Raw genomic sequence first — 49,694 nt, 5'->3', positions numbered from 1 at the left:
GGCTACACGGTGGTCATGGTGGAGCAGAACTTCCGCTTCGCCGCGCCGCTGGCCGACCGCTTCTACGTGATGGAGCACGGGCAGATCGTCGAGCGCTTCGCCGCCGCCGAACTGCAGGCCAAGATGCCGGTGCTGAACGAACTGCTTGGGGTCTGATCCGCGCGCGCCCTCGTGCGTGCGGGTTACTCGATTGATGGTGGCAGGAACGGGTGGCGTGAGCACGCTGCCGAAACTCAGGAGACAAAACATGAAGATGACTCGGCTGGCCGTGGCTGTGGCGGCGACTGTTCTGGGCGCGGTGTCCACGGGGGCATCGGCGCAGGTGTCGGGCGACACCGTGAAGATTGGCTATATCACCGACCTGTCGGGCCTGTACGCCGACATCGACGGCCCGGGCGGCCTGGAAGCGGTGAAGATGGCCATCGAGGACCATGGCGGCAAGGTGCTGGGCAAGCCGATCGAGCTGATGTCCGCCGATCACCAGAACAAGGCCGACATCGCCGCCTCGAAGGCGCGCGAGTGGATGGACCAGCAGGGCCTGGACATGCTGCTGGGCGGCACCAACTCCGGCACGGCGCTGGCCATGAACAAGGTGGCGTCCGAGAAGAAGCGCGTCTATATCAACAACGGCGCCGGCACGGCCCGCCTGACCAACGAGGAGTGCTCGCCGTACACGGTGCACTACGCGTATGACACGGTGGCGCTGGCCAAGGGCACCGGCAGCGCGGTGGTGAAGCAGGGCGGCAAGTCGTGGTTCTTCCTGACCGCCGACTACGCCTTCGGCCACTCGCTCGAGACCGACACGGCCGCCGTGGTCAAGGCCAATGGCGGCACGGTGGTTGGCTCCGTGCGCCATCCGCTGTCGGCATCGGACTTCTCTTCGTTCCTGCTCCAGGCGCAATCGTCCAAGGCGCAGATCCTGGGCCTGGCCAACGCCGGTGGCGACACGATCAACTCGATCAAGGCGGCCAAGGAATTCGGTATCACGAAGAATATGAAGATCGCTGGTCTGCTCATGTTCATCAATGACGTGCATAGCTTGGGCCTGAAGAACACCGAGGGCCTGCTGATGACCGACAGCTGGTACTGGGACATGAACGACGACACCCGCAAGTGGGCGAATCGCTACTTCGGCAAGATGAAGAAGATGCCGAGCAGCTTGCAGGCAGCCGACTACTCGGCGGTCAGCACCTACCTGAAGGCGGTGGAGACGGCCAAGACCGACGATCCGGACAAGGTGATGGCCGAGCTGAAGAAGATGAAGATCAACGACTTCTACAACAAGGGGCAGATCCGCGCCGACGGCCGCAACATCCACGACATGTACCTGATGCAGGTGAAGGCGCCGGCGGAATCGAAGAAGCCTTGGGACTACCTGAAGGTCGTGGCAACGATCCCGGGTGACCAGGCCTTCACGACGGTTGCCGAGTCGAAGTGCGCAATGTTGAAGAAGTAAGCATTGGTTTTGCGCCCCTCTCCCGCTGGCGGGGGAGGGGATAGACACTCAGGCACTCGACGCCAATGGACATATTCGGAATTCCTCTACCCGCCATGCTGTCCCAGTTGCTGCTGGGGCTGGTCAATGGCGCTTTCTACGCGATGCTGAGCCTCGGGCTGGCCGTGATTTTCGGCCTGCTCAACGTCATCAACTTCGCACACGGCGCGCTGTTCATGCTCGGCGCGCTGCTGGCCTGGGCGGGCATGGAGTACGCCGGGCTCAATTACTGGGTCATGCTGGCGCTCTCGCCGATCATCGTCGGCGTGCTCGGCGTGATCATCGAAAAGTCGATGCTGCGCTGGATCTACAAGCTCGACCATATCTACGGGCTGCTGCTGACGCTGGGCATCACGCTGGTGATCGAAGGCGTGTTCCGCTCGATCTACGGCGTCTCCGGCCTGCCGTACTCGCCGCCCGACGCGCTGCAGGGCGCCACCGACCTCGGCTTCATGATCCTGCCGAACTACCGCGCCTGGGTCGTGGTCGCCTCGCTGGTGGTCTGCTTCGCCACGTGGTTCGTGATCGAAAAGACCAAGCTCGGTGCCTACCTGCGGGCAGGTACCGAGAACCCCAAGATGGTGGAAGCCTTCGGCGTCAACGTGCCGCTGATGGTGACGCTGACCTACGGCTTCGGCGTGGCGCTGGCGGCCTTCGCGGGCGTGCTGGCGGCGCCGGTGATCCAGGTGTCGCCGCTGATGGGCCAGAACCTGATCATCGTTGTGTTCGCCGTGGTGGTGATCGGCGGCATGGGGTCGATCATGGGTTCCATCCTCACCGGCCTGGGCCTCGGCGTGATCGAGGGCCTGACCAAGGTGTTCTATCCTGAGGCATCGGCCACCGTGGTGTTCTTCATCATGGTGATCGTGCTGCTGCTGCGCCCGGCTGGCCTGTTCGGGAGGGAGAAGTGATGAGCGGACAAACCGGACAAACCGCGGTGCCTGTGAGCACCGGAACCGTCAGGAACGGAGTGGGTGTGCAGAAGAAGGTGCTTTACGGCTTGCTGCTGCTGGGGCTGATCGTGGCCCCGATGGCGGGCGCCTACCCGGTGTTCGTGCTCAAGGTGATGTGCTTCGCGCTGTTCGCCTGCGCGTTCAATCTGCTGATCGGCTTCACCGGGCTGCTCTCGTTTGGCCACGCGGCCTTCTTCGGCGGCGCCGGCTACGCGGCCGGCCATGCGATGAAGGTCTGGGGCGTGACGCCGGAAGTGGGCCTGATCCTCGGCACGCTGACCGGGGCCGGCATCGGCTACGTGGTCGGCTCGCTGGCCATCCGACGGCAAGGCATCTATTTCTCGATGATCACGCTGGCGCTGGCGCAGATGCTGTTCTTCATCTGCCTGCAGGCGCCGTTCACGGGCGGCGAGGATGGCCTGCAGGGCATTCCGCGCGGCAAGCTGTTCGGCGTGCTCTCGCTCTCCGAGGACATCACGCTGTACTACGTGGCGCTGGCCATCATCGTCGCCGCGTTCGCGCTGATCGTACGCACCGTGCACTCGCCGTTCGGCCAGATTCTCAAGGCCATCAAGGAGAACGAGCCGCGCGCGATTTCGCTTGGATACGATGTCGATCGCTTCAAGCTGCTCGCCTTCGTGATCTCGGCCGCGCTGTCCGGGCTGGCGGGTTCGATCAAGGCGCTGGTACTGGGCTTCGGCACGCTGACCGACGTGCACTGGTCGATGTCCGGCTCGGTGATCCTGATGACGCTGGTGGGCGGCCTGGGCACGCTGTCTGGCCCGATCGTCGGCGCCTTCGTGGTGGTGGCGCTCGAAAACAAGCTTGGCGACATCGGTTCGTTCCTGGCGCACCTGACCGGCATCTCCTGGTTCAACGCGCTCGGCGAGTCGGTGACGATGGTCACCGGCATCATCTTCGTGATCTGCGTGCTGACGTTCCGCCGGGGCATCATGGGCGAGCTGATCGCGCTGACGAGTCGCAAAAAGTAGCAAAAGTGCGAGTGATGACAGGCCGACATGCCCGCTTTTGGGGCTAGGGTTTCTGCTAGCTTGTTTCATACGCACCGCTTCGTTACATTGCATATACGGTTTTCGCAGGTTAAATGGAGGCGGAAGCGAGGAGACGACAGGCGCGCACCCGGTGTCGGGTAGCAGCAGCCAATACAATGAAAAGGCGTTGCCAGGTGATCCTTGGCAGCGCCTTTTTGATTTGTAGCGCCCGCTGGCGCGCCAGGCTTATCTCCCGACCGTCCTTCCTGTCCATGGATCACCCATCCCCGCATTCCTCGCGCCCACAAGGGCTCGTGCGGGTCGGCACCCCTGCCGACGCCGCCTTGATCGACGCCTGGCTGATGGCCCGCGCGCCGCTTGCCGTACCCGAGGCCCGCGCCCGCAGGCTGTCGCTGGAAGCACTCCTGGCGCAGGGTGCGCAGGGGCTTTGTCTTATCGATGGCGCCATCGCCGATGCCGGAAACCCGGGCGGCGAGGCGAGCCCCAACACGGTGCATGGTCTGCTACCGGTGACACTTATCCACAGCTTGTCCACCGGAGGCCGCGTTGCGCTGGCGGCGGAGTGGTGGGGGCCGGCCGATCTGGACGATCCGGCGGCTTCGACGGCGTCCCTCGCCGCCTGCTGTGACGTGCTGGCCGACTGGTGCCGCGCGCATGGTATCCGGCAGGTGTGGCTGGCGCCCGGCTTGCTGGCCGATCCCGCAGCCGCGCCGCGCGGCTTCGCCCCCGGGGCCGACGGGCTCCTGCACCGCAGCCTCGTGCCGACGCCCAAGCAGCTCGGCTGACCTCGGCATCGACCCCAATCCCGCTACTGGCCGGCTTTCCCGGCCGACCCTGACTGTTGCGCCCGCGCCGCTGCGGGTTAATCCCGCCTTTTCGTACGAAATCGCTGTGTTAGACTCGATTCGCATTCCCGACCGCACGGTCGGGGAATGCAACTGCGCAATCCGGGGGTAAACCGCGCAGGACGGGAAAATCAAAAGGGACGGTCTTCGAAGTTCCCGACATTGACGCTGGTGCCAGCGCTGCGCCGGCCATAGAGCCCGAAAAACGGGCCAAACCAAGAACTGAGGGCATCCGCCGGCCGGAAGCCGGCGGATGCCTTTTTCCTTTTTGGAACCGAAGGAGACGAGATGACATTCAAGCGCGCCAGCGTGATGGCCCTTGCCGCCGCCAGCCTGTTCGCCGGGGCGGCCAGTGCCCAGGTCAAGGTGGGGGTCACCGTATCGGCCACCGGGCCTGCCGCTTCGCTCGGCATTCCCGAGAAGAACACGTTCACGCTGCTGCCCAAGGAGATCGCGGGCAAGAAGATCGAGTACTTCGTGCTCGACGACGCCACCGACACCACCACTGCCGTCAAGAACACCCGCAAGCTCATCAGCGAGGACAAGGTCGACGTGGTGGTGGGCTCCACGGTTACGCCGAACTCGCTCGCGATGGTCGACATCGCCGCCGAGAGCGAGACGCCGATGATCTCGATGGCCGCCTCGGCCCGCATCATCGAGCCGATGGACGCCAAGCGCGCCTGGGTCTTCAAGACGCCGCAAAACGACTCGCACATGGCCACTGCCATTGCGGAGCACATGACGAACAACAACGTGAAGACGGTGGCATTCATCGGCTTCGCGGATGCCTACGGCGAAAGCTGGGCGCAGGAATTCGCCAAGGTGGCGGAGATGCGCAAGATCAAGGTCGTGGCCAACGAGCGCTTTGCGCGCACCGACAACTCGGTGACGGGTCAGGTGCTCAAGATGATGGGCGCCAACGCCGATGCGGTGCTGATCGCTGGTTCGGGTACGCCGGCCGCGCTGCCGGCCAAGACGCTCAAGGAGCGCGGCTACAAGGGCAAGATCTACCAGACCCACGGCGTGGCCAACCCCGACTTCCTGCGCGTCTGCGGCAAGGACTGCGAGGGCACGTTCCTGCCGGCTGGTCCGCTGCTGGTGGCCGAGCAGCTGCCCGACAGCAATCCGGTGAAGAAGCCGGCCGTGACCTACAAGACCGCCTACGAGAAGGCCTTCGGCGGCCAGGTGTCGACCTTCGGCGGCCACGCCTGGGACGCCGGCCTGCTGCTGCAGAACGCAATCCCGGAGGCGCTCAAGAAGGGCCAGCCCGGCACCAAGGAATTCCGCAAGGCACTGCGCGACGCCCTGGAGCAGACCAAGAACCTGCCCGTCTCGCACGGCATCATCACCATGAGCCCCACCGACCACCTCGGCATGGACCAGCGCGCGCGCGTGATGGTGCAGATCGTGGATGGCAAGTGGAAGCTGCAAACGAAGTAAGCCGGCATTCGACCGGCGGTACGGAGCAAGTCGCGGAGTCACGAGGCAAAAAAGGGCGCATGGCGATCCATGCGCCCTTTTTTTGTCCGCCGGATCCTGTGATGATGCCCGCATGACCCTGTTCAGGAGGGCGGCGCCGCCAAGCTGGTAACGCCGCACCTCCTTCCACGACACGTTCCCAGACACGGGGAGACAATGGACCTCTCGATTGCGGCCATCCTGGCGCAGGACGGCATCACCTCCGGCGCCATCTACGCGCTGCTGGCACTGGCACTGGTGCTGGTGTTCTCGGTGACGCGCGTCATCTTCATCCCCCAGGGCGAGTTCGTGGCGTATGGCGCCCTGACGCTCGCCGCGATGCAGGCCGGCCACGCGCCGCAGACCACGTGGCTGCTGCTGGCGATGGGCGTGCTGACGTTCCTCTACGAGTGCGTGACCGTGCTGCGCAGTGCCGAACTGCGCCGCACCGCCCCGCGCCGGCTGGCCGTGCTGGCCGGCAAGTACGTCGTGTTTCCGCTGGCCGTTCACCTTGTCGTGCAGCAGTACGGCGGGCAGCCGCTGCCGATGCTCGCGCAGATCGCCCTGACGCTGCTGATCGTGATTCCGCTCGGGCCGATGCTGTACCGGCTGGCGTACCAGCCGCTGGCCGAAGCCAGCACGCTGGTGCTGCTGATCGTCTCGGTGGGGGTCCACTTCGCGCTCGTGGGGCTGGGTCTGGTGATGTTCGGCGCCGAGGGCTCGCGTACCAGCGCGTTCTCCGATGCGCGCTTCGACATCGGCACCTTGAGCGTCTCGGGCCAGAGCCTGTGGGTGGTGGGCGTGTCGGCGCTGCTGATCGGCGCGCTGTACTTCTATTTCGAGCGCACGCTCCAGGGCAAGGCGCTGCGTGCCACGGCCGTGAACCGGCTCGGCGCGCGGCTGGTCGGCATCGGCACCACGCAGGCGGGGCGGTTGTCGTTCACGCTGGCGGCGGCGATGGGCGCGCTGTGCGGCATCCTGATCGCGCCGCTGACCACGGTGTACTACGAGTCCGGCTTCCTCGTGGGCCTGAAGGGCTTCGTGGGCGCCATCGTCGGCGGGCTGGTCAGCTATCCGGTGGCCGCGCTCGGCGCGATCCTCGTCGGCCTGCTCGAATCCTATTCGTCCTTCTGGGCCAGCGCGTTCAAGGAGGTCATCGTATTTACCTTGATTATCCCGGTGCTGTTGTGGCGCTCGCTGACCAGCAAGCATGTCGAGGAAGAGGAGTAAGCCATGACACTGCTGACCGAGAAGCCCGTGGCCGACAAGCCGGTGGAGATCATCCACCCTCGCACGAAGGCGCGCACCCCAGCCGCCACGCGCAATCGTATTCTCACGATGTTGTTCGTCGTCGTGCTGGCCTTGCTGCCTGTGCTGCCGACGCCCGAGTTCTGGATCACGCTCGGCAACTACATCGGTCTCTATAGCATCGTGGCGATCGGGCTGGTGCTGCTGACGGGCGTCGGCGGCATGACCTCGTTCGGGCAGGCGGCGTTCGTGGGCCTGGGCGCCTACAGCACGGCCTACCTGACGACGCAGTTCGGCCTGTCGCCGTGGTTCGGGCTGCTGGTGGGGCTGGGCATCACGATGGCCTGCGCTTACGTGATCGGGCTGATCACCATGCGGATGTCGGGCCACTACCTGCCGCTGGCGACGATCGCCTGGGGGCTCTCGCTGTTCTTCCTGTTTGGCAACCTTGAATTCCTGGGCAAGTACGACGGCCTGAATGGCGTGCCGGTGCTGTCGTTCTTCGGTGTGTCGCTGCAGTCCGGGCGCTCGATGTTCTATCTGATCTGGGTGGTGGTGCTGCTCGCCGTGCTGGCCATGCAGAACCTGCTGAACTCGCGGCCGGGCCGTGCCATCCGTGCGCTCAAGGGCGGCGGCACGATGGCCGAGGCGATGGGCGTGAACACCGCCTGGATGAAGGTGGTGATCTTCGTCGTGGCGGCGGTGCTGGCCTGCGTGTCGGGCTTCCTCTACGCGCACCTCCAGCGCGCCGTGAACCCGACGCCGTTCGGGCTCAACTACGGCATCGAGTACCTGTTCATGGCCGTGGTGGGCGGCGTGGGCCACGTATGGGGCGCGGTGCTCGGCGCGGGCATCCTGACCATCCTCAAGGACGTGCTGCAGGGGCTGCTGCCGAAGCTGCTCGGCTCCACGGGCAATTTCGAGATCATTGTCTTCGGTGTGCTGATGGTGCTGCTGCTGCAATACGCGAGCGACGGCATCTGGCCGTTCTTGCGCCGGCTGTTCCCGTCGGGGCCACCGGTGACGGCGCCTGACGATGCCCAGCCGCTGCCGGTGCGCCAGAAGCCCGAGGCCGGCGAGCTGATCCTCGACGTGCGTGCGGCGCGCAAGCAGTTCGGCGGGTTGGTGGCCGTGAACGACGTGAGCTTCCAGGTGCGCGCCGGCGAGATTATCGGGCTGATCGGGCCGAACGGCGCCGGCAAGTCCACCACGTTCAATCTCGTCACGGGCGTGCTGCCGCTGACGCGGGGCGAGGTGCGGTACCGCGGTGAGGTGATTTCGGGCTTGCCGTCGCGCGAGATCGTCAAGCGCGGCGTGGGCCGGACCTTCCAGCACGTGCACCTGCTGCCGACGATGACGGTCCTCGAAAACGTAGCCATCGGCGCGCACCTGCGCGGCGACTTCCGCCCCCAGGGCGGCGTGGCGGCGGCGATTCTCCGCATGAATCAGGCCGAGGAGCAGAAGCTGCTGTTCGAAGCGCGCCGGCAGCTCGAGCGCGTGGGGCTGGCCGACTGCATGTATATGGAAGCCGGCAGCCTCGCGCTGGGCCAGCAACGCATTCTGGAGATCGCGCGTGCGCTGTGCTGCGACCCGGCGCTGCTGCTGCTGGACGAGCCAGCGGCCGGCCTGCGTTACAAGGAGAAGCAGGCGCTGGCCGAGCTGCTGAAGAAGCTGAAGGGCGAGGGCATGAGCGTGTTGTTGGTCGAGCATGACATGGACTTCGTGATGAACCTGACCGATCGCCTCGTGGTGATGGAGTTCGGGACGCGCATCGCCGAGGGCGTGCCGGAGGAGGTCCAGAAGAATCCGGCTGTGTTGGAAGCCTATCTGGGCGGCGTCGAGTGAGGATATGAGATGAATCTGATTCTGGAAGTCGATGACCTGCATGTTCGCTACGGCAAGGTCGAGGCGGTGCATGGCGCCAGCCTGAAGGTGGAGGCCGGGAAGATCGTGACCGTGATCGGTCCGAATGGCGCGGGCAAGTCCACGATGCTCAACGCGATCATGGGCGCGCTGCCGGTGAGTGGATCGTCGAACGGCGCGGTGCGCTACCTCGGCCATGACATGGCGGGCATTCCGGTGGAGGGGCGCGTCGCGCGCGGCATGTGCCTGGTGCCGGAGAAGCGCGAGTTGTTCGCGTCGATGACGGTGGAGGACAACCTGCAACTGGGCGCGTTCCGTCGCAAGAAGGCCGGCGAGCGCAATTACCTCGATCAGATGGAGGTGGTCTACGGGCTGTTTCCCCGGCTGAAAGAGCGGGCGAAGCAGGACGCCGGCACGCTGTCAGGCGGCGAGCGCCAGATGCTGGCGGTGGGCCGCGCGCTGATGGCCAAGCCGCAACTGCTGATGCTCGACGAGCCCAGCCTTGGGCTGGCGCCGCTGATCGTCAAGGAGATCTTCCACATCATCCACAACCTGCGCGAGACCGGCGTAGCGACRCTGCTGATCGAGCAGAACGCGCGCGCCGCGTTGCAGGTGGCCGACTATGCCTATGTGATCGAGACCGGCGACATGGCGATGGAAGGGCCGGCTTCCGAGTTGGCTAGCAATCCGAAGGTGATCGAAACGTACCTGGGGCTGGCGAAGAAGGCGGCCTAGCGTACGAAGTAGGTACGGTTGGTTACCTGGATGAATGAAAGCCGGCGTTGAGCCGGCTTTTTTATTTGTGCAGGGAATATCAGGCTGGAGTAGATGTGCGGGATGGATGTTTTTTCCCTTGGCTTAGGAAATCTCATCTATCCAATTCATCCTCCTTCGCCACCTCCAACAGCCATGCGCGGAAGCAATCCAGCGCCACATGGTCGCGCCGCTCCTTCGGGGCGCAGAGGAAGTATCCACGCTGCAGCCGGATCGGCAGATCGAAAGGTGCGACCACTGCGCCGGCGGCGATTTCGTCGCGCACCAGGCAGCGCTGGAGCACCGCCACGCCCATGTCCGCCTTCACTGCCTGGACGAGGATCGACACCTGATCGAAGCCGGTGGCCAGTCGGGGCGCAGCACTGGGTACGCCCGCTGCTTCGAGCCAGTGCTGCCAATTGGCGGGCGCCGTGGTGTGGAACAGCAGCGGTTCCTGGAGCAGATCGGCGGGGTGCTGCCAACTTCCCGCCGCGCGCCGTGCGTGGGCCCGTGCGGGGTGGCAGATCGGCACCATCTCGCGGCCAATCACATAGTCGACTTGCAGACCCGGCCACTTGTCGGCCACGCCGGCGAGCAGCGCCGCATCGGGCGACGGCCCGGAGAGATCCTCGTTGCGGCGATAGGGCACGAAGTCGAGCCGGATGTCGGGGTGTCGGCGGTGAAAGTCGGGCAGGCGCGGCACGAGCCAGACGCTCGCCAGCGTGGGGACGGCTGACAGCGTGAGGTGGTGCTGCCGGGCCTGATCCCGTTGCAGCATCGCCGCGCTGGCGGCTTCGATGGCGGCCAGTGGGCCAGCCACGGCCTCAAGATAGATTCGTCCCGCCTCGGTGAGCGTCAGCCGATGTGCGTTGCGATGGACCAGCGGCTGGCCGAAGTGTTCTTCCAGGCGCGCGATGGCCCGGCTGATGGCGCCCTGGGTCACGCAGAGCGTCTCCGCCGCGCGCGTGAAACTGCCCAGCCGCGCCGCCGTGGCGAACGCGTGCAACTCGGACATCGACGGGGAACGGAGCCGCATGGGGCAGGGCGCGGGGGCGCTTGGTTAGGATGAGCTTTGGTAATGCAACCGTGCAATATAGTCGTTTGTGCGCGACCGGTAAACTCCCGACACTCGACGCTCGGTATCCCCATCGAGAACGATAAAGAGGAGTTTGATCCCATGACCCGAGCCCGTTCCCCGCGACGCCAGTTCCTGCTGACCGGCATCGCCATGGCCGCCACGCTGGGCGCCACCGTCAGCGGCCACGCCATCGCGCAAGGCAGCTATCCGAACAAGCCGATCCGGCTTGTCGTGCCGTTCGCGGCGGGCGGTTCCACCGATCTGTCGGCACGCCTGGTGGCCGAATTCGCCGGCCGGGAGCTGGGCCAGACCATCGTCGTGGACAACAAGGGTGGGGCGGGCGGCTCCATCGGCATGGAGCAGGTGGCGCGCTCGGCGCCGGACGGCTACACGATCGGCATGGCCACTGTGAGCACGCACGGCTCGAACCCGGCCGTCTACCCGAAGCTCGGCTATGACCCGATCAAGGACTTTGCGCCGGTCACCAACGTGATTGCCATCCCGAGTGTGTTCGCCGTCCACCCGAGCGTGCCGGCCAAGACGATGCAGGAGTTCATCGCGCTGGCCAAGGCCAACCCGGGCAAGTACACGTTCGCGTCGCCCGGTGCGGGCTCGCTGGGGCACGTCAACATCGAGAACTTCATGATGCTGGCCAAGATCGACCTGCTGCACGTGCCGTACAAGGGCGCCGGGCTTGCGCTCAATGACGCCGTGGCAGGGCAGGTCAATGCGATCACCGACAACCTGTCGTCCACGCTGCCCCACGTGAAATCGGGCCGCCTGCGCGCGCTGGCGGTGCTGGGCGCGGCACGCTCGTCGCAGTTGCCGAATGTGCCGACCTATAACGAGCTCGGCTTCAAGGACATGGGCGATGGCGGCTGGTTCGGCATCGTCGCACCGGCCGGCACGCCGCCGGCCATCGTCGACAAGCTCAACGCCGCCATCCACAAGGCGATGCAGAACCCCGAGTTTAAGCGCAAGGTCGAGGAGTCCGGCGGTACGCTGGTCCCGACCACGCCTGACCAGTTTAAGGCGCAGATCCAGCAGGCCATGGCCCGCTATGCCCGCGTGGCCAAGGCTGCCAACATCAAGCTGGACTGAGCGATGACGACCTTCGATGCTGTACAGGGCGACGCCCCGATTGGCCCGTTCTCGCTGGCCGGCCCCCAGGGTGATCCGCTGCCGCTGGTTTGCGATTCTCCGCACAGCGGCGTGTTCTATCCGGACGACTTCCGCGCGGTGGTGCCGCTGGCGCGGCTGCGAGGTGGGGAGGACACCCACATCGACACGCTGTGGGAAGCCGTGCCCGAGGTCGGCGGGACGCTGGTCGCGGCCACTTTCCCCCGCGTCTATATCGACCCGAACCGGATGCTCGACGACCTCGACCCGGACCTGCTCGACGGCCCCTGGCCGACCACGCTGGCCCCGGGCGAGAAGACGCGCCTCGGCTACGGGCTGGTCTGGCGCAGGCTGGATGCGAATACCCCGATCTATGACCGCAAGCTGTCCGTAGCGGAAGTGCAGACACGGATCGACCGCTATTACCGGCCGTACCACGCGGTGCTGTCGTCGGCGGTGGAGGCCGCTTACAGCCGCTTCGGCGCGGTGTGGCACCTGAACCTGCACTCGATGCCGAACAACGCCTACGAGCGGCTCAAGATCCAGAGCCCGCACCCGCTGGCGGACTTCGTACTGGGCGACCGGGACGGCACCACATGCGAGCCCGGCCTCGTCAACCTCGTGGAGCGGGAACTGCGGAAGATGGGCTACACCGTAGCCCGCAACGACCCGTACAAGGGTGTGCAGCTCATCGCCCAAATCGGCCGCCCCGCCGAGCGCCGCAACAGCCTCCAGATCGAGATCCGCCGCCCGCTCTATATGGATGAGGCGACCAAGGTACCCAATGCGGGTTTCGTAACCCTCCAGCGGGATCTGGGACTACTGTCGGCGAGCATCGCCACGTATATCCGCGGGAAGCTTTGAAAGCGGTACTGCGATGTTTCACGTGAAACATCGGAGAGGGAAGGGCCCCGCGGAAGCGGGGCTTTTTCTTTGGGGGCTTAACAGATGACGCCGCCGATGCTTTTGCCGGTTTTCAAGTCGAAACCGACGTAGCACACGTATTCCTTGGCAGAGTATCGTAGACAAGAAATTTCTCTTTTTTCCCTCACGCGAGTCGAGGCGTCCGCACCGCATGCATCAGGCCGGTCCGGCCCAAGGGCGTTGAACATCTCTCGGGCGGCGCTACCCGAGATCAAAAAGGAAATCTTAGTGTCGCCTTTGCTGGGCGGGATCGTGTCGCCAAGATAGCCGCCATATACAACGTACTCCACTTTTGCTGGATGAAACTCGTACTCCCACGCCGAAGCTGCAGCGCTCACTGCCGCCACGCCCAGCAATGTGGCGACCAGGACCATAGCCATTTGATATCTCATTGTCCTTATCCTCGGACACGAACGTGCAGATGGTTCTCGTGGAATGGCTTCCGGACGACCCGTGGGATTGTGAGGTCGTTAAAGTACACATAATCCACGTGTCCGCATTGCCAAATGAGCTCGACGAGTCGGCGTGTGGCGGCGCGATCATAGGCCGCTTGCTGGTATTCGACTGGCATGTGTTTCCCGTCCTTACGGACGGGCCGAATGTCGATATCCAGCCCATCCCTATGCGATTTGTGGCCTTCGAAATAGGTGCTGTCGGCGAGACTAATGTTCCCGAATCCCAGCTTCCGAGCATCGTGCCGGCCCCATTTGAACTCAAGGTTGAACAAGAACGACAGCATATTCGGATGCGCATATTGCCCCAGGCCCGCGCTGGGCGTTCCATAGGTGTAGTACGACGCTTCCTCTGTCGCCTGCGGCAGCATGCGGAGGCCCCGCGAATCCTGGAAACTCATGACTGAACTCCTGTTTGGATGAGACCAAGATCATGCGCCGAGGAATGTTGCGATGCAAAAAATGCACCAAATGCGTCACAAATGACGTGCGTGGCGGAGATCACAGATTGTGTTCCACGTGAAACACTTCCTCCCACCATGTACCGCACCCGCCATGTTTCACGTGAAACATGGTGTCCGACCAAAGTCCCTCATGGGATTGCCGCTATAATTCGGCATCCTGAATTTTCCCGCCCAGCCTCCCGGAGGAGGTGTCCCATGCTTTACCCGAAAGAGTTCGATGTCATTGTCGTCGGTGGTGGTCACGCCGGCACCGAAGCCGCGCTTGCCGCCGCCCGCATGGGCTGCCAGACGCTGCTGTTGAGCCATAACATCGAGACGTTGGGTCAGATGAGCTGCAATCCGTCGATTGGCGGCATCGGCAAGGGGCATCTGGTCAAGGAAGTGGACGCCATGGGCGGTGCGATGGCTGCGGCCACCGACGAAGCCGGTATCCAGTTTCGCATTCTCAACTCCAGCAAGGGTCCGGCCGTCCGTGCCACGCGCGCCCAAGCGGATCGTGTGTTGTATCGCAAGGCGATTCGCGCCCGGCTGGAGAACCAACCGAACCTGATGCTGTTCCAGCAGGCGGTGGATGACCTGATGGTGGAGGGCGACCGCGTCGTCGGCGCCATGACCCAGGTCGGCATCGCTTTCCGGGCGCGGGCTGTGGTGCTGACGGCGGGGACGTTCCTCGACGGCAAGATCCACGTCGGGCTGGATAACTACACGGGTGGGCGTGCCGGCGATCCGGCGGCGGTCTCCTTGTCGGCACGTCTGAAGGAATTGAAGCTACCGCAGGGCCGGCTCAAGACCGGCACGCCGCCTCGTATCGACGGGCGCACCATCGACTTTTCGGTGATGGAAGAGCAGCCGGGCGATCTCGATCCGGTGCCGGTGTTCTCCTTCCTGGGCCGTCCGGAGCAGCATCCGCAGCAGCTTCCGTGCTGGATCACGCATACCAACAGCCGTACCCACGACATCATTCGCGGCGGCCTGGACCGCTCTCCGATGTACACCGGTGTGATCGAAGGGGTAGGGCCGCGTTACTGCCCGAGCATCGAGGACAAGATCCATCGCTTTTCGAGCAAGGAAAGCCACCAGATCTTCCTCGAGCCGGAAGGGCTGACGACGAACGAGTTCTATCCGAATGGCATCTCCACGAGCCTGCCTTTCGACGTGCAGCTCGATCTGGTCCATTCAATCCGCGGCATGGAGAACGCGCACATCCTGCGCCCCGGCTACGCAATCGAATATGACTATTTCGATCCGCGCGCGCTGAAGGCGTCACTGGAGAGCAAGGCGATCCAGGGGCTGTTCTTCGCCGGCCAGATCAACGGTACGACCGGATACGAGGAAGCCGCCGCGCAGGGCCTGCTGGCCGGTATCAACGCGGGCTGTTTTGTGCGCGAGCGCGATGCCTGGACGCCGCGCCGGGACCAAGCCTACCTCGGCGTGCTGGTCGATGACCTGATCACGCGTGGCGTGACCGAACCGTATCGGATGTTCACGAGCCGTGCCGAATTCCGCCTGAGCCTGCGCGAAGACAACGCGGATATGCGTCTGACCGAGATGGGGCGCGAACTGGGCGTGGTCGATGACGCCCGCTGGGACGCCTTCAATCGGAAGCGCGACGCTGTTTCACGTGAAACAGAGCGCCTGAAAAGCACGTGGGTCAACCCGACGCTGCTGCCCGAGGCTGACGCCGTGCCGCTGCTCGGCAAGGCCATCGAGCGCGAGTATTCGCTGGCTGATCTGCTGCGGCGCCCCGAGGTCACCTATGAGGCACTGATGGCGATGCAGGATGGCCGTCATGCGCCGGAAGGGGTGCTCGATGCAGACCCGATGCTGGCCGAGCAGATCCGCGAGCAGATCGAGATCGGCGTGAAGTACCACGGGTACATCGCCCGCCAGGCCGCCGAGGTGGACAAGCTGGAAGCCAACGAGGCGACAAAGCTGCCGCCTAATTTCGACTACACCGAGGTGCGCGGGCTGGGCTTCGAGGTCAGCCAGAAGCTGAACCAGCATCGTCCGGAAACGCTCGGGCAGGCGTCGCGGATCTCGGGCGTCACGCCGGCCGCGATCTCGCTGCTGTTGGTACACCTCAAGAAGAAGGGCATGGGACGCGGTGCGTCCGCTGCCGCGCCGGCCGGCAACGGCCAGGAGGCTGCCTGAGTGGGCGGCCCCCGACACCCCGCGATCGACGACGCCGCGCAACGCCGCCGCCTGGAAGCCGGGTTGGCGGCCATCGGCCTGACACTGGCGCCGGCCCAGATCGACACGCTGTTCGCCTACCTGACGCTGCTGCGCAAGTGGAACAGCGTCTACAACCTCACCGCCATCCGTCATCCTGACGAGATGCTCACGCACCATCTGCTCGATTCGCTGACGGCCGTCCCCGCGTTGGCGGAAGCCGCGCGCGCCACGGATGCGGCCGAGCCGGCCCGGGGCAGGGTGCTCGACGTCGGCTCCGGCGGCGGCATGCCCGGGCTGCCGTTGGCGATTGCCTGTCCGGACGTGTCCGTGCTGATGGTCGACATCGTCCAGAAGAAGACCGCGTTCCTGACACAGTGCCGCGCACAGCTTGGGCTGTCCAACGCCGCCGCGCATTGGGGCCCGGTGGAGAAGCTCGAGGACGCCAGCGGCTATGCCGTGATCACGTCGCGGGCGTTCGCGGAGTTGAGCGATTTCGTGAGCCTGTCTGGCCAATTGCTGGCGCCGGGCGGGAAGCTGATCGCGATGAAGGGTATTTATCCACAGGCGGAGATCGATCGCATGGAAGCTGCTGGACTGATGGCGACGTGGCAGGTGGAGGCGGTACCGAAGCTGACGGTGCCGGAACTGGATGCGGAACGGCACCTCGTGGTGCTGTCGCGCCGGTCATGAACGATAATGTGAACAATTCAGCACAAACCGGCCTCGCGCCGGCGGTAAGCACTGAGGAGCAGCAAGCGCCTATGGCCAAGGTATTCGTGATCGCCAACCAGAAGGGCGGTGTGGGCAAGACCACCACCACGGTGAATCTGGCCGCCGGGCTGGCTGCGCAGGGGCAGCGCGTGTTGCTGGTGGACCTCGATCCGCAGGGCAATGCCTCGATGGGCTCCGGCATCGACAAGCAGTCGCTCGAACACAGCGTGTACCAGGTGCTCGTGGGGCTGTCGACGGTGCAGCAGGCGCGCCAGCGTTCCGAGTCCGGCCGCTACGACGTGGTGCCCGCCAACCGCGAACTGGCCGGTGCCGAGGTGGAACTCGTCGAGTTGGACCAGCGTGAGCGCCGGCTCAAGCAGGCGCTGGCCGAGGTGGATGGCGAGTACGACTTCGTGCTGATCGACTGCCCGCCGTCGCTGTCCCTGCTGACGCTGAACGGCCTCTGCGCCGCGCACGGCGTGATCGTGCCGATGCAGTGCGAGTACTTCGCGCTGGAGGGCCTCTCGGACCTCGTCAACACGATCAAGCAGGTCCACGCGAACCTGAACCGCGAGCTGAAGGTGATCGGCCTGCTGCGCGTGATGTTCGACCCGCGCGTGACGCTGCAGCAGCAGGTGTCGGCGCAGCTGGAGGCCCACTTCGGCGACAAGGTGTTCAAGACCGTGATTCCGCGCAACGTGCGGCTGGCCGAGGCTCCGTCCTATGGCATGCCGGGCGTGGCGTTCGACGCCGCGTCGAAGGGCGCCAAGGCGTATCTCGATTTCGGCGCGGAGATGATCGCGCGCGTGCGGCAGCTCGGTTGAGCGTCGCAGATTAGGATAGAAGGATGGCGACCATGAGTACCGCGAAGAAGAAGGGCCTCGGCCGTGGACTGGAGGCACTGCTGGGCGGCCCCGCCGAGATCGTCGAGACCGCGAAGCAGGAGGGCGCGCCCACCGTGCTGCGCCTGGAACAGCTGCAGCCGGGCAAGTACCAGCCGCGCACGCGCATGGACGAGGGTGCGCTGCAGGAGTTGGCCGCGAGCATCCGCGCGCAGGGGCTGATGCAGCCGATCCTCGTGCGCCGTGTGGCCGAGCCGGACCGCTACGAGATCATCGCTGGTGAACGCCGCTTCCGCGCCTCGAAGATCGCGGGCCTGGACAAGGTGCCGGTGCTCGTGAAGGACGTGGCCGACGAGGCCGCCGCCGCGATGGCGCTGATCGAGAACATCCAGCGTGAAGACCTGAACCCGCTCGAGGAAGCGCAGGGCATCATGCGCTTGATCCGTGAATTCCAGTTCACGCACGAGCAGGCCGCCGAGTCGGTCGGCCGCTCGCGCAGCGCGGTGTCGAACCTGCTGCGCCTGCTGAACCTGGCCAATCCCGTGCAGACGATGCTGATGGCGGGCGATCTCGACATGGGTCACGCGCGCGCGCTGCTGGCCGTCGACGGCGCCAACCAGATCACGCTCGCCAACCAGATCGTCAACAAGCGGTTGTCGGTGCGCGAGACCGAGAAGCTGGTCACGTCGACGCTCAAGCCGTTCGACCTCAAGTCGCTCAAGCAGAAGACCGGCAACGGCACGCGTGACGTGGCGCGCCTGGAAGAAGAATTGTCCGATACGCTGGGCCTGGCCGTGCAGATCAAGCTCGGCGCGCGCGGCAAGGGTCAGCTGACGATCCACTTCACCAGTAACGACGCCCTCGACGGCGTGCTCACCCGCCTGCGCGAGCCTGCGGACGGCCAGCGCGTGGCCTAGCGTCATCCGCGCGTTACGGCAACCGCTTTGTGCCCCGGAGGCACGCGGTTGTCGGCCTGTTGCGACAATGCCGCGATGTCCGTCGCGGCGCTTCCCACAATCTGCGCGATAACCGAACGGCTTGCACCGTCGAAGGGCAGGGTGCACCGCTCGCGCGCAGGTCAAATCGCCATCATGCGGCCCGTTGCGCGCGCAATCCAATTACGTCTTGCGTCATTGCCGCGCAATATCCCGCCAGCCATCATGGAGGCGTGATAGCAACCGTTGTGCGCAACATGCTGCAAGCTAACTGAAAGCAGATTGACTCGTCTCGTGGATTCCCCGTAGAATCGTGCGGTTTGAATTCTGGCCGGACCCGAAAAGTTCCGGCCTGGAACGAGGCTAGGCAGGTGGTGGTACGAGACCGACAGCAAGACCCTTCGCTGGACCGTGCAGCGTCTCCGGATCAACCGAATACCGCTCGTCGTTACGACGACTGGAGCGATCGGGATGATGACTGGGGCGATGATGGCGCGAATGAAGAACAGGCTGTCGATCCGCTATCGCGTGCCGATGCGGTGACGCTGCTGGGCGAGCGTGCGCTGCGCCCGTCGCGGATGACACCAGCCAGGGTGGTGATGGCGCAGGTTGTTGTGACGCTGCTGTCGGCCTTGGCCTGGGCGGTGTTCGCGCAGGAGCAGGCGGCGTCGGGCTGGTCGGCGTTCTTTGGCGGCACGGTGTGTTTCGTGCCGAGCGGTTTCTTCGCGCTGCGCCTGTGGATGTCGCGCGGGCAGCCGTCGGTCGGCGGCCTGGTGGCCGGCGAGGCGATCAAGGTCTTCGGCACCGTCGCACTGTTCGTGCTGGTGGTGGTGCTGTACCGCGATCTGCGCTGGGTACCGATGCTGGTCACGTTCCTGTTGGCGCTGAAGACATATTGGGTGGCACTCGCGATTCGCTGAGTGGATTCCTGAAGCGGTGGCCGGATGCAAGGGTCGGCTGCCGATTCAAATGAGGCACCCCTCCGGAATATCAAGAGGTTTCAGTTTCACGCGCGGCGGGCCCACGAAGGGGCCAGTGCCGCGTGAGCAAGGTTTGCCCAGAACAACGAGGCGGCTTGCCTGGCGGTGACCGGTCACGTGACCGAAGGCCATGCAAGACGCGTACCGGGCTTCCGCCAGAGCGGGGGCCAGTACCTATCCATTTCGCAATATACGGTTCGCAACGACATGTCAGCAGAAGCTACGCAAGGCGCAGGGCATACGCTCACACCCTCAGGCTATATCGCCGAACATTTGCAGAACTTGAATTCGATCGGCGGGAAGCAGCATTCCGTGGTCGATTTCAGTGTCATCAACTATGACACGGTGTTCTGGTCCGTCCTGTGCGGCGTGCTCGCACTCTCGTTCCTCTACGCCGCCGCGCGCCGCGTGACGCCTGGCGTGCCGGGCCGCTTCCAGGCCTTCGTGGAAATGATCGTCGAGATGGTGGACGACCAGGCCAAGGGCATCATCCACGGCGACCGCTCGTGGATCGCCCCGCTGGCACTGATGGTGTTCTGCTGGATCACCGTGATGAACGCGATCGACTTGATCCCCGTGGACTGGGTCACCGGCCTGAACCACCTGCTGGGCGTGTTCCACATCCACCTGCCGCACCACCGCGCCGTGGCCACTGCCGACCTGAACGGCACGCTGGGCATGTCCTGTGCCGTGCTGGTGCTGATGATCTACTACAGCTTCAAGATCAAGGGCGTGGGCGGCTTCATGCACGAGCTGTTCTCGGCCCCGTTCGGCGCCAAGTGGTACCTGGCCCCGTTCAACCTGATCCTGAACGTCATCGAATACCTGGCCAAGGCCGTCTCGCTCGGCATGCGGTTGTTCGGCAACATGTACGCCGGCGAACTGGTGTTCCTGCTGATCGCGCTGCTGGGTTCGATCTGGACGTTCAGCGGCGACCTGTCCGCGCTGGGCTTCGTCGGTCACGTGATTGCTGGCGCCGTCTGGGCCATCTTCCACATCCTGATCGTGCTKCTGCAGGCMTTCATYTTCATGATGCTGACGCTGGTGTACATCGGCCAGGCTCACGATCACCACTGATTTCAAGGTTTTTGGTTTTTTGGTTTTTTGGTTCTAAGTCTCTCTCAATTTAAAGGAGTCATCATGCAAGCATATCTCGCCAACATCCAGGGTCTGACCGCTATCGGCATCGGCATCATCATCGGTCTGGGCGCCATCGGTGCCTGCCTGGGTATCGCCCTGATGGGCGGTAAGTACATCGAGGCATGCGCACGTCAGCCCGAGCTGATGAACCCGCTGCAAACCAAGATGTTCCTGCTGGCTGGCCTGATCGACGCGGCATTCCTGATCGGCGTGGGTGTTGCAATGCTGTTCGCCTTCGCCAACCCGCTGCTGGCTGTCATTCAGTAAGTCTTTTCGGTCTGCATGATGCTGACGGGCGGCGCAGGCCTCAGTCCGATGGCCTGGCCGCCCTTGTGCATTTATCTGTAGTTTGATTACCGAAAGGAACACACCATGAATCTGAACGCAACGTTTTTTGCGCAGATGGTCGTGTTCTTCATCCTGTGGTGGGTTGTTGCCAAATTCATTTGGCCGCCGCTGGTGAAGGCGCTCGACGAACGCGCAAAGAAGATCGCCGATGGCCTCGCCGCTGCCGAAAAAGGCAAGGCCGAGCTCGAACTCGCTAACAAGCGTGTGGACCAGGCTATGGCCGAAGCCCGCACCGAGGGTGCTCAACGCGTCGCTGACGCCGAGAAGCGCGCCCAGCTGACGGCCGACGAGATCAAGCAGAACGCCCAGGCAGAAGCCGCACGCATCATCGCCCAGGCCAAGGCCGAGGCGGATCAGCAAGTGACCCGCGCTCGCGAACAGCTGCGCGACCAGGTCGCCACGCTGGCCGTGAAGGGCGCCGAGCAGATCCTCAAGCGTGAAGTGAACGCGCAGGTGCACGCCGACCTGCTCAATCAACTCAAGGCTGAGCTCTAATCATGGCTGAAACCGCAACCATTGCCCGTCCCTACGCCGAGGCGCTGTTCCGCGTCGCGAGCGAAGCCGGTGCAGGCAACCTGGGTGCATGGTCCGAACTGGTGTCGGAGATGGGGCAGGTTGCTGCCAATCCCGACATGAAGGCGCTTGCCGACGATCCGAACGTTTCCGCCCAGAAGCTGGCGGAAGTGTTCCAGTCGGTGCTGAAGAGCCCGGTCAACGACGAGGCACGCCGCTTCGTGAACCTGCTGGCGGAGAACCACCGCCTGACGGTGCTGCCGGAAATCGCCGAACAGTTCCATGCGCTCAAGAACGCCCGCGAGGGGTCGTCCGACGTCGAGATCACCAGCGCTTTCCCGCTGGAGACCTCGCAAGTCAACGAACTGGTCGCCGCACTCGAACGCAAGTTCGGCCGCAAGCTGTACGCACAGGTGGCGGTGGACCCGTCCCTGATCGGCGGCGTGAGCGTCAAGGTCGGCGACGAAGTGCTCGACACCTCCGTGCGCGCGCGCCTGGCCGCCATGCAAGCCGCGCTGACCGCCTGACCGCAACGGCCGACGGATTGAAGAATTAGGAGCATTGTGATGCAACTGAACCCCTCAGAAATCAGCGAGCTGATCAAGTCCCGCATCTCGGGTCTTGGCGCCGACGCTGAAGTGCGCAACACCGGCACGGTGATCTCCGTGACCGATGGTATCTGCCGCGTGCACGGCCTGTCCGGCGTGATGCAGGGCGAGATGCTGGAATTCCCCGGCAACACCTTTGGCCTGGCGCTGAACCTGGAGCGTGACTCCGTGGGCGCCGTGGTGCTGGGTGAGTACGAACACATTTCCGAAGGCGACACGGTGAAGTGCACCGGCCGCATTCTGGAAGTGCCGGTGGGACGCGAACTGCTGGGCCGCGTGGTGAACACGCTGGGCCAGCCGATCGACGGCAAGGGCCCGATCAACGCCAAGGAAACGGACGTGATCGAGAAGGTGGCCCCGGGCGTGATCGCACGTCAGTCGGTGAGCCAGCCGGTGCAGACCGGCCTGAAGTCGATCGACGCGATGGTGCCGATCGGCCGTGGCCAGCGCGAGCTGATCATTGGCGACCGCCAGACCGGCAAGACCGCCGTGGCTGTCGACGCCATCATCAACCAGAAGGGCAAGGGCGTCTTCTGCGTGTACGTGGCAATCGGCCAGAAGGCTTCGACGATCGCCAACGTGGTGCGCAAGCTGGAAGAGCACGGCGCGATGGAATACACCGTCGTCGTGGCCGCTGCCGCTTCGGACTCGGCCGCCATGCAGTACCTGGCCGCCTACGCCGGCTGCACGATGGGCGAGTACTTCCGCGACCGCGGCGAAGACGCACTGATCGTCTATGACGACCTGACCAAGCAAGCCTGGGCCTACCGCCAGGTGTCGCTGCTGCTGCGCCGCCCGCCGGGCCGCGAAGCCTACCCCGGCGACGTCTTCTACCTGCACTCGCGTCTGCTCGAGCGTGCTGCCCGCGTGAACGAAGACTACGTGTCGAAGTTCACCAACGGCGCCGTGACCGGCAAGACCGGCTCGCTGACCGCGCTGCCCGTGATCGAAACGCAGGCTGGCGACGTGTCCGCCTTCGTGCCGACCAACGTGATCTCGATCACCGACGGCCAGATCTTCCTGGAAACCGACCTGTTCAACGCCGGTATCCGCCCCGCTATCAACGCCGGTATCTCGGTGTCGCGCGTCGGTGGTGCTGCCCAGACCAAGGTCATCAAGAAGCTGTCCGGCGGTATCCGTACCGACCTGGCCCAGTACCGTGAACTGGCTGCGTTCGCGCAGTTCGCCTCGGACCTGGACGATGCCACCCGCAAGCAGCTGGAGCGCGGCCGCCGCGTGACGGAACTGCTGAAGCAGCCGCAGTACCAGCCGCTGCAAGTGTGGCAACTGGCCGCGTCGCTGTACGCCGCGAACAATGGCTTCCTGGACAACGTGGACGTGAAGGACATCCTGCCGTTCGAGAAGGGCCTCCACGACCACCTGAAGACCAAGTTCGCCGATCTCGTCAACCGCATCGAAGATACCAAGGATCTGTCGAAGGACGACGAGGCCGCACTGCGTGCCGCGATCGAGGATTTCAGGAAGTCCGCCGCGTTCTAACCGCGTAATTCCACGGATCGTGCCGCGCGCCCGGAGTAACGGTGGCGCGGCGCGAAACGAATGGAGAGGAAGATATGGCCGGAACGAAAGAGATTCGAACCAAGATCAAGAGCGTGCAGAACACGCGCAAGATCACCAAGGCGATGGAGATGGTCGCCGCGTCCAAGATGCGCAAGGCGCAGGAACGGATGCGGAATGCCCGCCCCTACGCCGAGAAAGTGCGGAATATCGCGGCGCACCTGGCTACGGCCAACCCCGAGTTCAAGCATCCGTTCATGCAGGCCCGCGATGTAAAGCGCGCTGGCATGATCGTGGTGACGACGGACAAGGGCCTGTGCGGCGGCATGAACACGAACGTGCTGCGCGCGGTGACCAACGAACTGAAGACCCTGCAGGGCCGCAACGTGGACGTACAAGCGACCGCGATCGGTACCAAGGGCATGCAGTTCCTGGGCCGCATTGGCGCCAAGGTGGTCTCGCATGTGGTGCACCTCGGTGACACCCCGCATCTGGAAAAGCTGATCGGCGCGATCAAGGTCCAGCTCGACGCATTCGCCAATGGCGAGGTCGACGTGGTGTACCTGGCGTACACCAAGTTCATCAATACGATGAAGCAGGAGCCGATGGTCGAGCAACTGCTGCCGCTGGCAGCCGACAAGCTCAGCCAGACCGAAGACGAAAAGCGTGCCTACTCGTGGGATTACATCTACGAGCCTGACGCCCAGACCGTGGTGGAAGAGCTGCTCGTCCGCTACGTCGAAGCGCTGGTGTACCAGGCCGTGGCCGAGAACATGGCGTCCGAGCAATCGGCGCGCATGGTGGCCATGAAGGCTGCTTCCGACAACGCCAAGAACGTGATCGGCGAACTGCAACTGGTCTACAACAAGACCCGTCAGGCAGCGATCACCAAGGAACTGTCGGAAATCGTCAGCGGTGCCGCTGCGGTCTAAGGCGTCAAGTATTCAAGCTATCGGAGATACGAAATGAGTATCGGAAATATTGTGCAGTGCATTGGCGCCGTGGTGGACATCGAGTTCCCGCGTGACGCAATGCCGAAGGTGTACGAGGCGCTCGTGCTGGAAGAATCCGGCGACTCGTCGTTTGCCGAGAAGGGCCTGACCTTCGAAGTGCAGCAGCAGCTGGGCGACGGCGTGGTGCGTACGATTGCCCTGGGCTCGTCCGACGGCCTGCGCCGCGGCATGCCGGTCAAGAGCACTGGCGCTGCCATCTCCGTGCCGGTTGGCCACGGTACGCTGGGCCGCATCATGGACGTGCTGGGTCGTCCCATCGACGAAGCCGGCCCGATCCAGGCTGACGAGCTGCGCGGCATCCACCAGAAGGCCCCGAAGTTCGACGAACTGTCGCCGTCGGTGGACCTGCTGGAAACCGGCATCAAGGTGATCGACCTGGTCTGCCCGTTCGCAAAGGGCGGTAAGGTTGGCCTGTTCGGCGGCGCCGGTGTGGGCAAGACCGTGAACATGATGGAGCTCATCAACAACATCGCCAAGCAGCACAGCGGTTTGTCGGTGTTCGCCGGCGTGGGCGAGCGTACCCGTGAAGGGAACGACTTCTACCACGAAATGAAGGACTCGAACGTGCTCGACAAGGTGGCCATGGTGTTCGGCCAGATGAACGAGCCGCCGGGCAACCGTCTGCGCGTGGCGCTGACCGGCCTGACGATGGCCGAGMRSTTCCGTGACGAAGGCCGYGACATCCTGTTCTTCGTGGACAACATCTACCGCTACACSCTGGCCGGTACCGAAGTGTCCGCACTGCTGGGCCGTATGCCTTCCGCCGTGGGCTACCAGCCGACGCTGGCCGAGGAAATGGGCAAGCTGCAGGAGCGCATCACGTCGACCAAGACTGGCTCGATCACGTCGATCCAGGCCGTGTACGTGCCTGCGGATGACTTGACCGACCCGTCGCCCGCCACGACCTTCCTGCACTTGGACTCGACCGTGGTGCTGTCGCGTGACATCGCAGCGCTGGGTATCTACCCGGCCGTTGACCCGCTCGACTCCACGTCGCGTCAGCTGGATCCGCAAGTCGTCGGCACGGAACACTACGAAGTGGCCCGCCGCGTACAGCAGACCCTGCAGCGCTACAAGGAACTGCGCGACATCATCGCGATTCTGGGCATGGACGAACTGTCGCCGGAAGACAAGCTGGCTGTGTCCCGCGCCCGTAAGATCCAACGTTTCCTGTCGCAGCCGTTCCACGTGGCCGAAGTGTTCACGGGTTCGCCGGGCAAGTACGTGCCGCTGAAGGAAACCATCCGTGGTTTCAAGATGCTGGTGGATGGCGAGTGCGATCACCTGCCGGAACAGGCGTTCTACATGGTCGGTTCGATCGACGAAGCCTTCGAGAAGGCCAAGAAGCTCCAGTAAGCGGTGTGTTTCGCCTTCATGCACCGTGGCAACTGCCGCGGCCCGCGTGGAGGCGAAAACTTGCTTCCTGGTATCGGGAAGCTAACGCTTTCAGGAGAAAGGATCTGATATGGCAACCATTCTTGTAGACGTCGTCAGCGCGGAAGCGTCGATCTTCTCCGGTCAGGCGAAGTTCGTGGCGTTGCCGGGCGAGACGGGTGAACTGGGTATTCTGCCGGGCCACACGCCGCTGATCACCCGCATCCAACCGGGTGCGGTGCGCATCGAGAAGGAAGACGGTAGCGAAGAGTTCGTGTTCGTTGCCGGCGGTATTCTCGAAGTCCAGCCGAAGCACGTAACTGTGCTGGCCGATACCGCCATCCGCGGTAGCGATCTGGACGAAGCCAAGGCGCAGGACGCCAAGCGTGCGGCCGAGGAACTGATGCAGAACCAGGGCAGCGACCTGGACCTGGCGCGCGCACAAAGCGAGCTGGCCGTGGCCGCTGCGCAGCTGGCTGCCATCGCCCGTCTGCGTCGTAAGAAGTAAGCAGTTAAGTAGGACTGGCGCACCTGTTGTTTTTTCGGTGCGCCATGGRAAAAGGCAGCCATGTGGCTGCCTTTTTTGTTCGACGGGCGCTATATTTTCCTGCCTGGACCACAAAAAAAAGCGCGCGGGCCGGGGAGGCTCCGCGCGGACGGGAAAATCCCTTCGAGGGGTCAATTCGAAGGAACGGGTTCGGTCCAGGATTTACTCACGAGCGCATCGGAGTCTTCTCTCCGCATCCTTGGCGAGGTCTCCGACATCACGTCCGGGGAAACTCAAGCCACGCGCCGATCGGTCTTTCCTGGTGCTCCGGATCGGCAAGTTCTGACTTGCTGGTCCGGAAAATCGGGATACTGCCAAGCAAACTCTTCAGGCTTTCTTCCGCATCCCCTTATTTTTCAATGCTTTACGGGTGGGGACACTTCACACCAGCGCTTCGGTGTGTCAATGCATTGTGGGGGAAACTTCTGGGGATGGCAGTAACAAAATGTATCGTTTTGCAAGTAGTTGAAAGCCCGGCGAGTAAGAAACCGGAGTTTTAGACGCTTTTATGCGCCGATCGGGGCCCAATCTGCACACGGATCGCCGCAGCCCCGGCAAGCCAATGTTAAGACATTTAAGCGCTAGGCTACTGAATGCATTAGGTTTTCTGCGAATGCATAATCCGTACTCCCCACTTTTGGGGGATAAAGAAAACTCCCGCTTTAAAACTGTGTTCGGTAGCGCCTCTAGCGTTACGATTCGATACGGTTCAAGCGCACCCTTCGCCGCTTTGTTTCCTTCGTCGCCCTCCGCCGGGCGATTACACTGGCGCCAGTTCAGATTTTCCACGACGCGCCATGGCCATCGACCCCCAGATTCTCGCCTATTACCAACGCATGGCCGAGCAATACGCCGGCCAGCCCGTACCCGTTGATGCGTCCGCGCGCCGCGCACGCTTCGACGAGGTGGCCGCGCAGTCGTTAATCGACGACCCGGCGGGCATGGCCGTTACCGACATCACGATCGAGACCGGCACGGCGTCGCTGCCTGTGCGCCTGTTCCGTCCTGCCGATGTGGAACGCCCACGCCTGATCGTCTATTTCCATGGCGGAGGCTGGGTGGTTGGCTCGCCGCGCACCCACCACACGGTGGCCGCCTTGCTGGCCGAAGACACGGGTTGCGTGGTGGCCAGCGTCGATTACCGGCTCGCGCCGGAACACGCTTTTCCTGCGCCGTGCGATGACGCGATCGGCGCCGTGCGCGCGCTGGCGGCAATGCGCGAGGCGCTCGACGTCGATCCGACCTTCCTCGCCGTGGCCGGCGACAGCGCGGGCGCGCACCTCGCCGCCGTGGCCGCCCGCGAGGTCAATGCCGCCGCCGGCGCCCCGGTCGTCAACGCGCAGCTGCTGATCTATCCGGTCACCGCACCGGTGCTGACCACGGAGAGCTACCGCGCCTTCGCCGACGGTCCGGGCCTGACGCGTGACGAGATGGCCTGGTTCTGGACCCAATTCATCGGCGCCGATGCCCTGGTGCGTGGCCCCGAGACCACCGACCCGCGCATCCATTTGATGGCCACCGCGCCCTCGCGGCTGCCGCCGGCCAGCGTGGTGCTGGTCGCCGCCAACGACGTATTGCGCGATGACGGCCTCGCTTACGCCGATTTTCTCGTGCGCCACGACGCCCCGGTCGTCACGATCGAGGCCAGCGGTATGACCCACGGCTTCGCGCGCCTGCAGCCGGACGCGCCGCGCGCCCGCGAGTGGATGCGCCGCGCCGCGCAAGCCTTCGTCGGCATCTTCGACGAGGCATGACACCTTTCCCGGACACCGTGTGGCGGCGGGCATCCCTTAGAATGGCGGTCTTGAGAGGATGACCATGACCGCATTGCAGAACGATACCTTCCTGCGCGCGCTGCGCCGGCAACCCACCGAGTACACGCCGCTGTGGCTGATGCGCCAGGCGGGCCGCTACCTCCCCGAATACAACGCCACGCGCGCCCGCGCCGGCAGCTTCCTCGGGCTGGCGAAGAATCCCTCCTATGCGACGGAAGTGACGCTTCAGCCGCTGGATCGCTACCCGCTCGACGCCGCGATCCTGTTCTCGGACATCCTCACCGTGCCGGACGCGATGGGCCTCGGCCTGTCGTTCGCCCAGGGCGAAGGTCCGCGTTTCGCGCACCCGCTGCGCACGGAAGGGGATGTGGCCAAGCTCGCCGTGCCGGACATGGCTTCCCTGCAATACGTTTTCGATGCCGTGAGCGAGATCCGCCGCGCGCTGATCCAGGACGGCCGCCAGCGCGTGCCGCTGATCGGCTTCTCGGGCAGCCCGTGGACGCTGGCCTGCTATATGGTCGAAGGCGGCGGCTCGGACGACTTCCGCACGGTCAAGGCGATGATGTACGGCCGCCCGGACCTGATGCATCGCATCCTCGACATCAACGCCCAGGCGGTGTCGGCCTACCTGAACGCCCAGATCGAAGCAGGCGCCCAGGCCGTCATGGTGTTCGATACCTGGGGCGGCGCGCTGGCCGACGGCATGTACCAGCGCTTCTCGCTCGAATACATGCGCCGCGTGCTGGCCGGCCTCAAGCGCGAGCACGAGGGCCAGCAAATCCCGGCGATTGTCTTCACGAAGGGCGGCGGCCACTGGCTCGAGCAGATCGCCGAGATCGGCCCGGATGCCATCGGCCTCGATTGGACCGTGAACCTCGCCCAGGCCCGTCGCCGCACGGGCGGCCAGGTGGCGTTGCAGGGCAATATCGATCCGACGGTGCTGTTCGCGCCCGAAGCCGCCATTCGTGAGCAGGTGCGTGGCGTACTCGACACCTACGGGGCAGGCGGTGGCAGCGACGGCCACGTGTTCAACCTCGGCCACGGCATCTCGCAGTTCACGCCGCCCGAGAGTGTTTCCGTGCTGGTGGACGAAGTGCATCGTTACAGTCGCACCCTGCGCGGCGCGCGCTAACACAGGCTCCCGGCCGTTTGAAATACCCCGCGTCGCAGCGACGCGGGCCCGTGCGCCGGCCTTGTGCACGGGGAGGCTCACGGCAAGGGCTGTCAAGTAAACTATTTTTTGATTTGTCTCCAAAAAGGTGCCGATGGGTCGTTGTCAAGGCTTGACTTATGCACACTGATAGGTTTGCGGCAGTGCACGAGCGGGTTACCCCTTAACTCAGTTGGGGGGTCTTCGCAAGTCCTTGATTCATAAGACTTTGAATCTTCTTCAAGCGAGCCCGCGACAGCGATGGAACCTTGGATTCAAGCGCCTTCCGGGGAAGATGGAGCGACTTTTCAACAAAGTTATCCACAGGCACTTCGGGGGAAGTGGAAAACCATCCATGGATCATCGACTTAGGGTCACATTTGAAGTTTTACTTTAAGTTGATGTTGCGCCGCACACAGACTTTTCTCATGGTGTCGACCATGCGTCGCATGCACAACGATTGCGCATCTGGACTGCACCAGTCGGGGGTCCGTCGATGACCGCCCTGGCGCTCCACGTCGCGCAAACATCACAGACATTGGAAGCCGATCCCGCCCCGGCACCAGCGCCGATCGTGCGCGTTGCGCTCGATACGCCCGCTGACGATTGCTTCGACTACGTCGCCGCGCACGATGTGGCGCCGGGTGACCTTGTCGTGGTGCCATTCGGCCGCCGCAGCATGGTCGGCGTGGCCGTGGAGATGGCCGACAGCAGCGATGTGCCTGCAGACCGCCTGCGCCCGGTGGAGCGCCATATCGGTTGGATGCCCCCGGTGAATGCCGAATGGATGGCGCTGGCGCGTTTCGCGGCGCGCTATTACCACCGGCGGCTGGGCGAGGTCATGCTGCCCGCGCTGCCGCCTTCCCTGCGCGAGGCCGAGACGTGGGACCGCCTCGGCCAGCGCGCCCAAAGCACGCAGTACCGGGTACGCGACGGGCAGGGCGACGCCTTGCTCGCCGCCGTGCCCACGCGCGCCCGCACCGCCCACGCGCTGGCTGCCGCCCTGGCCGCAACGCCGGACTGGATCGGCCTGACCGACGCCCGCGCGCTCTGCACCGCCGCCCCGGCCCGGCTGGTCGAATGGGAGGCCGCCGGCTGGATCGAATCGTCCATTGCGGCCCGCAGGCTGCTCGATATTGCGCCAGACCAGCCGCCCTCCGTCGCCCCCCCCCTTCACGACGAGCAGCGGCAGGCCGTGGACGCCATCGCCAGCGCCGAAGGCTTCGCGCCGTTCCTGCTGCATGGCGTGACTGGCAGCGGCAAGACCGAGGTCTACCTGCACGCCATGGCGAGCCTGCTGGCCGCCGACCCCGACGCGCAGATCCTGATGCTCGTGCCTGAGATTAATCTCACGCCGCAGCTCCAGGCCCGCATCGCCGCCCGCTTCCCGCACGAGCCGCTGGCCGTCCTCCATAGCGGACTGGCGGACCAGGAGCGCAGCCTGCAATGGCTGGCCGCCCATCGCGGCGAGGCGCGCATCGTACTGGGTACGCGGATGGCCGTGCTGGCGTCGATGCCGCATCTGCGGCTGATCGTTGTCGATGAAGAGCACGATACGTCCTACAAGCAGCAGGAGGGGTTGCGCTACTCGGCGCGCGATCTGGCCGTCTGGCGCGCCAACCAGTTGAAGATTGGCATCGTGCTGGGTTCCGCCACGCCGTCGATGGAGACCTGGCATCGGGCGGAGCAGGGCGCCTACCGCAAGCTCGTGCTGCGCGAGCGCGCCCAGGCAGACGCCGCGCTGCCCACGGTGCGGCTGATCGACCTGAACCATGAACGGCAGCGTCAGCGCCATCTGTTCGAAGGGCTGTCCGTGCCGCTGCTGGACGCCATCCAGCAACGGCTGGAACGCGGCCAGCAAAGCCTGCTGTTTCTGAACCGGCGCGGCTATGCGCCGGTGCTGGCCTGCGATAGCTGTGGCTGGCTCTCCGGCTGCCCGCGTTGCTCGGCGTACCTCGTGCTGCACCGGCCGGAGCGCCGGCTGCGCTGCCACCACTGCGGGCTGGAATCGCCGGTGCCGCATCACTGCCCCGACTGCGGGAATGTCGACATTGCGCCACTTGGGCGCGGAACCCAGCGCATTGAGGAGGCCCTCGCCACGCGCTTCCCGGACGCCCGCATCGCCCGGATCGACGCCGATTCCACGCGCCGCAAGGGCACCGCGCAGGCGATGTTCGACGAAGTCCACGCGGGCGAGGTCGATATCCTGGTTGGCACGCAGATGGTGGCCAAGGGCCACGACTTCCAGCGCGTGACGCTGGTCGGCATCGTCCATCCGGACGCCGCGATGTTCAGTCACGACTTCCGCGCCGCCGAGCACCTGTTCGCGTCGCTGATGCAGGTCTCCGGCCGCGCGGGCCGGGCCGGGCTGCCGGGCGAAGTCCTGATCCAGACCCGTTACCCGGACGCCCCGGCGTTGCAGGCGCTGGTCCGGCATGACTATGATGGATTTGCCGCCAGCCAACTGCGCGAGCGCCGTCAGGCCGGCCTGCCGCCGTTCGCGTACCAGGTGCTGGTCACGGCCGAGCACGGCCAGCTCGAACGGGCGCTGGCCTTCCTCCAGGCCGCGCGCGAACGGGCCGATGCCTGTGCGCTGGCGCCAGAGGTGCAACTCCACGACCCGGTGCCGATGTCGATGGTGCGCATCTTCAACAAGGAGCGGGCGCAGATGCTGGTGGAAGCGAGCGCGCGCCCGGTTTTACAACGGTTTGTGAGCGAGTGGGTGCAAACATTTGGCGAGGTCGGCAGCGCCGTGAAGGGGGTGCGCTGGCAGCTGGAGATCGACCCGCTGCGGATCTAGACGGCGTGCAAAGTGTTGTAGTGGTGCAACCGTCGCCCCCCTTCGCAGGCTAAGGGGTTGCACTAGGTTGCACCTCGCAATTTTCCGAGGGTAATATCGCGGCAGCCCTGAAGCGGCCGGGGCTCGCGTGCGCACCGCGCGCGGACCGCGTGGCCGCTTCCCCCCGCTTTTCGGAGAACTGCTCGCATGGCCACCACCACCCTCGGCGTCAAGCTCGACGACGCCTCGCGCGACCGCCTCAAACGCGTTGCCCAATCGATCGACCGTACCCCGCACTGGCTGATCAAGCAGGCGATCTTCACGTATCTGGAGCAGGTCGAACGCGGCCATCTGCCGCACGAAGGCGGGTTCAGCGCCGGCGCAGACGCCGAGGGCGGTGACACCGAGGTGCAACCGGGCGATGCCGCCCCGCAGCCGTTCCTCGAATTCGCCCAGAGCATCCAGCCGCAGTCCGTGCTGCGCGCCGCGATTACCTCGGCCTATCGTCGCCCGGAAACCGATTGCGTACCGGTGCTGCTGGAACAGGCCCGCCTGCCGCAGCAACAGGCCGACGCCGCGATCAAGATGGCCAAGACGCTGGCCCAGCGCCTGCGCGAGCAGAAGGTGGGCACCGGCCGCGAAGGCTTGGTGCAGGGCCTGATTCAGGAATTCTCGCTGTCGTCGCAGGAAGGCGTGGCGCTGATGTGCCTGGCCGAAGCGCTGCTGCGCATTCCCGACAAGGCCACGCGTGATGCGCTGATCCGCGACAAGATCAGCGGCGCCAACTGGCAGTCGCACCTGGGCCAGAGCCCGTCCCTGTTCGTCAACGCCGCCACCTGGGGCCTGCTGCTGACCGGCAAGCTGGTGGCCACGCATACGGAGTCCGGGCTGTCGAAGGCGCTGACGCGCATCATCGGCAAGGGCGGCGAGCCACTGATCCGCAAGGGCGTGGACATGGCCATGCGCCTGATGGGCGAGCAGTTCGTGACCGGCGAGACCATCTCGGAGGCGCTCGCCAACGCCCGGAAATACGAGGCCGAAGGCTTCCGCTACTCGTACGACATGCTCGGCGAAGCCGCCATGACCGAGGCCGATGCCCAGCGCTACCTGGCCTCCTACGAGCAGGCCATCCACGCCATCGGCCAGGCCTCGCGCGGCCGGGGCATCTACGAGGGCCCGGGCATCTCGATCAAGCTGTCCGCGCTGCATCCGCGCTATAGCCGCGCTCAGCACGAGCGCGTGATCTCGGAACTCTACGGCCGCCTGAAGTCCCTGACGATGCTGGCGCGCCAGTACGACATCGGCATCAATATCGATGCGGAGGAGGCCGACCGCCTCGAAATCTCGCTCGACCTGCTCGAACGCCTCTGCTTCGAACCCGATCTGGCCGGCTGGAACGGCATCGGCTTCGTGGTGCAGGGCTACCAGAAGCGCTGCCCGTTCGTGATCGACTATGTGATCGACCTGGCGCGGCGCAGCCGGCACCGCCTGATGATCCGCCTGGTCAAGGGCGCCTATTGGGATAGCGAGATCAAGCGCGGGCAGGTCGATGGCCTGGAGGGCTACCCGGTCTATACGCGCAAGGTTTATACCGATGTGTCGTACATCGCGTGCGCGCGCAAGCTGCTGTCCGTGCCCGATGCGATCTATCCCCAGTTCGCCACGCACAACGCGCACACGCTTTCGGCGATCTACCAGATTGCCGGCCAGAACTACTACCCCGGCCAGTACGAGTTCCAGTGCCTGCACGGCATGGGCGAGCCGCTGTACGACCAGGTGGTGGGCCCCCTCGCCGAGGGCAAGTTCAACCGGCCTTGCCGGATCTACGCGCCGGTGGGCACGCATGAGACGCTGCTGGCCTATCTGGTGCGCCGCCTGCTCGAAAATGGCGCAAATACGTCGTTCGTGAACCGCATTGCCGACGACACCATCGCCCTCGACGAACTGGTGGCCGACCCGGTCGCCGTGGTCGAGCAGATGCACAAGACCGAAGGCACGCTCGGCCTGCCCCACCCGCGCATCCCGCATCCGCGCGCGCTGTATGGCAAGTCGCGCGCCAATTCGATCGGTATCGATCTGTCGAACGAGCATCGGCTGGCGTCGTTGTCGTCGGCGCTGCTGGCCGGCACCAGCGACACCGTGCGTGCCGAGCCGCTGCTGGGCGGCGATGTGTCGCGCGCCGACGCCGTGTTCGCCCCGGTGCTGAACCCGGCCGACCACCGCGACGTGGTGGGCCACGTCAGCGAAGCCACGCCCGATGAGATCGAGGCCGCGCTGGCCGCCGCCGTCAACGTGGCGCCGATCTGGCAGGCCACGCCGCCCGAGGTGCGCGCCGCCGCCCTGGAGCGTGCCGCCGATCTGATGGAAGCGCAGATGCAGTCGCTGATGGGCACCATCATGCGCGAGGCCGGCAAGACCTTCTCGAACGCGATTGCCGAAGTGCGCGAGGCCGTCGACTTCCTGCGCTACTACGCGGTGCAGGTGCGGGACGGCTTCTCGAACGATACCCATCGCCCGCTAGGCCCGGTGGTCTGTATCAGCCCGTGGAACTTCCCGCTGGCGATCTTCACCGGCCAGGTGGCCGCCGCGCTGGCCGCCGGCAACCCGGTGCTGGCCAAGCCGGCCGAGCAGACCCCGCTGATCGCCGCCCAGGCCGTGCGCCTGCTGCGCGAGGCCGGCGTGCCGGCTGGTGCCGTGCAACTGCTGCCGGGCCGCGGCGAGACCGTAGGCGCCATGCTGGTGGGCGATGCCCGCGTCAAGGGCGTGATGTTCACCGGCTCCACCGAGGTGGCGCGCCTGCTGCAACGCAACGTCGCCGGCCGCCTGGACGCCGCGGGCCGTCCGATTCCGCTTATCGCAGAGACCGGCGGCCAGAACGCGATGATCGTGGATTCGTCCGCGCTGGCCGAGCAGGTGGTGGCGGACGTGGTGTCCTCCGCCTTCGACTCGGCGGGCCAGCGCTGCTCCGCGCTGCGCGTGCTGTGCCTGCAGGAAGACGTGGCCGACCGCATCCTGGAAATGCTCAAGGGCGCGATGGGCGAGCTGACGCTGGCCAACCCGGACCGCCTCTCGACCGACGTCGGCCCGGTGATCGACGACGAAGCGCGTACCGGCATCGTCCGCCATATCGAGGCGATGCGCGCCAAGGGCCGCCGCGTGCACCAGGCCGATCCGGGCGCCGCGCAGTCCGCCGCCTGCCGCCACGGCACCTTCGTGCCGCCCACGCTGATCGAGCTGGAAAGCCTTGAAGAACTGCAACGCGAGGTCTTCGGCCCGGTGCTGCACGTGGTGCGCTACCCGCGCGCCGCGCTCGACACGATGATCGACCAGATCAACGGCACCGGCTACGGCCTGACGCTGGGCATCCATACGCGGATCGACGAAACCATCGCCCGCATCGTGGATCGTGCCCATGTGGGCAACCTGTACGTGAATCGCAACATTGTGGGTGCAGTGGTCGGCGTGCAGCCGTTTGGTGGCGAGGGCCTGTCCGGCACCGGCCCCAAGGCGGGCGGCCCGCTCTACCTGCACCGGCTGCTGTCGGTGTGCCCGCAGGACGCCGTGGCGCGTACCGTGCGCGGCGCCGATACCAATGGCGGGGCACAGGTCGCGCCGGTCTCGTCCGGCCTGGCCGCGCTGAAGGCGTGGGCGCAGGGCTCGCAACCCGAACTGGCCGCCGCCTGCGACCGCTTTGCCGAGGCGAGCCCGTCCGGCCTGGCCGTGACGCTGCCCGGCCCCACCGGCGAGCGCAATACCTACTCGCTGCTGCCGCGCGAGCGGGTACTGTGCCTGGCCCAGCAAGAGGCCGACCTGCTCACCCAACTGGCCGCCGTCCTGGCCGTGGGCGCCCAGGCGTTGTGGCCAGACACCACTGCAAACAAGGGCTTGCTGTCGCGCCTGCCCCAGGCAGTACAATCGCGCGTCCGCCTGGCCGCCAACTGGCAAGATGCGCAGGCCGCGGACGCCGCTTTCGACGCGGTGCTGCACCACGGCGATTCCGACCAGCTGCGTACCGTCTGCGAACAGGTGGCCCAGCGGCACGGTCCCATCGTCGGCGTGCAGGGGTTGGCTCACGGTGAACCGAATGTCGCGCTGGAGCGTTTGTTGATCGAGCGTTCGCTGTCCGTCAACACGGCGGCTGCGGGCGGCAATGCAAGTCTGATGACGATCGGCTAAGTATTAAGCAAGTCCTTAGTTGATCGGTTGTCGATGCGTGCGGTGGGGGCCGGCGATCCCGACCCCGCCGCGCAACCGAGGAACGGAGCGGTGCTGCCAACGCCGGTCCGTGATGCGCGCCGGAGGCCGGCCGCGCAGCTACAACACGGCACCCTAAGCACCCAATGGGACCCAAGGAGAACTGATGAGCTCGACATTCCAAAAAACGGCCATGACCGTTGCCATGGCCGTTGCAGGCCTGACCGCCGCGCAGGCTGCCTTCGCCCAGGCGCAGGAAATCAAGCTGGGCTTCGCCGCCCCGATGACCGGCGGCCAGGCGCAGTACGGCAAGGACATGCAGAACGGCGTGGTCCTCGCCATCGAGGACATGAACGCCACCAAGCCGAAGATCGGCGGCAAGGATGTCAAGTTCGTGCTGGTCTCCGAAGATGACCAGGCAGATCCCAAGACGGGTTCCGTGGTCGCCCAGAAGCTGGTGGACTCCGGCATCCAGGGCATGCTCGGCCACTTCAACTCGGGCACCAGCATCCCGGCGTCGATGGTCTACAACCGCGCCGGCATTCCCCAGATCGCCATGGCCACGGCTCCGGAGTACACGCGCCAGGGCTTCAAGACCACGTTCCGCATGATGACGTCCGACACCCAGCAGGGTTCGGTGATCGGCGCCTTCGTGGTGAAGAAGCTGGGTGCCAAGAACATCGCCATCGTCGATGACCGCACCGCCTACGGCCAGGGTCTGGCTGACGAGTTCGAGAAGGCCGCCAAGGCCGCTGGCGGCAAGATCGTGCGCCGCGAGTTCACCAACGACAAGGCGGTGGACTTCAAGGCCGTGCTGACCAACCTGAAGCGCAGCAACCCGGACGTGATCTTCTACGGCGGCGCCGAGACCCAATCGGCCCCGATGGCCAAGCAGGTCAAGGAACTGGGCCTGAAGGCACCCCTGGTGTCGGGCGAAATGTCGAAGACCGACAACTTCCTGAAGCTGGCTGGCCCGGCTGCCGATGGCACGGTGGTGTCGCTGGCCGGCCTGCCGCTGGACCAGATGCCCGGCGGCTCCGCGTACGAGAAGAAGTACGAAAAGCGCTTCGGCAGCAAGGTGCAGACCTACTCGCCGTACGCCTATGACGGCGCCACCGCCATGATGACGGCGATGATCAAGGCCGGCTCGGCCGACCCGGCGCGTTACCTTCCAGTGCTGGCCGCCACCAACATGCAGGGCGTGACCACCAAGACGCTGGCCTATGACGCCCGCGGTGACCTGAAGGACGGCGGCATCACCGTCTACAAGGTCGCGGACGGCAAGTGGACCGTGCTGGAAACGGTCGGCGGCAAGTAAGCCCTGACCGCGCAAGACACAAGGCCGCCGGCTGGCTTTCCTCCGGCCGGCGCGTCTGCCGGACTGACGCCACCCCCCGGGGTGGCGTTTTTTATGCCAAAGCGGATGGGTTTCCCACGCTGTTCTTCCCATGGTCTTTCTCGGCGTTGGCGCATAATCGCGCTTTTGCATACTTTTTCCATAGGAGCCGTCCGTGCAGGAAGTCAGTTATGAGCACGCGATTGCGCTAGCCAACGCCGGGCGCCACGCCGAGGCGCTACAGATCGCCGACCAGCTTTGCGAGGCCCATCCCGAGGTGGTCGACTATGCCGCGCTGCAGGCGCAACTGCATGCGGACCAGGACGATGTGCCCGGCGCGCTGGCTGCGCTGGAAGCCGCCATGGCCCGTCTGCCCGAGCTGTCGCTGGCACCGGTGCACCGCTGGGCGTCGCGCGGCGCGCTCGCCCATCTCTACGGCACGCTGCTGATGCGCCAGGGACAGGACGCCGAGGCGCTGCCCTGGCTACACGAGGCCGCGCGCCGCAACGGGCTGGCCTCGGGCGAGTGGGCCGCGCATTTCTACGCCGGCTTTGTCGCCTTCCGGCTCAACGATTTCGCCCGCGCGGGCCGCTACTGGCACGATCTGCTGTATCGCGCGCCGGACCTGGGCGCCGCCGACATCCTGCCGCTGGTGCAGGACTACGTAGACCGCGCCGACGCCGCCAGCCAGCTTGGCGAGCCGCTGATGCGCATCTGCCTGGCCCGCATCGCGCTCGATTCCCCCGAATTGCTCGACCTGACGCCGGAAGCCGGCGACGCCATGGCGGGCATGGAGGCCGAGCGCGTGCTGGCCGAGCACCCCGATCACCCCGAGGCGCGCCGCCTGCGCGCCCCGCTGCGGCTGGGCAGCGACCGCGCCGGTGCGCTGGACGACCTGGCCACCTACCTGCGCCAGCGGCCGGACCCGCAGGCGCAGGTACGCGACCTGACCTGGCGCTATCAATCTGCCGACGCAGCGCCGGGTACGCCCCCGGCGTGGCAGGGTTTCGCGATGACCGCCGATGCCGACGACGGCGCTGCCTACTTCCACGCCGCCACGGCGCTGGGGGCCTTCATCGACGAGGTGCCGGCGTCCGAGGCGACCCTGAAGCCGATGCTCGAGGCCACCTGCCGCAAGGGGCTGGAGCGCTTCGAAGCCTACTTTTCCACAGGCGAGGGCGATGCCGACGGCCACGGCGGCAACGCCGACCCGCACCTGTACTCGCTGCTGTGCCGGCTGACGGCGCGCCTGCTGCCGGCCGATGCCGTCCATGTCGAGGAAAAGGTGGCGCTGCACCGCAAGGGCATGGCCGCGAGCGATTTCATCGACCATTGGATCGACCTGCTCGACGCTCACGCGTCGGCGGGCCAGCACAAGCAGGTGGTGGAGCTGGCCGGCGAGGTGCTGAACCGCTACCCGGTGGAGCGCAATCCGGCCGATGTCACGTGGGCGTTCAGCCGGCTCGTGGCCGCCTGGCGCGCGCTGGGCGGGCGCGATGCCACCGAGTCCGCCCGCGCTGCCATCACCCATATGGACGCCCGGCTGGACGCGCTGCCCGTGGAGGCCCGCACCGCCGGCGCCCACGCCATGGCGCACGCGCGCGCCCACTATGCGGCGTTGCTGCAGGCGGGCATGGCAGCGATGGACGAGCACGACAAGATCGACGCCCTGGGCGAGCTCGAAGCCCTGCAACGCCGCTCCTTGCTGGTGGAGGACGCGTGGCTGTTCAATCACTTCGGCCAGATCTGGCACGAACTGGCCGAGCCGGCCCGCGCGCTGCCGTTGTTCGAGCGGGCGGTGTCGCTGACCGAGGGCGATCCGGCCGACCAGGCCGCGCCCCGCGCCCAGCGAGCCCGGCTGCTGACGGAGATGGAGCAGTTTCCGGAAGCGCTGACCGACTTCCAGCTCGCCTTTGCCGCCCGTGCCGACTGGGACGCCGAAACGTGGCTGCACGCCGTGCTGGCGGCGCTGGGCATGGGCCAGCGCGAGACGGCGCTGGGCTGGTTCGAGCGCGCCCGCACGCTCGGCGCGGACAAGGGCCGCACCCGTCCGCTGTACGCCAAGGCCGAGGCCGGCCTGAAGGCCACCCGTCCGAAGTGGAAGGTGTGGGGCGTGTAACTTCGGAACGGCTCGCGGGGGCTCCGGGCGCTGAAACAGGTCCGGAAAACCGTCCCCGATTCTGATTCTTGAAAGACCTACAAAACGCCATCGACGACGATGGCGTTTTTTATTGGAATTTGCTGTAAGTTGCCGGCGTCTTCCACGTAGGGTCGGACAAAGCCCGACACTGCAACCCAAGTGCTTCCGTTACCATGTCGGCCATGAACGGATTGAGCCAACTTTTCCCGACCCTGCCGCTGGCACCGGGCGGCCTGTTCTGGGTGGGTCTCGCGCTGGTGGGCGCGGGCCTGGCCGGAGAGGTCTGCCGCCGCTGGCTGGGCCTGCCGCGCATCGTCGGCTACGCGGTGGTGGGGCTGTTCGCCGGCATGCTCGGCCGCAGCATCGTCGACGACAACATGATCCTGCAGACGCGGGTGCTGATCGACATGGCGCTGGCCCTGGCCCTCTTCGAACTCGGGCACCGGCTGTCGCTGTCGTGGCTGCGCGCCAACCGCTGGCTATTGTTTACCAGCGCGGCCGAAAGCCTGCTGACCTGGGGGCTGGTCTCCACGGTGCTCCAGTGGCTCGGGGCGTCGCCGGGCGTGGCGATCCTGGCCGGAGGCATCGCGGTCAGCACCTCGCCCACCATCGTGCTCCAGCTCAAGAACGAGTTGCGCGCCGAGGGGCAGGTCACGGAACGGCTGATGGCCATGGCGGCGCTGAACAGCATCTACGCGGCGGCCATCGTCCAGGTGGCCACGGGTTGGCTCCATTCCGAATACGGCAATATTGGCGCGGCGCTGCTGCATCCGCTCTACCTGCTGGTGGGCTCGTGCCTGCTGGCGTGGGTGGTCGGCAAGCTCGGGCACGCGCTGTACGCGCGCATGTCCGCGGACGATCACTACAGCTTCCTGGTGCTGGTGGGGCTGGTCCTGTTCACGCTGGCGCTGACGCGCGTCCTAAAATTGTCCATGCCGCTGACGCTGATGCTGGCGGGCGTGGTCTTCAAGCACCAGGACCGCCAGCCGCACGTGTGGCCAGCGCACTTCGGCAGCGCCGGGAGCCTGCTGATCATCGTGATGGTAGTGTCGCTGGGCCTGCCGCTGACGGCGCACGACTGGGTAGTCGGCGGCACGCTGGCCGTGGCGCTGGTGGTGATGCGCCATGTGGCGAAGCTGGCCGGCGTGGTGTCGCTCGGTTCGTTCTCGGGCCTGAGCCTGCGCCAGTGCATGGCGTTGGGGCTGGCGCTGGCGCCGATGTCGGGGCTGGCCTACCTGCTGATGAACGACGTGGCGCGCCTGTACCCGAGCACCGGCGGACCGCTGGCATCGATCATCCTGTGTGCGCTGGCCATCGAACAGCTGCTGGGGCCGGTCATCGCGTCCTGGGCGCTGCGCTATGCTGGCGAGGCGCGTGACAATGGAGGAGGGCGCTGATGTCGCTCGAACCGTTCAAGCATTCCGAGGCGCTGACGTTCGGCGTGGAGCTGGAACTCCAGCTTGTGAACCGTCATGACTATGACCTCGCGCCCTTCGCGCCGGACCTGCTGCGTGCGGTCAAGGGCGCCCAGCACGCGGGCGACATCAAGCCCGAGATCAGTCCGTCGATGATCGAGATCAGCACCGGCATCTGCCGCGACTACGCGCAGGCGCTGGAGGAACTGACGGTCATGCGCGACCTGATGACGCGCGCCTCCCGCTCGCTGAACCTGGGCATCTGCGGCGGCGGCACCCATCCGTTCCAGCAGTGGTCGGACCGGACCATCTCCGATTCGCCGCGCTACCAGTACATTTCCGAGCTGTATGGCTATCTCGCCAAGCAGTTCACGGTGTTCGGCCAGCACGTCCATATCGGCTGCCCGAGCGCGGACGAGTCGCTGTTCCTGCTCCACGCCATCGGCCGCTACGTGCCGCACTTCATCGCGCTGGCGGCGTCGTCGCCGTACGTGCAGGGGGTGGATACCGGCTTTGCCTCGGCGCGCCTGAACTCGGTGGCGGCCTTCCCGATGAGCGGCCGCGCACCGCATGTGCTGACGTGGGACGCCTTCACCGCCTACTTCAACAAGATGCGCAACACGGGCGTGATCGAGAGCATGAAGGACTTCTATTGGGATATCCGTCCCAAGCCGGAGTTCGGCACGATCGAGGTGCGCGTGATGGACACCCCGCTGACCGTGGAGCGCGCCTGCGACATCGCGGCGTACATCCAGGCGCTGGCGCGCTACCTGCTGCTGTCACGGCCGTTCATGCCGCAGGAAGACGACTACCTGGTGTACACCTTCAACCGCTTCCAGGCGTGCCGCTTCGGGCTGGAGGGCGAGTACGTGCATCCGAACGAACTGACGCGGATGCCGATCTCGGATCATATTTTGTCGATTTGCGACGCGCTGGTGCCGCACGCGGAGGCGCTGGGGTCGCTGAAGGCGCTAGAAAATATCCGCGCGCTGGCTTCGAGCCGTGACAACGACGCGCACTGGGTGCGCACCGTCGATGCCGATGCGCACAGCCTGCGCGAGACGGTGCGGCGTACCTGCGAGCGGTGGGAGGCCTGACGCCGACGGCGGGCCGGGGTGACTGCACCGCTTATTGAACGGTATAGCCCTTGCCACCCATGCAAGCCTTCCACGCCTGGTAGTAGCTGCCCATCGCCTGTTGCTGGCTCGCGGCGTTCTGTTCGTTCGCCGCCTGCACGTTACGGCGTTCCTGCCGGTTCCGCGAGCCGCCCGCCATGGTCCCGACGGCGGCTCCGGCCGCCGCACCCTTGCCGGCATCGCCCGCAACTGCGCCAATCACGGCGCCGCCCGCTGCCCCGCGCGCCGCGCCTTGCACGCGCTGGCCGCCCTGGGCCTGCTGGGGCGGCGGGGCCTGGGCCACCACTGCGGGGTCTATCCCGGTTTGTTGTTTGGCCCAGCTGTAGCACTCCCCGTCATCCTTGGATTGCTGCTGCGCGGACTGGCCCTTGGCCGGATAAGCCACCGGTTTCGACTGTGCCTGCACGCCGGCTGCGGCCAACGCGATTGCCGCGCCGAGCACCATCCCCCATCGCTTGCTGTGATGCATGATGTACCTCCTCCGGCGGGGCCATGTGCCCGCGTGTGCGGTCTCAGTATTGCAGCGCAGGGGGCGAAGTCAAATGAATTCCTTCGTGCCGCGTATTAGGCGTTTGCAGGGGTCAGGTCGGATACACCGGCTCGCATCGGATCTCGGATTTCACCGAATTGGCGATGAAGCAGGCGTCGTGCGCGGCGTGGTGCAGCTGATCGATGTCGGCGCGGGTCGGCAGGCGCTCGCCCGAGAACGTAACGTCGGGACGCAGCGTCACCACGGTCACCGCCATGCGGCCTTCGGCGGTCTTGGCCAGCGTGCCCACGGACTTGTCCACATAGCGATCGACCACGAAGCGCTGCTTGGCGGCCAGCGCCAGGAACCACAGCATGTGGCAGGCCGAAATCGACGCGATCAGCATTTCCTCGGGATCCACCGCGCTGGCATCGGACATCGGCGGCGGCACCACGTGTGGCGACGCCGAGCCCGGCACTTCCGCGCCGCCGTCGAACCGCAGCACATGCTTGCGGCTGTAGCGGTTGCTCACGAAATCCTGATCGCCGCGCTCCCACGCGATCTCGGCACTGTGCTCGGCCATGCTGGTCACTCCGGGTAGTAGAAGAACGAAAAATCAGATGCCGTGCGGCACGCTTTCCCCATCTCGCCCGGTCACGAGCCCCAGGCGCTGGTTCGCCGGCACGGCGATATCGATCAGCTTGGGGCGGGGCAGGTTGAGGTTGCGCATCATGACGATGAACTCGTCGCGCGAGCGCCCCGCCACGCGGCTGTTGTGGGCGCGCTCATGGCCGATGGTCGACTGGGTGTGGCCCTTGTAGTCGTGGGCGGGGTAGACCAGCGTGTCGTCGGGCAGGCGGAAGAGCTTCTCGGTGAGGCTGTCGAACAGCGTGCCGGCGTCGCCGGACTGGAAATCGGTGCGCCCGCAGCCGTCGATCAGCAGCGCATCACCGGTGAAGATGCGGCGCACCACGCCGTCCGGCGTGGCTTCCTCCCAGAGGTAGCTCATGCTGCCGGCGGTGTGGCCGGGGGTGTGGATCGCGCGAAGCACCTGCTTGCCGAAGCTGACGGTGTCACCGTCGATCAGTTGTTTCAGCGCAGGCTTGATGTCGCAGCCGGACGGCGCGGCGGTGTTGGCGCCAGTCTGCAGGGCGAGTTGCCCGGCGGAGGTGATGTGGTCGGCGTGCGCGTGGGTCTCGACAATCCAGACCAGCCGCGCGCCAGTCTCGCCCAGCAGCGCCAGGTCACGCGCGTACTGCCGGTCCACCGGATCGATCAGCAACGCCTCACGCGTCTCGGCGTCGATCAGCAGGTAGGTGAAGGTGGACGAAGTCTCGTCGAACAGCTGATGGAAGGTCTGCATGGCCGTTTTCTTCTTGGCAAACCGGGGGTGCCGCCATGATACGCCGGCGCCTGCTCAACATTCCACGATATTCACCGCCAACCCGCCGCGCGCCGTCTCCTTGTACTTGGTCTTCATGTCGGCGCCGGTTTCGCGCATGGTCTTGATGACCGAATCGAGCGAAACATAGTGGGTGCCGTCGCCGCGCAGGGCCATGCGGGCGGCGTTGACCGCCTTGACGGATGCCATGGCGTTGCGTTCGATGCACGGGATCTGGACCAGGCCGCCGACCGGGTCGCAGGTCAGGCCGAGGTTGTGCTCCATGCCGATCTCGGCCGCGTTCTCGACCTGCTCCGGCGTGCCCCCGAGCACCGCCGCCAGCGCGCCGGCGGCCATCGAGCAGGCCACGCCGACTTCGCCCTGGCAGCCGACTTCGGCGCCCGAGATCGAGGCGTTGAGCTTGTAGAGCAGGCCGATGGCGCCCGCCGTGAGCAGGAAATCGACCACGCCGGCGCGGTTGGCGCCGGGGATGAAGCGGTCGTAGTAGTGCAGCACGGACGGGATGATGCCGGCCGCGCCGTTGGTCGGCGCCGTGACGACGCGCCCGCCGGCGGCGTTTTCCTCGTTGACGGCGATGGCGTAGAGGTTGACCCAGTCCATCACGGAGAGCGGATCGGACAGCGCCCGCTCCGCGTGCAGCGTCAGTCCCCGGTACAACTCGGGCGCGCGCCGCCGTACCTTGAACGGCCCCGGCAGCTCGCCATCGGTGCGGCAGCCGCGCGCCACGGATTGCTGCATCACGTCCCAGATATGAAGCAGGCCATCGGTCACTTCCTGCTCGGGCCGCCAGGTCAGTTCGTTCTCCATCATGAGCCGGGCGATGGACTTGCCGCTCGCGTGCGCCATCTCCAGCATCGCCCGGCCGCTCCGGAACGGGTGCGGCAACTGCCGCTCGGCCGCCAGGATCTGGGTGTTCGGCGCGCCGGCCGTGACCACGAAGCCGCCGCCCACGGACAGGTAGCGTGCCTCGCGCAGCGGCGTGCCCTCCGCGTCGAAGGCGTGGAATTTCATGCCGTTGGGATGCTCGGCCATGGCCTCGCGCCGGTAGAACACGATGTGCTCGCGCTCGACGAACGGCACCTCGTGCGTGCCGAGCAGGGCCAGTTTGCGCTGGGCGCGTAGCGTGGCCAGCCGGGACTCGATGGTTTCGGGGTCGACGGTGTCGGGCGCCTCGCCCATCAGCCCCAGCATCACGCCCTTGTCGGTGCCGTGGCCCTTGCCGGTGGCGCCGAGCGAGCCGTATAGCTCCACGCGCACGCTGCCCACCTGGGGCAGCAGGCCGTCCCGCTCGAGCCCGTGCGCAAACATCAGGGCCGCACGCATCGGCCCCACGGTATGCGAGCTGGACGGCCCGATACCTACCTTGAACAGATCGAAAACGCTGACAGCCACGGGGAACTCCGGTAGGGGGCGGCGCGCAGGGCGCAGGGGCGGGGAGGCCGTCGGGAAAGTGGTCGGGTGTCGGGTCAGAGCGACATATCGGCATCGGGCCGGCCGGGCTCGCGCCACATGGCGTCGATGGCGGGCCTTGCGTGCCCGTCCTCGGACTTTTCCTTCTGGATCACGCTAATCGTGCCGTCTGTCTCAAGAATAGCGAAATGCACGTCTTCCACACGCGCGCAACCGTTGCGGCGTAGCGCCTTCTGCAGCTCGCGCGGTGTGATGCGCTCCCGGCGCATCACATCCTGGAAGATCTCGCCCTGGTGAATGATGATCTCGGGCCGGCCTTCCACCAGCGCCTCCAGGAGGCGGCTGCGCCAGGTGCCGTAGCCCACCAGCACGTCGGCGCCGAACAGCGTGGCGGCCAGGATCAGCCCGGCGGTGACGGAGTTGTCGCCGCCGTTCATGGCGTTCTGCACCGCGTTCGAGATGATCAGTAGCAGCACCAGATCCAACGGCGACAACTGGCCGATCTGGCGCTTGCCCGACACGCGCATCAGGAACAGCAGCGCGGCGTAGACGATCAGCCCGCGCAGCACGAATTCCCACCAGGGGGCGCTCAGATTCCACATGGACTAGACCTCCGCTAGGGATGGTGTGCTGCACGCCGGCCCGGGGGGCCGGGGCGGGAGGCGCAAAGCGCGCCAGCGGCGTCCGGGCAGGCCGGACGCCGCCAGACACGGCGCCTTAGTCCTGCGCGTACTCGCTCATCGGTACGCAGGCGCAGAACAGGTTGCGGTCGCCGTACACGTTGTCCGCCCGGCCCACCGGCGGCCAGTACTTCTGCGTGCGCAGCGAGGCAATGGGGTAGGCCGCTTCCTCACGCGTGTACGCGTGGGTCCACTCATTGGCGGTGATCACGGCGGCGGTGTGCGGCGCGTGGCGCAGCGGGTTGTCGTCGCGGTCAAAGCTGCCGTCCTCCACGCGCGCGATCTCGCCACGGATGGCGATCATGGCGTCGATGAAGCGGTCCAGCTCGTGCAGCGCCTCGCTCTCGGTCGGCTCGATCATCAGCGTGCCCGGCACCGGGAAGCTCATGGTCGGGGCGTGGAAGCCGTAGTCCATCAGGCGCTTGGCCACGTCCTCGTTGCTGATGCCGGTGGCCTTCTGCAGCGGGCGCAGGTCCAGGATGCACTCGTGCGCCACCAGACCGTGCTGGCCGGCGTAGAGCACCGGGAAGTGCGGCGAGAGCCGGCGCGCCACATAGTTGGCGGCCAGGATGGCGTTCTCGGTGGCGGCGGTCAGGCCGGCCGAGCCCATCATCGCGACGTACATCCACGAAATCGGCAGGATGCTGGCCGAGCCGAACGGCGCGGCCGAGACGCCGCCGATGCCGTTGTCGTCGCGGCGATAGCCCACGCTGTCCTGGTTCGGCAGGAAGTCCGCCAGGTGTGCGCCCACGGCCACGGGGCCCACGCCGGGGCCGCCACCGCCGTGCGGAATGCAGAAGGTCTTGTGCAGGTTCAGGTGCGAGACATCGCCGCCGAACTGGCCCGGCGCGGCGGTGCCGACCATCGCGTTCATGTTGGCGCCATCCACGTACACCTGGCCGCCGTGCTGGTGCACGATCTCGCAGATCTGCTGCACGCCCTGCTCGAACACGCCGTGCGTGGACGGGTAGGTGATCATGATTGCGGCGAGGTTCTGGCTGTGCTGCTCGGCCTTCTTCGCCAGATCCTGCAGGTCGACGTTGCCGTCGGCGTCACACGCCACCACCACCACCTTCGTGCCGGCCATCTGGGCCGACGCCGGGTTGGTGCCGTGCGCGGACGAGGGAATCAGGCAGATGTCGCGATGGGCTTCGCCGCGGCTGGCGTGGTACTTCTGGATGATCAGCAGGCCGGCGTACTCGCCCTGCGAGCCCGCGTTCGGCTGCAGGCTCACCGCGGCGTAGCCGGTGGCGGCGCAGAGCATGGCTTCGAGCTGGTCGATCATCTCGCGATAGCCCACGGTCTGGTCGAGCGGGGCGAACGGGTGGACCTTGCTGAACTCGGGCCACGTCACCGGAATCATCTCGCTGGTGGCGTTGAGCTTCATGGTGCAGGAGCCGAGCGGGATCATGGTGCGATCCAGCGCGAGGTCCTTGTCCGCCAGCGAGCGCAGGTAGCGCAGCATCTCGTGCTCGGCGTGGTGCGTGTTGAAGACCGGGTGCGTCAGGTAGGCGCTCTGGCGGGCCAGTGCGGCAGGGAAACCATCGCCGACGGCGGCCTCGGTCGCATCGAAGGCCGGCACCGGCTTGCCGTGCGCGAAGATCTCCCACAGCGCGACCACGTCCTCGCGCGAGGCGGTCTCGTCCAGCGAGATGCCCACGCGGGTGGCGCCGATATGGCGCAGGTTGATGCCGCGCGCGGTGGCGGCGGCGTGGATCGCCTCGGTGTTGAAGCCGGTGTCCAGCGTCAGGGTGTCGAAGAACGTGGCGTTGACCGGCGTCACGCCCATCGCCTTCAGGCCGGCGGCCAGCGTGGCGGTCAGGCGGTGCACGCGCTGGGCAATGCGCTGGAGGCCCTGCGGCCCGTGGTACACGGCGTACATCGACGCCATCACGGCCAGCAGCACCTGCGCGGTACAGATGTTCGACGTGGCCTTCTCGCGGCGGATGTGCTGCTCGCGCGTCTGCAGCGCCAACCGGTACGCCTTGTTGCCCTGCGCGTCGATGGTCACGCCCACCAGACGGCCCGGCATCGAGCGCTTGAATTCGTCCTTCACGGCCATGTAGCCGGCGTGCGGGCCGCCGAAGCCGAGCGGCACGCCAAAGCGCTGCGAGTTGCCCACGGCCACGTCGGCGCCCCATTCGCCCGGCGCGACGATCAGCGTCAGCGCCAGCAGGTCCGCCGCCGCCACCACCAGCCCGCCAGCGGCGTGCACGGCATCGGCGATGGCACGGTAGTCGGCCACATCGCCGTTCACGCCCGGGTATTGCAGCAGCACGCCGAAGGCATGGGCGCCGGCGGCCTCGGCGGCGGGGCCGACCTTGACCTCGATGCCCAGCGGCAGCGCGCGCGTGCGTACCACTTCCAGCGTCTGCGGCAGCACGTCGTCCGCCACGTAGAACGTGTTCGAGGCGTGCTTGTTCACGCGCTGGAGCAGCGTCATCGCCTCGGCGGCAGCGGTGCCTTCGTCCAGCATCGACGCATTGGCGATGTCCAGCCCGGTCAGGTCCGTGACCATCTGCTGGAAGTTCAGCATCGCCTCCAGGCGGCCCTGCGAGATCTCGGGCTGGTACGGCGTGTAGGCCGTGTACCAGGCCGGATTCTCGAAGATATTGCGAAGGATGACGCCCGGCGTGAGCGTGTTGTAGTAACCCTGCCCGATGAAGCTCTTGAGCACGCGGTTCTGGTTCGCCAGCCCGCGCAGCTTGGCCAGCGCGGCTTCCTCGGTCAGCGGCTCGGTGAATTCGCCGAGCGGCATGCCGTCGCGGCGGCGGATGGCGGCGGGCACCACGGCGTCGATCAGCGCGGCGCGCGTCTCGTAGCCGAGCACCTTGAGCATGTGTTGCTGTTCGGCGGCATCCGGGCCGATATGACGGGCGGCGAAGGCGTCGCGCGCCTCCAGTTCGGCCAGCGTGGGCCGGCTACCTTGGGCGGCGTTCATGGGAAGAGGGGCGTTCATGGCAAGTGTCTCGTGGGGCGGGGCGGCAGGTGGTCAGCCTGGCCGCCGCGCGGGCATCTCGGGCGCCGTCTCCTGGCTCGGGAGACGGCTGGTGCAGCGCGTCAGGCGCCGACGCTGGCCTTGTAGGCGTCGACGTTCATCAGGCCGTTCACATCGTCGCCATTGGCCGGCTTCAGCTTGAACAGCCACGCGTCGAAGGCGTTGGCGTTGACGGATTCCGGCGCGGCGCTGGCGGCCTCGTTCACGGCGATGACTTCGCCGGCCACCGGGGCGTAGATGTCGGAAGCGGCCTTCACGGACTCCACCACGGCCAGCGCGTCGCCGGCGCCGACCGACTTGCCCACTTCGGGCAGTTCCAGGAAGACGATGTCGCCCAGCGCGTCCTGCGCGTGGTCGGTAATGCCGATCGTCAGCGTGCCGTCGGCTTCAACGCGCACCCATTCGTGCGATTCGGTGTACTTCAGGTCAGCAGGGAAATTCATG

General features: G+C 65.9%; 41 protein-coding genes and 1 pseudogene. 32 read left to right on the top strand and 10 right to left on the bottom strand.

The genetic code is table 11. The features are described from left to right. From AC1DEL_RS20385 to AC1DEL_RS20345, 9 genes and pseudogenes are all read left to right on the top strand, one after another. A pseudogene (locus AC1DEL_RS20385) lies at nucleotides 1-156 on the top strand (ABC transporter ATP-binding protein); the annotation flags it as partial. Nucleotides 157-247: 91 nt separating this feature from the next. Continuing rightward, nucleotides 248-1,456 carry an ABC transporter substrate-binding protein gene (locus AC1DEL_RS20380; protein WP_092300387.1) on the top strand — a complete coding sequence of 403 codons (1,209 nt, stop codon included), beginning with the start codon at nucleotides 248-250 and terminating at the stop codon, nucleotides 1,454-1,456. Nucleotides 1,457-1,521: 65 nt separating this feature from the next. Further along, nucleotides 1,522-2,406: a branched-chain amino acid ABC transporter permease gene (locus AC1DEL_RS20375; protein ID WP_092300384.1), complete on the top strand. Its 885-nt coding sequence runs from the start codon at nucleotides 1,522-1,524 to the stop codon at nucleotides 2,404-2,406. After that, a complete protein-coding gene (locus tag AC1DEL_RS20370; RefSeq protein ID WP_369823531.1) occupies nucleotides 2,406-3,440 on the top strand; it encodes a branched-chain amino acid ABC transporter permease in 1,035 nt (344 codons plus the stop codon). Before AC1DEL_RS20375 ends, AC1DEL_RS20370 begins: the two co-directional genes overlap by 1 nt. A gap of 194 nt (nucleotides 3,441-3,634) precedes the next feature. After that, nucleotides 3,635-4,246, top strand: coding sequence for a hypothetical protein (locus AC1DEL_RS20365; protein ID WP_255370966.1), 612 nt, complete (start codon nucleotides 3,635-3,637; stop codon nucleotides 4,244-4,246). 348 nt (nucleotides 4,247-4,594) lie between these two features. Next, nucleotides 4,595-5,746: an ABC transporter substrate-binding protein gene (locus AC1DEL_RS20360; RefSeq protein WP_092300378.1), complete on the top strand. Its 1,152-nt coding sequence runs from the start codon at nucleotides 4,595-4,597 to the stop codon at nucleotides 5,744-5,746. A gap of 195 nt (nucleotides 5,747-5,941) precedes the next feature. Then, on the top strand, nucleotides 5,942-6,994 hold the full coding sequence (locus AC1DEL_RS20355) for a branched-chain amino acid ABC transporter permease (RefSeq protein WP_092300375.1): 1,053 nt from the start codon (nucleotides 5,942-5,944) through the stop codon (nucleotides 6,992-6,994). 3 nt (nucleotides 6,995-6,997) lie between these two features. Next, nucleotides 6,998-8,857 carry a branched-chain amino acid ABC transporter ATP-binding protein/permease gene (locus AC1DEL_RS20350; protein ID WP_477108212.1) on the top strand — a complete coding sequence of 620 codons (1,860 nt, stop codon included), beginning with the start codon at nucleotides 6,998-7,000 and terminating at the stop codon, nucleotides 8,855-8,857. A gap of 9 nt (nucleotides 8,858-8,866) precedes the next feature. Continuing rightward, on the top strand, nucleotides 8,867-9,610 hold the full coding sequence (locus AC1DEL_RS20345; protein WP_092300369.1) for an ABC transporter ATP-binding protein: 744 nt from the start codon (nucleotides 8,867-8,869) through the stop codon (nucleotides 9,608-9,610). Nucleotides 9,611-9,743: 133 nt separating this feature from the next. Here the strand turns inward: AC1DEL_RS20345 and AC1DEL_RS20340 are convergent, their stop codons facing one another. Then, a complete protein-coding gene (locus AC1DEL_RS20340) occupies nucleotides 9,744-10,664 on the bottom strand; it encodes a LysR substrate-binding domain-containing protein (protein ID WP_477126177.1) in 921 nt (306 codons plus the stop codon). A gap of 141 nt (nucleotides 10,665-10,805) precedes the next feature. On the opposite strand from AC1DEL_RS20340, the gene AC1DEL_RS20335 reads away from it, so the two are divergent. Both AC1DEL_RS20335 and AC1DEL_RS20330 read left to right on the top strand, forming a co-directional pair. After that, nucleotides 10,806-11,807 carry a Bug family tripartite tricarboxylate transporter substrate binding protein gene (locus AC1DEL_RS20335; RefSeq protein WP_092300363.1) on the top strand — a complete coding sequence of 334 codons (1,002 nt, stop codon included), beginning with the start codon at nucleotides 10,806-10,808 and terminating at the stop codon, nucleotides 11,805-11,807. A 3-nt stretch (nucleotides 11,808-11,810) separates the two neighbouring features. Further along, a complete protein-coding gene (locus AC1DEL_RS20330) occupies nucleotides 11,811-12,689 on the top strand; it encodes an N-formylglutamate amidohydrolase (RefSeq protein ID WP_477126176.1) in 879 nt (292 codons plus the stop codon). Between the two features lie 77 nt (nucleotides 12,690-12,766). On the opposite strand, the gene AC1DEL_RS20325 is transcribed toward AC1DEL_RS20330, so the two are convergent. Both AC1DEL_RS20325 and AC1DEL_RS20320 read right to left on the bottom strand, forming a co-directional pair. Continuing rightward, the gene (locus AC1DEL_RS20325; RefSeq protein WP_477126175.1) at nucleotides 12,767-13,129 is read right to left on the bottom strand and encodes a hypothetical protein; all 363 of its coding nucleotides are present in this window, start codon (nucleotides 13,127-13,129) and stop codon (nucleotides 12,767-12,769) included. Between the two features lie 17 nt (nucleotides 13,130-13,146). Next, on the bottom strand, nucleotides 13,147-13,602 hold the full coding sequence (locus AC1DEL_RS20320) for a penicillin-insensitive murein endopeptidase (RefSeq protein WP_477126174.1): 456 nt from the start codon (nucleotides 13,600-13,602) through the stop codon (nucleotides 13,147-13,149). 258 nt (nucleotides 13,603-13,860) lie between these two features. Here AC1DEL_RS20320 and mnmG point away from each other — a divergent pair, with 258 nt between their 5' ends. The 21 genes from mnmG (at nucleotide 13,861) to AC1DEL_RS20215 (ending at nucleotide 42,252) form a co-directional block, all read left to right on the top strand. Further along, nucleotides 13,861-15,816, top strand: coding sequence for a tRNA uridine-5-carboxymethylaminomethyl(34) synthesis enzyme MnmG (gene mnmG, locus AC1DEL_RS20315; RefSeq protein WP_477110530.1), 1,956 nt, complete (start codon nucleotides 13,861-13,863; stop codon nucleotides 15,814-15,816). Beyond that, entirely contained in the window at nucleotides 15,817-16,527 is a 711-nt protein-coding gene (gene rsmG, locus AC1DEL_RS20310) for a 16S rRNA (guanine(527)-N(7))-methyltransferase RsmG (protein WP_441644877.1), read from the top strand. Nucleotides 16,528-16,598: 71 nt separating this feature from the next. Continuing rightward, the gene (locus tag AC1DEL_RS20305) at nucleotides 16,599-17,372 is read left to right on the top strand and encodes a ParA family protein (RefSeq protein WP_092300345.1); all 774 of its coding nucleotides are present in this window, start codon (nucleotides 16,599-16,601) and stop codon (nucleotides 17,370-17,372) included. A gap of 32 nt (nucleotides 17,373-17,404) precedes the next feature. After that, on the top strand, nucleotides 17,405-18,307 hold the full coding sequence (locus AC1DEL_RS20300) for a ParB/RepB/Spo0J family partition protein (protein ID WP_092300434.1): 903 nt from the start codon (nucleotides 17,405-17,407) through the stop codon (nucleotides 18,305-18,307). Nucleotides 18,308-18,696: 389 nt separating this feature from the next. Further along, entirely contained in the window at nucleotides 18,697-19,245 is a 549-nt protein-coding gene (locus tag AC1DEL_RS20295) for an ATP synthase subunit I (RefSeq protein ID WP_092300343.1), read from the top strand. Nucleotides 19,246-19,512: 267 nt separating this feature from the next. Next, complete coding sequence (gene atpB, locus AC1DEL_RS20290) at nucleotides 19,513-20,382, top strand: F0F1 ATP synthase subunit A (RefSeq protein ID WP_092300340.1); 870 nt, start codon at nucleotides 19,513-19,515, stop codon at nucleotides 20,380-20,382. A 63-nt stretch (nucleotides 20,383-20,445) separates the two neighbouring features. Beyond that, nucleotides 20,446-20,712: a F0F1 ATP synthase subunit C gene (gene atpE, locus AC1DEL_RS20285; RefSeq protein WP_092138471.1), complete on the top strand. Its 267-nt coding sequence runs from the start codon at nucleotides 20,446-20,448 to the stop codon at nucleotides 20,710-20,712. Nucleotides 20,713-20,817: 105 nt separating this feature from the next. Beyond that, nucleotides 20,818-21,288 (top strand): F0F1 ATP synthase subunit B, encoded by a 471-nt coding sequence (locus tag AC1DEL_RS20280; RefSeq protein WP_092300337.1) that lies wholly within the window; start codon nucleotides 20,818-20,820, stop codon nucleotides 21,286-21,288. Nucleotides 21,289-21,290: 2 nt separating this feature from the next. Then, nucleotides 21,291-21,833 (top strand): F0F1 ATP synthase subunit delta, encoded by a 543-nt coding sequence (locus tag AC1DEL_RS20275; RefSeq protein WP_092300334.1) that lies wholly within the window; start codon nucleotides 21,291-21,293, stop codon nucleotides 21,831-21,833. Nucleotides 21,834-21,872: 39 nt separating this feature from the next. Beyond that, a complete protein-coding gene (gene atpA / locus AC1DEL_RS20270; RefSeq protein WP_092300331.1) occupies nucleotides 21,873-23,414 on the top strand; it encodes a F0F1 ATP synthase subunit alpha in 1,542 nt (513 codons plus the stop codon). A 74-nt stretch (nucleotides 23,415-23,488) separates the two neighbouring features. Further along, entirely contained in the window at nucleotides 23,489-24,364 is an 876-nt protein-coding gene (gene atpG / locus AC1DEL_RS20265) for a F0F1 ATP synthase subunit gamma (protein WP_092300327.1), read from the top strand. A gap of 33 nt (nucleotides 24,365-24,397) precedes the next feature. Then, a complete protein-coding gene (atpD, locus tag AC1DEL_RS20260) occupies nucleotides 24,398-25,801 on the top strand; it encodes a F0F1 ATP synthase subunit beta (protein WP_477159164.1) in 1,404 nt (467 codons plus the stop codon). Between the two features lie 109 nt (nucleotides 25,802-25,910). Next, nucleotides 25,911-26,327 carry a F0F1 ATP synthase subunit epsilon gene (locus AC1DEL_RS20255; protein WP_092300321.1) on the top strand — a complete coding sequence of 139 codons (417 nt, stop codon included), beginning with the start codon at nucleotides 25,911-25,913 and terminating at the stop codon, nucleotides 26,325-26,327. 836 nt (nucleotides 26,328-27,163) lie between these two features. Continuing rightward, nucleotides 27,164-28,120, top strand: coding sequence for an alpha/beta hydrolase (locus AC1DEL_RS20250; protein ID WP_477126173.1), 957 nt, complete (start codon nucleotides 27,164-27,166; stop codon nucleotides 28,118-28,120). A gap of 64 nt (nucleotides 28,121-28,184) precedes the next feature. Beyond that, the gene (gene hemE / locus AC1DEL_RS20245) at nucleotides 28,185-29,273 is read left to right on the top strand and encodes a uroporphyrinogen decarboxylase (protein WP_477126172.1); all 1,089 of its coding nucleotides are present in this window, start codon (nucleotides 28,185-28,187) and stop codon (nucleotides 29,271-29,273) included. Between the two features lie 514 nt (nucleotides 29,274-29,787). After that, the gene (locus AC1DEL_RS20240) at nucleotides 29,788-32,091 is read left to right on the top strand and encodes a primosomal protein N' (protein ID WP_477126171.1); all 2,304 of its coding nucleotides are present in this window, start codon (nucleotides 29,788-29,790) and stop codon (nucleotides 32,089-32,091) included. 186 nt (nucleotides 32,092-32,277) lie between these two features. After that, nucleotides 32,278-36,246: a trifunctional transcriptional regulator/proline dehydrogenase/L-glutamate gamma-semialdehyde dehydrogenase gene (putA, locus tag AC1DEL_RS20235; protein ID WP_441593515.1), complete on the top strand. Its 3,969-nt coding sequence runs from the start codon at nucleotides 32,278-32,280 to the stop codon at nucleotides 36,244-36,246. A gap of 184 nt (nucleotides 36,247-36,430) precedes the next feature. After that, the gene (locus tag AC1DEL_RS20230) at nucleotides 36,431-37,582 is read left to right on the top strand and encodes a branched-chain amino acid ABC transporter substrate-binding protein (RefSeq protein ID WP_092300309.1); all 1,152 of its coding nucleotides are present in this window, start codon (nucleotides 36,431-36,433) and stop codon (nucleotides 37,580-37,582) included. Between the two features lie 193 nt (nucleotides 37,583-37,775). Further along, nucleotides 37,776-39,719, top strand: coding sequence for a hypothetical protein (locus tag AC1DEL_RS20225; RefSeq protein ID WP_092300306.1), 1,944 nt, complete (start codon nucleotides 37,776-37,778; stop codon nucleotides 39,717-39,719). Nucleotides 39,720-39,913: 194 nt separating this feature from the next. Beyond that, nucleotides 39,914-41,137, top strand: a complete 1,224-nt coding sequence (locus AC1DEL_RS20220; protein WP_177220002.1) for a cation:proton antiporter — start codon at nucleotides 39,914-39,916, stop codon at nucleotides 41,135-41,137. Further along, on the top strand, nucleotides 41,137-42,252 hold the full coding sequence (locus tag AC1DEL_RS20215; protein ID WP_092300303.1) for a YbdK family carboxylate-amine ligase: 1,116 nt from the start codon (nucleotides 41,137-41,139) through the stop codon (nucleotides 42,250-42,252). Before AC1DEL_RS20220 ends, AC1DEL_RS20215 begins: the two co-directional genes overlap by 1 nt. A 31-nt stretch (nucleotides 42,253-42,283) precedes the next feature. Here the strand turns inward: AC1DEL_RS20215 and AC1DEL_RS20210 are convergent, their stop codons facing one another. The 7 genes from AC1DEL_RS20210 to gcvH form a co-directional block, all read right to left on the bottom strand. Beyond that, the gene (locus AC1DEL_RS20210; protein ID WP_369823529.1) at nucleotides 42,284-42,760 is read right to left on the bottom strand and encodes a glycine zipper family protein; all 477 of its coding nucleotides are present in this window, start codon (nucleotides 42,758-42,760) and stop codon (nucleotides 42,284-42,286) included. 112 nt (nucleotides 42,761-42,872) lie between these two features. Next, entirely contained in the window at nucleotides 42,873-43,343 is a 471-nt protein-coding gene (locus tag AC1DEL_RS20205) for an OsmC family protein (RefSeq protein ID WP_092300297.1), read from the bottom strand. A 33-nt stretch (nucleotides 43,344-43,376) separates the two neighbouring features. Further along, a complete protein-coding gene (locus AC1DEL_RS20200) occupies nucleotides 43,377-44,123 on the bottom strand; it encodes an MBL fold metallo-hydrolase (protein ID WP_092300294.1) in 747 nt (248 codons plus the stop codon). 54 nt (nucleotides 44,124-44,177) lie between these two features. Beyond that, nucleotides 44,178-45,554: an L-serine ammonia-lyase gene (locus AC1DEL_RS20195; RefSeq protein ID WP_441593517.1), complete on the bottom strand. Its 1,377-nt coding sequence runs from the start codon at nucleotides 45,552-45,554 to the stop codon at nucleotides 44,178-44,180. A gap of 74 nt (nucleotides 45,555-45,628) precedes the next feature. After that, complete coding sequence (locus AC1DEL_RS20190) at nucleotides 45,629-46,174, bottom strand: DUF421 domain-containing protein (RefSeq protein ID WP_477126170.1); 546 nt, start codon at nucleotides 46,172-46,174, stop codon at nucleotides 45,629-45,631. A gap of 115 nt (nucleotides 46,175-46,289) precedes the next feature. After that, nucleotides 46,290-49,211 carry an aminomethyl-transferring glycine dehydrogenase gene (gene gcvP / locus AC1DEL_RS20185; RefSeq protein ID WP_477126169.1) on the bottom strand — a complete coding sequence of 974 codons (2,922 nt, stop codon included), beginning with the start codon at nucleotides 49,209-49,211 and terminating at the stop codon, nucleotides 46,290-46,292. A 101-nt stretch (nucleotides 49,212-49,312) separates the two neighbouring features. Beyond that, nucleotides 49,313-49,693, bottom strand: a complete 381-nt coding sequence (gene gcvH, locus AC1DEL_RS20180) for a glycine cleavage system protein GcvH (RefSeq protein ID WP_092300282.1) — start codon at nucleotides 49,691-49,693, stop codon at nucleotides 49,313-49,315. Nucleotide 49,694 lies beyond the last annotated feature (1 nt).

Source organism: Cupriavidus sp. 10L43_2 (genome assembly GCF_056395265.1).
This window is presented reverse-complemented; position numbering and strand designations above follow the sequence as displayed.

Excerpts from the sequence above, each read along its gene's own strand:
- mnmG (WP_477110530.1), top strand. The coding sequence starts at position 13,861 with ATGCTTTACCCGAAAGAGTTCGATGTCATTGTCGTCGGTGGTGGTCAC.
- AC1DEL_RS20205 (WP_092300297.1), bottom strand. The coding sequence starts at position 43,343 with ATGGCCGAGCACAGTGCCGAGATCGCGTGGGAGCGCGGCGATCAGGAT.
- AC1DEL_RS20230 (WP_092300309.1), top strand. The coding sequence starts at position 36,431 with ATGAGCTCGACATTCCAAAAAACGGCCATGACCGTTGCCATGGCCGTT.
- AC1DEL_RS20280 (WP_092300337.1), top strand. The coding sequence starts at position 20,818 with ATGAATCTGAACGCAACGTTTTTTGCGCAGATGGTCGTGTTCTTCATC.
- hemE (WP_477126172.1), top strand. The coding sequence starts at position 28,185 with ATGACCGCATTGCAGAACGATACCTTCCTGCGCGCGCTGCGCCGGCAA.
- AC1DEL_RS20380 (WP_092300387.1), top strand. The coding sequence starts at position 248 with ATGAAGATGACTCGGCTGGCCGTGGCTGTGGCGGCGACTGTTCTGGGC.
- atpG (WP_092300327.1), top strand. The coding sequence starts at position 23,489 with ATGGCCGGAACGAAAGAGATTCGAACCAAGATCAAGAGCGTGCAGAAC.
- AC1DEL_RS20335 (WP_092300363.1), top strand. The coding sequence starts at position 10,806 with ATGACCCGAGCCCGTTCCCCGCGACGCCAGTTCCTGCTGACCGGCATC.
- AC1DEL_RS20240 (WP_477126171.1), top strand. The coding sequence starts at position 29,788 with ATGACCGCCCTGGCGCTCCACGTCGCGCAAACATCACAGACATTGGAA.
- AC1DEL_RS20325 (WP_477126175.1), bottom strand. The coding sequence starts at position 13,129 with ATGGCTATGGTCCTGGTCGCCACATTGCTGGGCGTGGCGGCAGTGAGC.
- AC1DEL_RS20255 (WP_092300321.1), top strand. The coding sequence starts at position 25,911 with ATGGCAACCATTCTTGTAGACGTCGTCAGCGCGGAAGCGTCGATCTTC.
- atpE (WP_092138471.1), top strand. The coding sequence starts at position 20,446 with ATGCAAGCATATCTCGCCAACATCCAGGGTCTGACCGCTATCGGCATC.
- AC1DEL_RS20215 (WP_092300303.1), top strand. The coding sequence starts at position 41,137 with ATGTCGCTCGAACCGTTCAAGCATTCCGAGGCGCTGACGTTCGGCGTG.
- atpA (WP_092300331.1), top strand. The coding sequence starts at position 21,873 with ATGCAACTGAACCCCTCAGAAATCAGCGAGCTGATCAAGTCCCGCATC.
- AC1DEL_RS20340 (WP_477126177.1), bottom strand. The coding sequence starts at position 10,664 with ATGCGGCTCCGTTCCCCGTCGATGTCCGAGTTGCACGCGTTCGCCACG.
- AC1DEL_RS20250 (WP_477126173.1), top strand. The coding sequence starts at position 27,164 with ATGGCCATCGACCCCCAGATTCTCGCCTATTACCAACGCATGGCCGAG.
- AC1DEL_RS20330 (WP_477126176.1), top strand. The coding sequence starts at position 11,811 with ATGACGACCTTCGATGCTGTACAGGGCGACGCCCCGATTGGCCCGTTC.
- AC1DEL_RS20210 (WP_369823529.1), bottom strand. The coding sequence starts at position 42,760 with ATGCATCACAGCAAGCGATGGGGGATGGTGCTCGGCGCGGCAATCGCG.
- AC1DEL_RS20300 (WP_092300434.1), top strand. The coding sequence starts at position 17,405 with ATGAGTACCGCGAAGAAGAAGGGCCTCGGCCGTGGACTGGAGGCACTG.
- AC1DEL_RS20190 (WP_477126170.1), bottom strand. The coding sequence starts at position 46,174 with ATGTGGAATCTGAGCGCCCCCTGGTGGGAATTCGTGCTGCGCGGGCTG.
- AC1DEL_RS20360 (WP_092300378.1), top strand. The coding sequence starts at position 4,595 with ATGACATTCAAGCGCGCCAGCGTGATGGCCCTTGCCGCCGCCAGCCTG.
- AC1DEL_RS20320 (WP_477126174.1), bottom strand. The coding sequence starts at position 13,602 with ATGAGTTTCCAGGATTCGCGGGGCCTCCGCATGCTGCCGCAGGCGACA.
- AC1DEL_RS20375 (WP_092300384.1), top strand. The coding sequence starts at position 1,522 with ATGGACATATTCGGAATTCCTCTACCCGCCATGCTGTCCCAGTTGCTG.
- gcvP (WP_477126169.1), bottom strand. The coding sequence starts at position 49,211 with ATGAACGCCCCTCTTCCCATGAACGCCGCCCAAGGTAGCCGGCCCACG.
- AC1DEL_RS20355 (WP_092300375.1), top strand. The coding sequence starts at position 5,942 with ATGGACCTCTCGATTGCGGCCATCCTGGCGCAGGACGGCATCACCTCC.
- gcvH (WP_092300282.1), bottom strand. The coding sequence starts at position 49,693 with ATGAATTTCCCTGCTGACCTGAAGTACACCGAATCGCACGAATGGGTG.
- AC1DEL_RS20350 (WP_477108212.1), top strand. The coding sequence starts at position 6,998 with ATGACACTGCTGACCGAGAAGCCCGTGGCCGACAAGCCGGTGGAGATC.
- AC1DEL_RS20200 (WP_092300294.1), bottom strand. The coding sequence starts at position 44,123 with ATGCAGACCTTCCATCAGCTGTTCGACGAGACTTCGTCCACCTTCACC.
- AC1DEL_RS20305 (WP_092300345.1), top strand. The coding sequence starts at position 16,599 with ATGGCCAAGGTATTCGTGATCGCCAACCAGAAGGGCGGTGTGGGCAAG.
- putA (WP_441593515.1), top strand. The coding sequence starts at position 32,278 with ATGGCCACCACCACCCTCGGCGTCAAGCTCGACGACGCCTCGCGCGAC.
- AC1DEL_RS20220 (WP_177220002.1), top strand. The coding sequence starts at position 39,914 with ATGTCGGCCATGAACGGATTGAGCCAACTTTTCCCGACCCTGCCGCTG.
- AC1DEL_RS20370 (WP_369823531.1), top strand. The coding sequence starts at position 2,406 with ATGAGCGGACAAACCGGACAAACCGCGGTGCCTGTGAGCACCGGAACC.
- AC1DEL_RS20275 (WP_092300334.1), top strand. The coding sequence starts at position 21,291 with ATGGCTGAAACCGCAACCATTGCCCGTCCCTACGCCGAGGCGCTGTTC.